The 57671-nt window shown below is 59.6% G+C and carries 54 protein-coding genes and 1 tRNA gene (2 of these 55 running past the window's edge); 45 read left to right on the top strand and 10 right to left on the bottom strand.

What is annotated here, in order from left to right:
* The 4 genes from AB8A23_RS03995 to AB8A23_RS03980 all read right to left on the bottom strand — a co-directional run.
* Positions 1-483, bottom strand: the 5' portion of a protein-coding gene (locus AB8A23_RS03995) for a GNAT family N-acetyltransferase (RefSeq protein WP_089266554.1). Its footprint begins 108 nt before the window's first position; the window shows 483 of its 591 coding nt (coding positions 1-483); its start codon is at positions 481-483; its stop codon lies beyond the left edge, outside the window.
* Between the two features lie 133 nt (positions 484-616).
* Complete coding sequence (gene rpmA / locus AB8A23_RS03990) at positions 617-889, bottom strand: 50S ribosomal protein L27 (protein WP_068737821.1); 273 nt, start codon at positions 887-889, stop codon at positions 617-619.
* An 80-nt stretch (positions 890-969) separates the two neighbouring features.
* The gene (gene rplU, locus AB8A23_RS03985) at positions 970-1464 is read right to left on the bottom strand and encodes a 50S ribosomal protein L21 (protein ID WP_089266555.1); all 495 of its coding nucleotides are present in this window, start codon (positions 1462-1464) and stop codon (positions 970-972) included.
* A gap of 465 nt (positions 1465-1929) precedes the next feature.
* A complete protein-coding gene (locus AB8A23_RS03980; RefSeq protein WP_439060360.1) occupies positions 1930-3093 on the bottom strand; it encodes a mandelate racemase/muconate lactonizing enzyme family protein in 1164 nt (387 codons plus the stop codon).
* Between the two features lie 130 nt (positions 3094-3223).
* On the opposite strand from AB8A23_RS03980, the gene AB8A23_RS03975 reads away from it, so the two are divergent.
* Positions 3224-4117 (top strand): LysR family transcriptional regulator, encoded by an 894-nt coding sequence (locus AB8A23_RS03975; protein ID WP_439060361.1) that lies wholly within the window; start codon positions 3224-3226, stop codon positions 4115-4117.
* A 94-nt stretch (positions 4118-4211) separates the two neighbouring features.
* Here the strand turns inward: AB8A23_RS03975 and AB8A23_RS03970 are convergent, their stop codons facing one another.
* A complete protein-coding gene (locus AB8A23_RS03970; RefSeq protein ID WP_439060362.1) occupies positions 4212-5552 on the bottom strand; it encodes a TadE/TadG family type IV pilus assembly protein in 1341 nt (446 codons plus the stop codon).
* Positions 5553-5797: 245 nt separating this feature from the next.
* Here AB8A23_RS03970 and AB8A23_RS03965 point away from each other — a divergent pair, with 245 nt between their 5' ends.
* The 3 genes from AB8A23_RS03965 to AB8A23_RS03955 all read left to right on the top strand — a co-directional run bounded on the left by AB8A23_RS03965 (position 5798) and on the right by AB8A23_RS03955 (position 7608).
* Entirely contained in the window at positions 5798-6892 is a 1095-nt protein-coding gene (locus AB8A23_RS03965) for an ROK family protein (RefSeq protein WP_120287815.1), read from the top strand.
* A gap of 301 nt (positions 6893-7193) precedes the next feature.
* A tRNA-Ser gene (locus tag AB8A23_RS03960) sits at positions 7194-7283 on the top strand.
* Between the two features lie 67 nt (positions 7284-7350).
* On the top strand, positions 7351-7608 hold the full coding sequence (locus tag AB8A23_RS03955; protein WP_439066014.1) for a DUF6538 domain-containing protein: 258 nt from the start codon (positions 7351-7353) through the stop codon (positions 7606-7608).
* 107 nt (positions 7609-7715) lie between these two features.
* Here the strand turns inward: AB8A23_RS03955 and AB8A23_RS03950 are convergent, their stop codons facing one another.
* The 3 genes from AB8A23_RS03950 to AB8A23_RS03940 all read right to left on the bottom strand — a co-directional run bounded on the left by AB8A23_RS03950 (position 7716) and on the right by AB8A23_RS03940 (position 10029).
* A complete protein-coding gene (locus tag AB8A23_RS03950) occupies positions 7716-8207 on the bottom strand; it encodes a GNAT family N-acetyltransferase (protein ID WP_439060583.1) in 492 nt (163 codons plus the stop codon).
* A 33-nt stretch (positions 8208-8240) separates the two neighbouring features.
* Complete coding sequence (locus AB8A23_RS03945; protein WP_320446267.1) at positions 8241-9263, bottom strand: GlxA family transcriptional regulator; 1023 nt, start codon at positions 9261-9263, stop codon at positions 8241-8243.
* 250 nt (positions 9264-9513) lie between these two features.
* Positions 9514-10029 (bottom strand): prolyl-tRNA synthetase associated domain-containing protein, encoded by a 516-nt coding sequence (locus AB8A23_RS03940; protein ID WP_439060363.1) that lies wholly within the window; start codon positions 10027-10029, stop codon positions 9514-9516.
* Between the two features lie 276 nt (positions 10030-10305).
* Between AB8A23_RS03940 and AB8A23_RS03935 the strand changes: the two genes are divergently transcribed.
* The 15 genes from AB8A23_RS03935 to AB8A23_RS03865 all read left to right on the top strand — a co-directional run bounded on the left by AB8A23_RS03935 (position 10306) and on the right by AB8A23_RS03865 (position 26090).
* The gene (locus AB8A23_RS03935; RefSeq protein WP_439060364.1) at positions 10306-11559 is read left to right on the top strand and encodes a sarcosine oxidase subunit beta family protein; all 1254 of its coding nucleotides are present in this window, start codon (positions 10306-10308) and stop codon (positions 11557-11559) included.
* A gap of 16 nt (positions 11560-11575) precedes the next feature.
* On the top strand, positions 11576-11869 hold the full coding sequence (locus tag AB8A23_RS03930; protein WP_439060365.1) for a sarcosine oxidase subunit delta: 294 nt from the start codon (positions 11576-11578) through the stop codon (positions 11867-11869).
* Entirely contained in the window at positions 11866-14856 is a 2991-nt protein-coding gene (locus AB8A23_RS03925; RefSeq protein ID WP_439060366.1) for a sarcosine oxidase subunit alpha, read from the top strand. Before AB8A23_RS03930 ends, AB8A23_RS03925 begins: the two co-directional genes overlap by 4 nt.
* Before the next feature lie 10 nt (positions 14857-14866).
* On the top strand, positions 14867-15418 hold the full coding sequence (locus tag AB8A23_RS03920) for a sarcosine oxidase subunit gamma (protein WP_439066013.1): 552 nt from the start codon (positions 14867-14869) through the stop codon (positions 15416-15418).
* Positions 15419-15447: 29 nt separating this feature from the next.
* The gene (locus AB8A23_RS03915; RefSeq protein ID WP_439060368.1) at positions 15448-16821 is read left to right on the top strand and encodes an L-serine ammonia-lyase; all 1374 of its coding nucleotides are present in this window, start codon (positions 15448-15450) and stop codon (positions 16819-16821) included.
* Between the two features lie 9 nt (positions 16822-16830).
* Positions 16831-18120: a serine hydroxymethyltransferase gene (gene glyA, locus AB8A23_RS03910; protein ID WP_439060369.1), complete on the top strand. Its 1290-nt coding sequence runs from the start codon at positions 16831-16833 to the stop codon at positions 18118-18120.
* Between the two features lie 12 nt (positions 18121-18132).
* Positions 18133-18504 carry a dihydroneopterin aldolase gene (locus AB8A23_RS03905; protein ID WP_439060370.1) on the top strand — a complete coding sequence of 124 codons (372 nt, stop codon included), beginning with the start codon at positions 18133-18135 and terminating at the stop codon, positions 18502-18504.
* Positions 18505-18605: 101 nt separating this feature from the next.
* Positions 18606-19457, top strand: coding sequence for a formyltetrahydrofolate deformylase (gene purU / locus AB8A23_RS03900; RefSeq protein WP_439060371.1), 852 nt, complete (start codon positions 18606-18608; stop codon positions 19455-19457).
* 265 nt (positions 19458-19722) lie between these two features.
* The gene (locus AB8A23_RS03895) at positions 19723-20907 is read left to right on the top strand and encodes a branched-chain amino acid ABC transporter substrate-binding protein (protein ID WP_439060372.1); all 1185 of its coding nucleotides are present in this window, start codon (positions 19723-19725) and stop codon (positions 20905-20907) included.
* A 22-nt stretch (positions 20908-20929) separates the two neighbouring features.
* On the top strand, positions 20930-21841 hold the full coding sequence (locus AB8A23_RS03890) for a branched-chain amino acid ABC transporter permease (protein WP_439060373.1): 912 nt from the start codon (positions 20930-20932) through the stop codon (positions 21839-21841).
* Positions 21838-23004: a branched-chain amino acid ABC transporter permease gene (locus AB8A23_RS03885; protein ID WP_439060374.1), complete on the top strand. Its 1167-nt coding sequence runs from the start codon at positions 21838-21840 to the stop codon at positions 23002-23004. The genes AB8A23_RS03890 and AB8A23_RS03885 overlap by 4 nt, the downstream gene beginning before the upstream one ends.
* Positions 23001-23789, top strand: a complete 789-nt coding sequence (locus AB8A23_RS03880; RefSeq protein WP_231078498.1) for an ABC transporter ATP-binding protein — start codon at positions 23001-23003, stop codon at positions 23787-23789. Before AB8A23_RS03885 ends, AB8A23_RS03880 begins: the two co-directional genes overlap by 4 nt.
* Positions 23786-24505, top strand: coding sequence for an ABC transporter ATP-binding protein (locus AB8A23_RS03875; RefSeq protein ID WP_439060375.1), 720 nt, complete (start codon positions 23786-23788; stop codon positions 24503-24505). Before AB8A23_RS03880 ends, AB8A23_RS03875 begins: the two co-directional genes overlap by 4 nt.
* A 78-nt stretch (positions 24506-24583) precedes the next feature.
* Positions 24584-25561 (top strand): dipeptidase, encoded by a 978-nt coding sequence (locus tag AB8A23_RS03870; RefSeq protein WP_175369502.1) that lies wholly within the window; start codon positions 24584-24586, stop codon positions 25559-25561.
* Between the two features lies 1 nt (position 25562).
* Entirely contained in the window at positions 25563-26090 is a 528-nt protein-coding gene (locus tag AB8A23_RS03865) for a DUF5943 domain-containing protein (protein ID WP_320446282.1), read from the top strand.
* 35 nt (positions 26091-26125) lie between these two features.
* Here AB8A23_RS03865 and AB8A23_RS03860 read toward each other — a convergent pair whose 3' ends face one another.
* Positions 26126-27550, bottom strand: coding sequence for a hypothetical protein (locus AB8A23_RS03860; RefSeq protein WP_439060376.1), 1425 nt, complete (start codon positions 27548-27550; stop codon positions 26126-26128).
* Between the two features lie 648 nt (positions 27551-28198).
* Here AB8A23_RS03860 and AB8A23_RS03855 point away from each other — a divergent pair.
* The 12 genes from AB8A23_RS03855 (at position 28199) to AB8A23_RS03800 (ending at position 38601) form a co-directional block, all read left to right on the top strand.
* Complete coding sequence (locus tag AB8A23_RS03855; RefSeq protein WP_439060377.1) at positions 28199-28861, top strand: RNA polymerase sigma factor; 663 nt, start codon at positions 28199-28201, stop codon at positions 28859-28861.
* A 136-nt stretch (positions 28862-28997) separates the two neighbouring features.
* A complete protein-coding gene (locus tag AB8A23_RS03850; RefSeq protein WP_089266590.1) occupies positions 28998-29822 on the top strand; it encodes a flagellin in 825 nt (274 codons plus the stop codon).
* Between the two features lie 64 nt (positions 29823-29886).
* Positions 29887-31572, top strand: a complete 1686-nt coding sequence (gene fliD / locus AB8A23_RS03845; RefSeq protein ID WP_439060378.1) for a flagellar filament capping protein FliD — start codon at positions 29887-29889, stop codon at positions 31570-31572.
* Between the two features lie 2 nt (positions 31573-31574).
* Entirely contained in the window at positions 31575-31970 is a 396-nt protein-coding gene (locus tag AB8A23_RS03840; protein ID WP_120287833.1) for a flagellar export chaperone FliS, read from the top strand.
* A gap of 193 nt (positions 31971-32163) precedes the next feature.
* Positions 32164-32430 (top strand): hypothetical protein, encoded by a 267-nt coding sequence (locus AB8A23_RS03835; protein WP_184512774.1) that lies wholly within the window; start codon positions 32164-32166, stop codon positions 32428-32430.
* A 345-nt stretch (positions 32431-32775) separates the two neighbouring features.
* Entirely contained in the window at positions 32776-33438 is a 663-nt protein-coding gene (locus AB8A23_RS03830; RefSeq protein ID WP_093757242.1) for a flagellar hook assembly protein FlgD, read from the top strand.
* Positions 33439-33459: 21 nt separating this feature from the next.
* Positions 33460-34728: a flagellar hook protein FlgE gene (gene flgE / locus AB8A23_RS03825; protein WP_231078493.1), complete on the top strand. Its 1269-nt coding sequence runs from the start codon at positions 33460-33462 to the stop codon at positions 34726-34728.
* Positions 34725-35009 carry a hypothetical protein gene (locus AB8A23_RS03820; RefSeq protein ID WP_439060379.1) on the top strand — a complete coding sequence of 95 codons (285 nt, stop codon included), beginning with the start codon at positions 34725-34727 and terminating at the stop codon, positions 35007-35009. The genes flgE and AB8A23_RS03820 overlap by 4 nt, the downstream gene beginning before the upstream one ends.
* A gap of 4 nt (positions 35010-35013) precedes the next feature.
* Positions 35014-35472 carry a flagellar protein FlgN gene (locus tag AB8A23_RS03815; RefSeq protein ID WP_309941023.1) on the top strand — a complete coding sequence of 153 codons (459 nt, stop codon included), beginning with the start codon at positions 35014-35016 and terminating at the stop codon, positions 35470-35472.
* A gap of 27 nt (positions 35473-35499) precedes the next feature.
* Positions 35500-37269, top strand: a complete 1770-nt coding sequence (flgK, locus tag AB8A23_RS03810) for a flagellar hook-associated protein FlgK (RefSeq protein WP_309941020.1) — start codon at positions 35500-35502, stop codon at positions 37267-37269.
* A 14-nt stretch (positions 37270-37283) separates the two neighbouring features.
* The gene (locus AB8A23_RS03805; protein ID WP_309941017.1) at positions 37284-38195 is read left to right on the top strand and encodes a flagellin; all 912 of its coding nucleotides are present in this window, start codon (positions 37284-37286) and stop codon (positions 38193-38195) included.
* Positions 38196-38235: 40 nt separating this feature from the next.
* Complete coding sequence (locus AB8A23_RS03800; RefSeq protein ID WP_309943824.1) at positions 38236-38601, top strand: helix-turn-helix domain-containing protein; 366 nt, start codon at positions 38236-38238, stop codon at positions 38599-38601.
* Here the strand turns inward: AB8A23_RS03800 and AB8A23_RS03795 are convergent.
* Entirely contained in the window at positions 38589-39272 is a 684-nt protein-coding gene (locus AB8A23_RS03795; RefSeq protein ID WP_439060380.1) for a LuxR C-terminal-related transcriptional regulator, read from the bottom strand. The two genes, AB8A23_RS03800 and AB8A23_RS03795, sit on opposite strands and share 13 nt — an antisense overlap.
* Positions 39273-39799: 527 nt before the next feature.
* Between AB8A23_RS03795 and AB8A23_RS03790 the strand changes: the two genes are divergently transcribed.
* The 14 genes from AB8A23_RS03790 to AB8A23_RS03725 all read left to right on the top strand — a co-directional run.
* On the top strand, positions 39800-40717 hold the full coding sequence (locus AB8A23_RS03790) for a LuxR C-terminal-related transcriptional regulator (protein WP_093758231.1): 918 nt from the start codon (positions 39800-39802) through the stop codon (positions 40715-40717).
* A 558-nt stretch (positions 40718-41275) separates the two neighbouring features.
* Positions 41276-41998, top strand: a complete 723-nt coding sequence (locus AB8A23_RS03785; RefSeq protein ID WP_089266608.1) for a sugar phosphate nucleotidyltransferase — start codon at positions 41276-41278, stop codon at positions 41996-41998.
* A 76-nt stretch (positions 41999-42074) separates the two neighbouring features.
* Positions 42075-43211: a DegT/DnrJ/EryC1/StrS family aminotransferase gene (locus AB8A23_RS03780; RefSeq protein ID WP_439060381.1), complete on the top strand. Its 1137-nt coding sequence runs from the start codon at positions 42075-42077 to the stop codon at positions 43209-43211.
* Positions 43212-43261: 50 nt separating this feature from the next.
* Positions 43262-43918 carry a sugar transferase gene (locus AB8A23_RS03775; protein ID WP_439061208.1) on the top strand — a complete coding sequence of 219 codons (657 nt, stop codon included), beginning with the start codon at positions 43262-43264 and terminating at the stop codon, positions 43916-43918.
* 5 nt (positions 43919-43923) lie between these two features.
* Entirely contained in the window at positions 43924-44931 is a 1008-nt protein-coding gene (locus AB8A23_RS03770) for an SDR family NAD(P)-dependent oxidoreductase (RefSeq protein WP_175369514.1), read from the top strand.
* Entirely contained in the window at positions 44931-46220 is a 1290-nt protein-coding gene (locus AB8A23_RS03765; RefSeq protein ID WP_439060584.1) for a hypothetical protein, read from the top strand. Before AB8A23_RS03770 ends, AB8A23_RS03765 begins: the two co-directional genes overlap by 1 nt.
* Positions 46198-47472, top strand: a complete 1275-nt coding sequence (locus tag AB8A23_RS03760) for a polysaccharide biosynthesis/export family protein (RefSeq protein WP_439060382.1) — start codon at positions 46198-46200, stop codon at positions 47470-47472. The genes AB8A23_RS03765 and AB8A23_RS03760 overlap by 23 nt, the downstream gene beginning before the upstream one ends.
* 191 nt (positions 47473-47663) lie before the next feature.
* Positions 47664-48455 carry a helix-turn-helix transcriptional regulator gene (locus tag AB8A23_RS03755; RefSeq protein ID WP_147421590.1) on the top strand — a complete coding sequence of 264 codons (792 nt, stop codon included), beginning with the start codon at positions 47664-47666 and terminating at the stop codon, positions 48453-48455.
* Between the two features lie 369 nt (positions 48456-48824).
* Positions 48825-50045 carry a glycosyltransferase gene (locus AB8A23_RS03750; protein ID WP_231078482.1) on the top strand — a complete coding sequence of 407 codons (1221 nt, stop codon included), beginning with the start codon at positions 48825-48827 and terminating at the stop codon, positions 50043-50045.
* Entirely contained in the window at positions 50042-51295 is a 1254-nt protein-coding gene (locus AB8A23_RS03745; RefSeq protein ID WP_309940999.1) for an O-antigen ligase family protein, read from the top strand. The genes AB8A23_RS03750 and AB8A23_RS03745 overlap by 4 nt, the downstream gene beginning before the upstream one ends.
* A gap of 3 nt (positions 51296-51298) precedes the next feature.
* On the top strand, positions 51299-53284 hold the full coding sequence (gene asnB, locus AB8A23_RS03740; protein WP_309940996.1) for an asparagine synthase (glutamine-hydrolyzing): 1986 nt from the start codon (positions 51299-51301) through the stop codon (positions 53282-53284).
* 11 nt (positions 53285-53295) lie between these two features.
* On the top strand, positions 53296-55251 hold the full coding sequence (locus AB8A23_RS03735) for an AAA family ATPase (protein ID WP_439060383.1): 1956 nt from the start codon (positions 53296-53298) through the stop codon (positions 55249-55251).
* A gap of 7 nt (positions 55252-55258) precedes the next feature.
* The gene (locus AB8A23_RS03730; RefSeq protein WP_439060384.1) at positions 55259-57424 is read left to right on the top strand and encodes an oligosaccharide flippase family protein; all 2166 of its coding nucleotides are present in this window, start codon (positions 55259-55261) and stop codon (positions 57422-57424) included.
* A gap of 142 nt (positions 57425-57566) precedes the next feature.
* Positions 57567-57671, top strand: the start of a protein-coding gene (locus AB8A23_RS03725; RefSeq protein ID WP_439061196.1) for an AMP-binding protein. The gene runs 2595 nt beyond the window's last position; only the first 105 of its 2700 coding nucleotides appear in the window; its start codon is at positions 57567-57569; the stop codon falls past the right edge of the window.

Genomic DNA, 57671 nt, shown 5'->3' with positions numbered 1-57671 from the left:
TTGAACGCCGCTCCACTGGAAGCCGCACTTCTCCAGGATGTTGCGCGACGACGGATTGGCGACGCGCGCGCCCGAGATCAGGTGATCGATATCGAATTCGTCGAATGCGTAATCAATCGCGGCACGTGCGGCCTCGGTCGCAAAACCCTGGCCCCAGTGATCGACGCCGAGCCAGTAGCCGAGCTCCGGCGATTCGGCTTCGCGCCAGTCGATTCCGACCATGCCGATGGGACGACGATCGAGTTCGATCAGGAACACGCTGTCGCTTGCCGTGCCGCTCAGCGAATTGACGAAATCGACTGCGTGATCCTGCTGATACGGGAAGGGCAGGCGACGCGTCATCTCGGCGATGCGGCGATCATTGGCCAGAAGCGCGATGGCTTTTACGTCCGCGAGTGTCGGCTTGCGCAAGGCCAGCCGTTCGGTCTCGAGGACGCAGCCTCTGGTTTCTCTCAACGTGGGGGTCGGAATATCCTGCAACATCTCGGGCTCCTGTGTGCGCCCCGAAGCGACGCACCAAACGAAAAGGGGAGGCCGGTTTCCCGCCTCCCCTGGAGCCCAATTCTGGCGCTCCGCCGGTTCAACAGGACCCGGCGGACTCCAATGTGTCCACCGTTTATTCGGCCGCGGCTTCAGTAATCGGGAGTACCGATACGAAAGTGCGGCCGTTCGATTTGGCGCGAAACTCCACGTGGCCTTCGACCTTGGCGAACAGGGTATGGTCTGTGCCCATGCCGACATTAAGGCCGGGGTGCCAGGTGGTGCCGCGCTGACGCGCAATGATGTTGCCGGGAATCACGCGTTCGCCGCCGAACGCCTTCACGCCGAGGCGCTTGCCAGCCGAATCGCGGCCGTTGCGCGATGAACCGCCTGCTTTTTTATGAGCCATAGCCCGTCTCCGATCTCGATAAGTTCTAGATCAATTCCTTGAAGGAATTGTCTCACAGATTCTCAACTTTTCGCAGCGGCTTATTCCGCGGCGGGCTTTTTCTTCGCAGCCGGCTTCTTGGCTGCAGCAGGCTTGGCGGCGGCTGCCTTCGGAGCAGCGGCCTTCTTCGCCGGCGCCTTCTTGGCAGGAGCTTCGTCGCCATCAACCGGAGCGGTCACGACCGGCTTCTCACGCTTCGGACGAGGTCCGATCGTCGGCGCCTTGCCGTCGGCCAGGATCTCGGTGATGCGGATCATCGTGAGTTCGTCACGGTAGCCACGCTTGCGCTTCGAATTCTTGCGGCGGCGCTTCTTGAAAGAGATGACCTTGGGGCCGCGCTTGTGATCGAGCACTTCGGCCGCAACCGACGCGCCGGCCACCAGAGGCAGGCCGAGCACAGGCGTATCACCGCCCAGCACGAGAACTTCACCAAGCTGCACGATCGTTCCGACATCGCCGGCGATCTTGCCAATCTCGAGCACATCATCCGGAACGACGCGATATTGCCGGCCGCCGGTTTTGATGACTGCGAACATCGTTATATTCCTTCGTGTTCGATCCCATCCTCGGATCAGATCCGGGACGGCTTCTTGTTCAGTCGATAAGGGTTCACCGCGACTTCCAGGAAGTCGCGCATCTTTGCGTTTTTGGTCGACGTTGCGACCCCACGCAAAAACAATCGGCGCCAAGCAAAGCTTGCGCCGAAGCGTGCTTTATAGAGGGTGAAGGCGGAGAGTCAAGGAAAGACGGGCGAAAAGCGAGCCAAAAACAGAGTCTTGGCGGACGAGTCGGTGCCTGCGATGGAGCGTACCATTTAACCTGTCGCCCCGTTTTTCGAACGCCTGCCTTCAGTCGTCATGCCCGGGCAGCGCGAAGCGAGCTTCGCTAGATGACCCGGGTATCCATCTTCGGACGGAATGGCGGAAAGGTTGATGGCCGGGTCAGGTCCGGCCATGACGGAGTTTGTTCTCCAAATCAGAGGCTTAGCCTCTCGGTCGCCCTCACGACGCCAGGCTGCGCATTTCCTTGATCAGGTCGGACTTGCCCTCAAAGCCGATGCCCGGGAGTTCCGGCATGGTGATGTGGCCATCAATCACCTTCACGCCATCCGGGAACCCGCCATAGGGCTGGAATAGGTCCGGATAGGACTCGTTGCCGCCGAGGCCGAGGCCAGCCGCGATGTTGAGCGACATCTGGTGACCGCCATGGGGGATGCAGCGGCGCCAGGACAAGCCGTAGCCCTTCAGCATGTCGAGCGTGCGGAGATATTCGACGAGGCCGTAAGACAGCGCGCAGTCGAACTGCAGCCAGTCGCGGTCCGAGCGCATGCCACCATAGCGGATCAGGTTGCGCGCATCCTGCATCGAGAACAGGTTTTCGCCGGTCGCCATTGGGCCGGGATAATGCTCGGCGAGCTTTGCCTGCAGCTCGTAATCGAGCGGATCGCCGGCTTCCTCGTACCAGAACAGGTCGTATTCGCGCAGTGCCTTGGCATAGGCGACGGCCGTGTCGAGATCGAAGCGGCCATTGGCGTCGACAGCGAGTTTGGCCCCTGCTGGAAGCAGTTTCAGCACATGCTCGATGCGCTTGCAGTCATCGGCGAGCGGCGCGCCGCCGATTTTCATCTTCACGACATTGTAGCCGCGATCGAGATAGCCCTTCATTTCCGAGGCGAGGCCTTCAAGACCCTTGCCGGGATAATAGTACCCGCCCGCGGCATAGACGAAGACCTTCGGGTCAGCGGTGGTGCCATAGCGTTCGGCGAGCAAACGGAACAGTGGCTTGCCCGCGATCTTGGCGACCGCATCCCACACCGCCATGTCGATGGTGCCGATCGCGACTGAGCGCTCGCCGTGGCCGCCCGGCTTCTCGTTGGTAAACATGGTGGCCCACACCTTGTGCGGGTCGATATTGTTGCCCGAGGCGTCGATCAGGCTGTCAGGCTTGGCTTCTAAAATGCGCGGCGCGAAGCGCTCGCGGATCAGGCCGCCCTGACCGTAGCGGCCGTTGGAGTTGAAGCCGTAGCCGATCACGGGTTTGCCGTCGCGGATCACGTCGGTGACCACGGCGACCAGGCTCAGGGTCATTTTACTGAAGTCGATGAAGGCGTTAGCGATGGGGGAGGCGATCGGAGCGGTGCGCTCCCGGATGTCGATGATGCGCATGAGGCGCTCCTGCGGCTGGGGTGAGACGGGCTTGCGGAGAGGCATACGCCTCTCTTAGCCATCTCTGAAATGGTCATTTTTCATCAGAGCAGTTCCGAGATAAGATGGCTGGTGCCATCCCGGACGTCCCATGCAAAGCTTCGATCCAATTTCACTCCGCCTGTTCATCGCTGTCTGCGAGGAGCGCAATATCGCCAATGCCGCAAAGCGCGAGGCCATCGTGCCCTCAGCGGTGAGCAAGCGTATCAGTCAGATGGAGCAGGAGGCCGGCGTGCAATTGCTCGAACGGGGCCGCCGCGGCGTCACAGTGACGGCGGCCGGTGAAGCGCTGTGTCGCTATGCACGGGAGTCGTTGCAATTGCTCGACCGGATGCAGGCCGAACTCGGCGCCTTCGCCGATGGCGTGCAGGGCCATGTGCGCGTGTTTGCCAGTAAGTCGGCGGTGGCGCAGGTGCTGCCGGAAGACATCAGCCTGTTCGCCAAGCGCTATCGCGACGTGCGCGTCAGTCTGGAAGAGCGCGAGATCTGGGAGGTCGTCCGCGGAGTCGAGGAAGGGCGCGCCGATATCGGCGTCTGCTGGGATGCGGTTGACCTGCGCGGCCTCAAGACGTTTCCCTATCACCGCGATCATCTTGCGGTGGTGGTGCACCACGATCATCCGCTTGCGAAACGCACGTCAGTGTCGTTCGAGGATACGATCGACTTCGAGCATGTCGATATCGTCGCGCGGAGCATCATGCAAACCATGCAGCGAAGCGTCGCGGCTGCGGCCGGCAAGCAGATGCGCTACCGCATTCAGGTTTCCACCGTGGATGCCGCCTATCGCATTGTCGCGGCGCAACTGGCCGTCGCGATCATTCCGCAGGAAGAAGCGTCCACGATCCAGCAGACGCTGGGGCTGAAGGTCATCCCGCTCAGCAATGACTGGGCGAAGCGGCAATTCGTCGTCGCCGTGCGCGACAAGGGCCTGAGTCGGCCGGCGCAATTGCTGCTGGAAAGCCTGAAGGAAAGCGCGAGCGAATGAGCATTCGCCACAGTGCAGTGTCGTGCGTGATCTTGAAGATGAATCACGCAGTCGATCTCGCGGAGCTAGCCGACTTGCTCGGTCGTTGCGCCGGCTAGCGGCTCACGCGGGCATCGGCAACGGCACGCTGAAACAACGCTGTCATCGCGTCCGAGATGCCCTGGGTCGGGCTGACCTCAAAATAGAAGCCTGGCGAAGCGCAGCTCTGCATATTGCTGGCGATCTGGCTGTTGGGTGAAGGTCCGTAAGGACCAGCGTTGAATGGTGCGATCCAGCTATTGTACCAGGCATTGGTCGGAAGTGCGAGGTAGGTCGTGTAAAGCACGGCAATCTTGATGCCGCGATTCTTCAACGTGGTGCAAAGCGCTGGATTGATCGGCGACTGGCATCGTCCACCAGTCGTCGGTTTCAGGCAGTTGCCGGGATTGTATTCGTCAGCCACGCCATCGGATACGAAGAAGAGATATTTGAGCGGTGCACCGGCTGTACCGGCTCCGGGGGCGCTGATGGCGGTGTTGATCGCCGGGAATATAGCGCTGTAGCCGGTGTCCTGATCGTTGTTGTCGTTCTGGCCGTTCACCGTCATCAAGTCGATGTTTCCGGCCGCCGTCTTCGCACTTGAGAGGCTGGACGACAATGTGAACAGGGCTCTCAAACCGGACGTCGAGGCGGCCGCGCCGAAGTCGTAGATCGCCATGCGGAACTGGTTGGAATAGGTCTGCGTACTGGCCGCGGTATCCATCAACTTCTGGGTGGCTGTACGCAGCACGTCGATGCGCGTGATCACGCCAAGTGTCTTGGCGAGTTTGTAGTAGTTGTTGCTGTTGTTGAGGTCGTGGCAGGCAAAGGCGCAGCTGTCCGACGTATTCTTGACCATCAGAGCCACGTCGGCCGGTGTTGCGCCGACGCCCATGGATGGCGAATTGTCGAGCAGCAGATAGAAATCGATGTAATTCGGCATCGTCGCCGTCGCGACAGAACTGCCGGTAACGGTCATTTTGGAAAAGCCCATGACGGATGTGAGACTGGTCGACACATCCGCCGAGAATTGCATAGTGGCCGTCACGACGCCGTTGGCGCGATTGACGGTCGCTGTCGTGCTGGTCAGCGTGAAGCCGGTCCTGCCTGATGTGTTGCCCTTGAAAATATTGATTGCGTCGACGTCGCCCCCGGGGACGGGGCCGTCCGCTGCCATCGAACCTGCGGTAATGAATGCAGCAGACTTCTGCACGATGGAGCCGACGCTCGCAGTATCAAGGGCGGCTTGCAGTTGGGATCTGATCTGTAGTGCACGCGTATAATCGACCGCGGCGCCCACCATGGAAATAAGGGGGATGCATGTGATCGCGAATATGATCGCGACATTGCCGCGTCGGTCGCAGCGAAAACGATCAATTAGCCTGAGGAACGATAGCCCGAGGAATGACTTCAGCATGAATACGCACCCGTATGAATGCGGAGATAATTACCTGAGCTGATAAATTTACTGTTAGGTCGATCGCAGAAAGGTAGTGGCTTGGGTTGCTGCCCTGTTGGTTAGTTAAGGATGTTCTACCGGTTTCATTGAAACCGGCTCGCGGGACCGACGCAAAAGGGGAGCGGTACGATCATCCCGGCGGGGCGATGAAACAAACCGGCTCCCGGGGCATTGTCATGCGGTTCTAGTCTGGCAGGGGCAATATGGCTGAAGACACAATGACGACCGTAGGCATCGGCAATCACGGTGCCAAGCGGCTGCCGTCCGTTGATGTGGACACGTTCAACATCGAGCTGAAGGACGACAACGGCTTTCTCGGTGACCGCGCCAGCAAGGGCGCTTTTCAGCGCATACTGGATGATCTCAGAAAGCCATTGAAGAAAAACGGCGACGATCCGCTCGGCAAAAAGGCTGCCAACGAGATCAGTAAATCCAGCCTCGACGAAATCCTGCTTGGCGACGATGTGGCCGCGGCTGCACTCGTCCATGGTGCGATCGAAGAATTCGCGCGGGAGCTGGCTTATGTCACGCAGCGCTTCTTCAAGACGAAGGCCTGGGCAGATACGGAATGCATCGTGGTCGGCGGCGGTTTCCGCCAGAGCCGTGTCGGGGAACTCGTCATTGCGCGTACGGACATCATTCTCAAGGCCGAGGATCTCAAAGTTACGTTGGTGCCGATCCGTTTTCATCCAGATGAAGCCGGCCTGATCGGTTGCCTGCATCTGGCGCCGTCATGGATTTTCGAAGGTTACGACAGCATTCTTGCGGTCGACATCGGCGGCTCCAACATCCGTTGTGGCGTGGTCGAAACCGCATGGAAGAAATCGAAGGATCTCTCCAAGGCCGCGGTGTGGAAGTCCGATCTCTGGAAACATGCCGATGATGAGCCGACGCGTGAAGGCGCCGTCAAGCGGCTGGTGAAGATGCTGAAGGATCTGATCTCCGCCGCCGACAATGAAGGCCTCAAGCTGGCGCCGTTCATCGGCATCTCGTGCCCGGGGGTGATCAACGAAGACGGCACCATCGCGAAGGGAGCGCAGAATCTTCCGGGTAACTGGGAAAGCAGCAAGTTCAACCTGCCAGCCTTGCTCGCCGAAGGCATTCCCACAATCGGGGATCACGATACTGCGGTGCTCATGCACAATGACGGCGTTGTCCAAGGCCTCAGTGAAGTCCCTTTCATGCAGGACTTCGAACGCTGGGGCGTGCTGACGATCGGAACGGGGCTGGGCAATGCTCGCTTCACCAACCGCAAGAAAGAGAAGGACGACAAGAAAGCGAAGAAAGACAAGGATTGAGCAGGACCGTTGAGCGTCCCGGTGCCGCCTCGGCCAATGGCCGAGTGCATGCATCCGTCGGCGAATCATCCTGGCGCCGCCATGGCTCGTCATGCCGCGCGTCCAACCATAGCGTGCGTTGCCGCTGCGAATCGGCAACGAAAAGGCTGGCTTCCTAGTCTACGCGCCAGCCAGAGCCAGCTTTTGCGGCTCTGCGGGCAATTGGGTGCGGATTTTCCGCTCTGCCCGTCTTGTCTGGCCCGCCATCCTCGCCTAGAACTCCGCGCAACCACCCACGGGCGACCGTGGGTCTTGGCGCCTTGGAGAGGTGGCAGAGTGGTTGATTGTACCGCACTCGAAATGCGGCATGGGTGCAAGCCCATCGGGGGTTCGAATCCCCCCCTCTCCGCCAGCCAGATCGATAGACCTTTGAAAGCAATAGCCTTTTGCCGCCCGTTTTGTACACGCGGGTGGTACACATGGCTCTACCCATGTCTTGTTCTTGGAAGCACCCGACAGCGGCGACTATTGTTTCCGGCGAGGCGTGCCGGACGATCTCCGCGAGTTTGTTCGGCAAACGCGAAGGGCGGCTTAGCCTCGGTACCCGAGATACAGTCGAGGCAAAGCGTCTCCACGCCTTGAAGCTTGTCGAGATTGAAGAGCGTTGGTCGAACCCCCGGCAAAGCCAGCGCCCGCTCGCCTCCATCAGGCCCGCGCGGGCCCGCCGCCGCCGATGATGCAGTCATGGTGTTCGGCCATGGTGATACCGAGTGCTCAGCCGTGACGATACCGGATCAGATCAGCAAAAATTATGGAGCGGCGCACACCGCGCCTCGCGATACCGTCATTGAGCGTCAAGCTTACGAAACATCACGAGCGCATCAACATATTCGCCAGTCGGAAGCCGAAAAGCCTCAGGCAGCCGCCCGACAATCGCGAAGCCGAGCGTGGTCCAGAGTTTCACCGCACGTATATTGTTGCTCACGACACAGTTGAATTGCATCGCGCGAAATCCTGAGCTTCTGGCATAGTCGAGCGAGTGTAGGCACATATTGCGCGCCACACCGCCGCCTTGCGCGCTCGCCAGCGTCATGTAGCCGCAATTGGCCACGTGGCTGCCACCACCGTCCTGGTTGGCGCGCACATAATAAGATCCCACGATCTGACCCTGGCGCACGGCAACGAAGGTTCGTTTATCCGGACCGTGCCAGTAGGACAAAGCATCGTCCTTCGTCATCAGGGGGTCCAGGGCGTAGGTCGTGCCTGCACGGATGGTCGGCTCGATGACCGACCAGATGTCTGCCTGTTCTGCCGGCTCAGCCGGGCGAATGATCAGGTCGTCGGAGTGTATGACCATAACAAGTGCCGCCTAAGCCGGACTGAATATACGCCGACCTTCGCCGGCATCTTGCCCGTGGGATTGACCGATTATTCTGCGGCGTTCCTCGGACGGGTTGGTATTGAAGGCGGCCTTGAACGCCTTGCTGAGATGCGAACCGTCGACGAAGCCGGTTTCGGCGGCGATTGCGGCCAGCGATAGGTCGGTCTTCAACATCCACCGTGCATGTTTCAGGCGCAGCCGCAGATATGTCGCCTGCGGCGACTGTCCGGTTTCCTCTTTGAAAAGACGCTCCAGTTGCCGCGTGCTCAGACTGACCTTGCCGGCCAGTCGCGCGACAGACAGCGGCGCTGATAGGTTCTGCTCCATCATTAGCAGCGCGCGCGAGATCCGTCCGTCGGTCTCGGCAAATTCGGTCGGCGGCGCCGATTGAGCCGAGGATCCGGGTTTCATGCGATCGATCAGCATGATGTGGAGCGCCTTCTGCGCGCTCGACAGGCCCATGCGTTGTTCCACGATATGGGCGGCGAGGTAGGCAACGCCCATGCCGCCCGAACAGGTGATGCGGTTGCCGTCGATGACGAAGAGCTGGTCGGCCACCGGGAGTGTCTCGCCGAATTCCTCCAGGAAATCGCGATAGTGGTACCAGCTGATGCAGCACTTTTTCTGGTTGAGAAGGCCTAGACGCCACAGCACGAAACTGCCGGTGCAGACGCCGATCAGATCGACCTTGGTGTTCGCAGCCTCCAGCAGATAGCGCTTGATCTTGTCATCGATCTGCGGGCCCTGATGCAGCAGGCCGCCCACCACGACGACATAATCGAGCTCGCGCGGATCGAGGAACCGGGAATTCGGATACATCAGCAGACCGCAACTCGAACGGATCGGCTCGTCGGTGTCGGCCATGATGTGCCACTGGCAGCGGATCGGCCGACTGTTGTCGCCCTCGTCGGCGGCGAGACGCAGCACGTCCACGAAGCTGGCCAACGCAGTCAGCGTGAAATTCTTGGTCAGAATGAAGCCAACGCGCAGCGGACGGACCTTTGGTTGCATCACCCCTGCCTTTGCATTCACCATATGGTCAAATGGCAATCCGGGTGATCGCCGCGAGACGATGCTCCAAAACGGACCCATGTCGCATCATTACATACCTCCAGCGCGCCGGGGCAGGCATTTGCGATGGACTGATCCTAAAAATACATTGCCGCGCGCGCAAGGGCGGCGAAGCGTCTCGCTTGGCGCGCGACGTTGGGGTGTCGGCTGGGAACCGGAAGCCCAGGTCGGCCGGTTCGGCGCAGGAGGGTCAGCCGGCGGACGGCGGCTCTTCTGGCGTCGCGAACTGCGCTTCGCGGCCGATCGCAGCGAGAAATGCGTCGAGTGCGCCGACCGACAGCGATGTCGTGCGGCTGTTGACTATGGGGTGGCAATTGATGCGCTCCGCCGATCGTAAGCGCGCATCAATGACGGGAGTGACCGCCTGATTGGCATCGTTGTAGAGCGCCAGAATCGAGACCGATCCCGGTTCGATCCCAAGCAGTTCCTTCAGGGCTTCCGCGCTTCCAAATGACAGCCCGCCCTTGACGCCGATCGTCTTTGCCAGCGACTTCAGGTGAACGGTCGCGGCTTCGTCGGTGACGAACAGGAAGAACCGTTTCTTGCCGTCGCGGAGGAACAGGTTCTTGGTGTGAATGCCGGGAATGTCGCCGCGTAGCGCACGCGACTCTTCCACCGTATGCACGGGCGGGTGTTCGAACGTCTCCACCACGATCGACTTGTCTTTGAGATACTGAAGAATCTCGTCACTGCGTTCGATGCTCATCCTGCGTGTCCTTGATCGTCGAGGGCGGGACTGCGTGCGCCCGGGGCATGCCGTCCTGTCTACATGGCAGCGATCCGTGTCGCATGGATACGTCGCGAATTCGAGACCCTGGCGAGCGAAGCCGGGCGGCTTGTCGCAAATCTACGTGTTTCGTGTCGGGGCTTTGCAAACCTGCGGCGTTCCGATGTCGCTCTGATCCAACATGATTGGCGGGCTGATGCTGGCCGCGAAGCGGCAGCGAGTTGTAGGCTCCATCCAATCACAACGTGGACAGCCATGCAGAAATTTTCAGCGCTTTCATTACTACGGGCAGGGCTGACCGGTCATGCCGGCTGGCAGCGACAGTGGCGTTCGCCTGAACCGAAGCCGGGCTATGACGTCATCATCGTCGGTGGTGGTGGCCACGGGCTTGCGACGGCCTACTATCTCGCCAGCCGCTACGGCGTCAAAAACGTTGCCGTTCTCGAAAAGGGCTGGATCGGCGGCGGCAATACCGGCCGGAACACCACGATCATTCGCTCGAACTATCTGTTCGACGAAAGCGCCGGGATCTACGAGCACGCCCTCAAACTGTGGGAAGGGCTGTCGCAGGAACTGAACTACAATGTGATGTATTCACCACGCGGCGTCTTGATGCTGGCGCACAACATTCACGATGTGCAGAGCTTCAAGCGACACGTTCATGCCAACCGTCTCAACGGCATCGACAATGAATGGCTGTCGCCGGAGGAATGCAAAGAATTCTGTCCGCCGCTGAACGTCGGTGGGTCCATGCGCTATCCGATCCTCGGCGGCGCGCTGCAGCGCCGCGGCGGCACGGCGCGCCACGACGCTGTGGCCTGGGGCTATGCCCGCGCTGCCGACACGCTCGGCGTGGATATCATCGAGAATTGCGAAGTCACTGGCATCCGCCGCGCGCCGACCGGCGAGGTGGTGGGCGTCGATACAACGCGCGGCAGCATCAATGCGAAGCGCATCGGCGTCGTCGCGGCCGGCAATACCAGCACGGTGATGAACATGGCCGGCGTGCGTCTGCCGCTAGAAAGCTTCCCGCTGCAGGCGCTGGTCAGCGAGCCGGTCAAGCCGATCTTCCCCTGCGTGGTGATGTCGAACACGATCCACGCCTATATCTCGCAGTCGGACAAAGGCGAGATGGTGATCGGGGCGGGAACGGATGTCTACACGTCCTATACGCAGCGTGGCGGCCTGCACATCGTCAATCATACGCTGGATGCGATCTGCGAACTGGTGCCGGCGTTCCGGCGCTTGCGCATGCTGCGCAACTGGGGCGGCATTGTCGACGTCACGCCGGATCGCTCGCCGATCGTGGCGAAGACGCCGGTATCCGGGCTGTACGTCAATTGCGGCTGGGGCACCGGCGGCTTCAAGGCGACACCGGGATCGGGCGAGGTGTTCGCTAGCACGATCGCCAAGGATGAGCCGAACAAGATCAACGCGCCGTTCACCATCGAGCGATTCCGCGATGGCGCCGTGATCGACGAAGCGGCTGCGGCCGCCGTGGCGCATTGATAGCGGGGAAAACGAGATGCTCTTGATCAATTGCCCCTATTGCGGGCCGCGCCCGGAGGCCGAATTCGCCAATGGCGGGCAGGCGCATATCGCCCGCCCGGCCGACCCGATGAGCCTCACTGACGACGAGTGGGCCGCCTATCTCTATATGCGTGACAACACCAAGGGGTTGCATCACGAGCGTTGGCGGCACGCCAATGGCTGTGGCCGTTTCTTCAATGCCAGCCGCGACACGAGCACGGACGTCATCAAGCGCACCTATCGCATGGGCGAGCGCCCCGAAGCCGAACATCAGGGTGCCAAGCCATGAGGGATACGTATCGCGTGCGGTGCGGCGACGGCGCTGAAAGTCGCAACGCAGTTCATTTCACGTTCGACGGAAAGTCGTATCAGGGTCTTGCCGGGGACACGCTGGCCTCCGCGTTGATCGCCAATGGCGTGCATCTGGTCGGCCGTTCGTTCAAGTATCACCGGCCGCGCGGCTTCGTCTCGGCGGGCTCAGAAGAGCCGAATGCGCTGGTCGGTGTCGGTGCGACCCAGTCGCGCTATACGCCGAACCTGCTCGCGACCCAGGTCGAGATCTATGATGGGCTGGTGGCCGAAAGCCAGAATCGCTGGCCGTCGCTCGAGACTGATGCCGGCTTTCTCAACGAATATTTCTCGGCCTTCCTGCCGGCGGGCTTCTACTACAAGACCTTCATGTGGCCCCGCACGGCCTGGAAGAAGCTCTATGAGCCGGTAATCCGGCGGATGGCGGGTCTCGGCAAAGCGCCAGCCGAGCCGGATGCCGATCGCTATACGCAGGTGTTTGCGCATTGCGACGTGCTGATCGTCGGCGCCGGACCTGCGGGTCTTGCCGCAGCGCTCGAAGCCAGCAACAGCGATGCCACGGTGATCCTGTGCGACGAGCAGGCAGAGATGGGCGGCTCGCTGCTGTCCGATCGTTCGGCATCGATCGACGGCATGCAGGCCGCCGAATGGACGCGCGCGGCGCTCGATGAATTGCGTAAGCGCCCCAATGTGAAGCTGATGTCGCGTACGACGGCGTTTGGCTGGTACCCGCACAATTTTGTCGGTCTCAACGAGCGCGTCACCGATCATCTCAGCAATCCCGCGACGAACCAGCCGCGTGAGCGGCTCTGGCAGGTCAGGGCAAAGGAAGTCGTGCTGGCGGCTGGCGCAATCGAGCGGCCGCTCGTCTTCACCGACAATGACCGGCCGGGCATCATGCTGGCCGATGCTGCCCGGACCTATGTGAATCGGTATGGCGTGGTGCCGGGCAAGCAGGTGGTCGTGTTCACCGCCTGCGACAGCGCCTATCGCGCGGCTCTGGACCTCAAGGCAGCCGGCGCCAGGATCCAGGTGATCGTGGATCTGCGCAAGAGCGCGTCGGGCCATTGGGTCGACAAGGCACGCGCCGAAGGCATCAAGGTTCGCTCCGACAGCATCGTTCGCGGCACGTCGGGCTGGCTGCGGGTAAAGTCGGCGCAGATCTCCAACGCGCAAGGCGGCGATGCCGAGACGGTGGCTTGCGATCTTATCCTGATGTCCGGCGGGTTCACGCCGTCGGTGCATCTGTTCTCGCAGAGCCGCGGCAAGCTCAGCTACAGCGAAGAGCTGCGGGCCTATGTGCCTGGCGAGTCTGTCGAGCGTGAGCGGTCGGTCGGGGCGTGCAAGGGACTGTTCGCGCTCGAAAGCGTCATCGAAAGCGGCGCCAAGGGTGGTCGGGACGCTGCGGCCAAGGCCGGCTTCCCCCCGCACGGCGAGCGCAGCTATGCGGTCTCCGCGCAGTCGGTGGGTGCCGATGCGTTCATCGGCTCCGTGATGACCGATCATCAGGCGGAAAAGCGGGCCTGGGTCGATTTCCAGAACGACGTGACGGCCAAGGATGTCCGGCTCGCGACCCGCGAAGGGTTCCGATCGATCGAGCACGTCAAGCGCTATACGACCACCGGCATGGCCACCGACCAGGGCAAGCTGTCCAACATGAACGCCCTCGGCGTCGTCTCGAAGCAGATCGACGTCGCTGTGCCGAAGGTCGGCCTGACCACGTTCCGGCCGCCTTATACGCCGACGACTTTCGGATCCTTTGCCGGCCAATCGCGTGGTGATCTGTTCGATCCCGTACGCAAGACCAGCATTCATCCATGGGCTGAAGCGCAGGGCGCACAGTTCGAGGATGTCGGTGTCTGGAAGCGCGCCTGGTATTTCCCGCAGGTGGGCGAGGACATGCATGCCGCCGTCGCGCGCGAATGCAAGGCGACGCGCGAGTCGGTCGGCATCTTCGATGCCTCAACGCTTGGCAAGATTGAGATCGTCGGCAAGGACGCTGCCGAATTCATGAATCGCATGTACACCAATGCATGGACCAAGCTGGAGCCCGGTCGGCTGCGCTATGGCGTGATGCTGCGCGAAGACGGCTTCATCATGGATGACGGCGTCGTCGGCCGCATGGCGACGGATCGTTTCCACGTTACCACGACGACCGGCGGCGCGGCCCGCGTGCTGTCCATGATGGAGGACTACCTCCAGACCGAATGGCCGGATCTCGAAGTGTGGCTCACCTCGACCACCGAGCAGTGGTCGGTCATTGCCTTGCAGGGACCGAATGCGCGCAAGGTGCTGGAGCCGCTGGTCGAGGGCATCGATCTGTCGGCCGATGCCATGCCGCATATGAGCGTCCGCGAAGGACGTATCTGCGGCGTGCCGACGCGGCTGTTCCGCGTGTCGTTCACCGGCGAACTGGGCTTCGAGGTCAACGTTCCCGCCGGCTATGGCCGGGCCGTCTGGGAAGCGATTTTCGCGGCGGGCAAGCCCTGCGGGATCACGCCCTACGGCACCGAGACCATGCATGTGCTGCGCGCGGAGAAGGGCTACATCATTGTCGGTCAGGAAACCGACGGCACGGTGACGCCCGATGACGCCGGCCTCGGCTGGGCTGTCGGCAAGGCAAAACGGGATTTCGTCGGCAAGCGCTCGCTGTCGCGGCCGGCGCTGGTCAGGGAAGATCGCAAGCAACTGGTCGGGTTGCTGACGACGGACCCCAAGGTGGTTCTCGAAGAGGGCGCCCAGATCGTGCTCGATCCGACCCATCCGATCCCGGTGCCGATGATTGGACATGTCACCTCCTCCTACTGGAGCGCGACGCTGAACCGTTCGATCGCGCTGGCACTCGTTCGCGGCGGTCGCTCGCGGATGGGTGAGGAGCTCTCGATCCCGATGCCGGATGGCGTGATCAAGGCGAAAGTCGTCGACTCGATATTGTTCGATCCGAAGGGGGAACGTTTGAATGCTTAGTCCTGCGATCATGCGTTCGAACGCGTTGTCCCCAATGCAGTCATCCGGCACCACTGCTGCGTTCGCGACGACGCTCTCGATTCTTCCCGATGCGGCGAAGTTGGTATTTCGCGGCAAGACCGAGGCGATCGAAGCTGCCGGGGCGCATTTTGGCGTCAAACCGAGCCTTGAGGCCTGCCGCTTCGCGGCTGTCGGCGGCCGGTCGGTCTATTGGTTGGGGCCGGACGAATGGCTGTTACAGGCGGTGAACGAGAATCCGATCGAGGTATTTGGCGGGATGTCGGCAGCGCTGCAGGAGCAGGCCTGCTCGCTGGTGGATGTCAGCCATCGTTCGGATGGCATCGCGGTTGCAGGTCCAACGGCGGCGCTGGTGCTCAACCATGGCTGCCCGCTGGATCTGTCCCTCAAGGCGTTCCCGGTCGGGATGTGCACGCGCACGGTGCTGGGCAAGGCATCACTTCTGCTGTCACGTTCTGAAGAGCACGTGTTCCACGTGGATGTATGGCGTTCGTTTGCGCCCTATGTCTGGCAATTCCTCGACGAAGCGCGAAGCCTGTCCTAGCAGCCCGGCTGCGCCCTGGAGACCGCGCGATGATTGGAACGTTCGATCTCTTCAAGATAGGCATCGGGCCGTCGTCATCGCATACGATGGGACCGATGAAGGCCGCGGCGCTGTTTGCCGGCCAGCTTGCGGAGCGCGGTCTGTTGAAGGATCTCGCGCGCGTGAAGGTCGAGCTGTTCGGCTCGCTGGCCTGGACCGGTCGCGGTCATGGCACCGACAAGGCGGTCGTTCTCGGTCTTGCCGGCAAGTTTCCCGAAACGATCGATCCGGAAGAGGCGGAGACGCTGGTCGATGGCGCCCGCGCGGCGGGCACGCTGCGGGTGGCCGAGCGGCGCAATGTCCCGTTCGACTTCGCCAATGACATCATCTTCGACGGTGTGACCGAGCCGCCAAACCATCCGAATACGCTGGCGCTCTCCGCCTTTGATGCGGCTGGTCATGTCCTTCACGGTGAACGCTGGTGCTCCGTCGGCGGCGGCTTTGTCGTTCCGGAAGCGCAGGTCGGCGTCGTCGGCATTGTCGAGGACGTTCCCGTCCCGCATCCTTTCAGGTCGGGCAAGCAGTTGCTCGAGATCGGTGCGAAAACCGGTCTGTCGATTGCGCAGATTGTCATGGCCAACGAGATGTCGTCGCTCCCGGCGGACGAGATCGAGCAGCGGCTCGATCGCATTATCCAGGTGATGATGGACTGCATCGATCGCGGCATGACCAAAGAGGGGCAGCTGCCGGGCGGCCTAAACGTCAAGCGCCGCGCGCCCTCACTGCATCGGCGCCTTCTCGCCGCTGCAAGCTCGAACAGCCGCGCCCAGCATGAGGTGATGGATTGGGTCAGCCTGTATGCAATCGCGGTCAACGAGGAGAATGCGGCCGGCAGCAAGGTCGTGACGGCACCGACCAACGGCGCGGCCGGCATCATCCCGGCCACGCTTCGCTATTTCCGCGACCATTGCCGCGAGGCGTCACCGGAAAACATGCGCGTGTTCCTGCTGACTGCCGCGGCTATCGGCGCGCTGTTCAAAATGAATGCGTCGATTTCTGGCGCGGAGGTCGGCTGCCAGGGCGAGGTTGGCTCGGCCTGTTCGATGGCGGCGGCGGGACTTGCGGCCGTGCTCGGCGGCACCAATGAGCAGATCGAGAACGCTGCCGAGATCGGCATGGAGCATCACCTCGGCATGACCTGCGATCCGATCGGCGGGCTGGTGCAGGTGCCATGTATCGAGCGCAACGCCTTTGGTGCCGTGAAGGCGATCAATGCGGCGTCGCTCGCGCTGCAGGGCGACGGCACCCATGTGGTGCCGCTCGACAAGGTGATCGCGACGATGCGCGAGACCGGGCGCGACATGCAATCGAAATACAAGGAGACCTCGCTGGGAGGTCTCGCTGTCAATCTGGCAGAATGTTGAGGGAAGACCATGACCCAAGCCGAACGCGAGGCATTCTTCACAGCCGATCTCGCCCAAGCAGACCCAACCATCTCGTCGTCGCTTGCCGGAGAACTCGGCAGGCAGCGTGACGAGATCGAACTGATCGCGTCCGAGAACATCGTATCGCGTGCAGTGCTGCAGGCGCAGGGCTCGGTGCTGACCAACAAATATGCCGAAGGCTATCCCGGCCGGCGCTACTATGGCGGCTGTCGCTTCGCCGACGAAGTCGAGGAGGTGGCGATCGAGCGCGCCAAGACGTTGTTCGGCTGCGGCTATGCCAATGTGCAGCCGAATTCCGGGAGCCAGGCCAACCAAGCGGTGTTCATGGCGCTGATGAAGCCCGGCGACACCTTCATGGGCCTCGATCTTGCGGCAGGCGGCCATCTCACCCATGGCGCCAAGCCGAACATGTCGGGCAAGTGGTTCAACGTCGCCAGCTATGGCGTTCGTCGCGACGACTGCACCATCGACATGGAGCAGCTCGAGAAACTGGCAGTGGAGCACAAGCCGAAGGTGATCGTCGCCGGCGGCTCGGCCTATTCGCGGTTCTGGGATTTTGCTGCGTTCCGCCGCATCGCGGATGCGGTCGGAGCCTATCTGTTCGTCGATATGGCGCATTTCGCTGGTCTCGTCGCCGGCGGCGCTCATCCGTCGCCGTTCCCGCATGCGCATGTGGTGACCTCGACCACCCACAAGACGCTACGCGGCCCGCGCGGCGGACTGATCCTGATCAATGACGAGGACATCGCCAAGAAGATCAATTCGGCGATCTTCCCGGGATTGCAGGGCGGCCCGCTGATGCATGTCATCGCCGCCAAGGCCGTGTCGTTCGGCGAAGCGCTGCAACCATCGTTCCGTCAATATGCGGCCGACGTCGTCGCCAATGCGCGCACGCTGGCGGACACGCTCTCAAAGGGCGGCTATCCGATCGTCACCGGCGGCACCGACAATCATCTGATGCTGGTCGATGTCCGGCCGAAGAACCTGAATGGCAAGCTCGCCGAGGCGGCACTCGGGCGGGCGAACATCACCTGCAACAAGAACGGTATCCCGTTCGATCCGGAGAAGCCGACCATCACGTCGGGCATCCGGCTCGGCTCGCCGGCGGCGACATCGCGCGGCTTTGGCGTCGGTGAATTCGAAGAAGTCGGCAAGCTCATTGCCGCCGTCCTGGATGCGAATTCCGGCGCGCCGGACCAGGGAGCACCGGAGGTCGAGGCAAAGGCACGTGGCCGCGTCGCCGAGCTGGTTGCGTCGTTCCCGATCTATCGGTCCTGATCAGGCCGCTTGATGGAGCGTTTCGGAGAGGGGCAGGCGGGCGGGATATTCATCCAAGGGCTGAATGTTCACGCGCGCCACGGCTTGCTGGATCACCAGGCGCAACTGAGGCAGCGCTTCGTGATCGATATCGATCAGCAGGTCGATCTTTCCGATGCAGCCAGTTCGGACGATACAGGACAGACGATCGACTATGCGCCGGTCGTCGCCACCGCGACTGAGGCATTTCTGGCGTCGCGCCATGTGCTGTTGGAGCGGGCCGCGGCAGCCACCGCTGTGCGCATCACCGCCCACAAGCCGCAGGCGCCAATCACGGCGATCTTCGAAGACGTCGGCATAAGGCTGACGCGATACCGCGCCGACAGGCATCGTCGGACCGCGTGATGCAGGCGTCCGCGGATCCCGCTGCGCGGCAGTCACACCAACATGTTTCACCCCATCGCGATCGCAGCCACGCGATCGATCCCACCACTGAGACAAGCAAGATGACGACGAAGAACTGGATACTGACCTTCTATTGCCAGGATCGCCCGCGCATCGTGTCGACCGTTGCGACGGCGATTTCCGATGTCGACAGCAACATCCTGGAAAGCGCGCAGTTCTGGGACCGGACAACCAACCGCCTGTTCATGCGCATTGCTTTCGAGACGCCGGACGCGGTCAGTCGAAAGATACTGGAATCTGTGCTCAATCCGGTGTTGTCTCGATTCGAGATGAACGCTGTTCTGGTCGATGCAGCGTCGCGTCCCCGGCTGATCATCATGGTCTCCAAGTCGGACCATTGTCTCGAGCAGCTGCTTTATCAGGTTAAAGTAGGCTGGCTGAAAGCCGAGGTCGTCGCGATCGTGTCAAACCACCGCGACTGCGAAGCGATCGCCGAGAAGGCGGGGATCCCGTATTACCACTGGCCCGTCAGCAACGAGACCAAGCCGGAGCAGGAGCGGCAACTCTATGAGCTGTATCTGAAGGAAGGCGCCGATCTGGTCATTCTTGCACGTTACATGCAGATCCTGTCGGACGACCTGTCGAGCAAGCTCTATGGTCATGTCATCAACATCCACCACTCCTTCCTGCCGAGCTTCAAGGGCGCGCGGCCCTATCACCAGGCCCACGACAGGGGCGTCAAGATCATCGGCGCTACCGCGCATTACGCGACGCCGGATCTCGACGAGGGCCCGATCATCGAACAGGAGACCGAACGGGTGACGCATGCGTCGTCCTCGGACGATCTCGTCGCCGTTGGGCGCGACATCGAGTCGCGAGTGCTGGCGCGCGCCGTGCGGCTTCATCTCGAGCGTCGTGTCCTTTTGAATGGACGCAGAACGGTGGTGTTCTAGCGCCCGCAATGCGACGACGAATGCTCGTTTGAAAAGCATCGACAGGCCAAGATTTGATCTTCGCGATGAATTTTGCAGCGCAGCGGAAATCATTGTGTTTGCTACGCAAAATAGTCCGACGAGCAGTCGGCGCGCGAACCAAGAACAGGCAGTCGATATTCGGTAGTTATGACGCAATTCTACAAGCAACAGCGCGCGTGCATCCTATCTGCCGCATTCGCGGACCACTAGCGTTGCAGGCTGGATCAACCTGGAAGGATCAGCGATGGGGACGATTAGCAAGCGTGGTTTGGCCGCATTGGCCGTTGCGAGTGTGTTGCCACTGGCCTTTGGTAGCTTCAGCGCGGCCTTCGCCAAGGACAAGGTGAAGATCGCCTTCGTTGGTCCGCTGACCGGCGCTATTTCGCCTCACGGTATTGGCGGACGCAACTCGGCCGAACTGGCCGTGAAGCTGATGAATGCCGAGCCCAACACCAAATATGAGTACGAGCTCGTCGTGCTTGACGACGAATGCAAGCCCAACGTGGGCGTGCAGGTCGTCACCAAGATCGCCTCCGATCGTTCGATCATTGCCGCGATCCCGCATTACTGTTCCGCTACCGCGATTGCCACCGTCGATATCTTCAATCGCTTCAAGATACCGATGGTCGTGTGGGCGGCAGTGCTGCCCGAAATTACCTATGCCAAGAAATATCCGGAAGTGCACCGCGTCAGCGGCATCCTGATCGGCCAGAACCGCATCGGCGCGCAGTTCATGAAGGCGCGCGGCTACAAGAAGTTCGTGTCCTTCGCCGACTCCACCGACTACGGCAAGTCGATGAACAAGTACTTCACCCAGTTCACGCTCGAGAACGGTAATGAAATCCTGGGCAGCTTCTCGGTCCCGCCGGATCAGCAGGATCTGTCGGCCGAGCTGACTAAGATCAAGGAGCTCAATCCGGAGGTCATCTATTTTGGTGGCCTGACGCCGCTCGGCGCGCGCCTCCGCACGCAGATGGCCAAGTTCGGCATCAACGCGCAGTTGGAGGGCAATTCCGGGATCATGGGCGACGCCTTCGTCAACGCCGCTGGTCCGGAGCTCGCCGAAGGCACGCTGACCTTCTTCGACAGCCCGCCGCTGTCCAAGATGCCGGGCGGCAAGATGTTCTCGGATGCCTACAAGGCTGCCGGCTATTCCGAACCGCCGGAAGCTTACGGACCGTTCGCCTATGTCGCCACCCGTCTGGTCATGGAGACCATCGAGAAGGTCGGGCCGGATCGCGCCAAGGTCACCGCCGACCTTGGCGATGTGAAGGACCGTCCGTCCATCGTCGGTCCGATCACCTTCGACGACCATGGCCAGAACATCACGCCGCTGACCACGAGTTATGTCGTCCAGGACGGCAAGTGGGTGGTCTGGGAAGAAAGCGAATACGTGTCCGGCAAGCGCAAACTCAAGAACCTGCCGTAGGCGCGGATCGTCGGGACATCCCATGGGTATGATCGGTCAACACCTGCTGAACGGCTTGATGCAAGGAACGATCTATGGCCTCGTTGCCATGGGGTTCACCATCTTCTTCGGCGTCATGAACGTGATCAAGTTCTCGCACGGGGACGTGCTCACGCTCGGCGCCTTCGGAGGCCTGGTCGCTGTCTGGGCGGCGAACGCGCTGGGACTGTCGGTGCCGCTGCAGTTCATTGTCGCGCTGTGCGTGGCAATGGCACTGACCGCGGTGGTCGCCGCCGGCATTTCGCATTTCCTCATCATGCCGCTGCGCAATGCGCCGCCGCTCAACATGCTGCTGATGACGATGATGGTCGGTACGGCCATCCGCGAAGCCATCCGGCTGTTCTTTCCGAACGGCACCAATCCGCAACGCTTTCCGGAACTGCTGCCGGCCGGAGGCTTCAATATCGGTCCGTCGTTCTTCCGCACCGACGCTATTATTCTGATTATCGCCGGCGCCGCCTCGATCGGCGCCGTTTACTGGATCATCAACCACTCCAAATTCGGCCTCGCGATGCGGGCAGTGGCCGAAGACACCGAAACGGCTCGTGTGATGGGGATCAATTTCGGTCGCATCATCCCGCTGACCTTTGCATTGGGCTCTATTACCGCCGGCTTTGCCGGTATGATCTATGCGCTGTATTACAGCGAGATCAATTACAGCATGGGCCTGCTGCTGGCCGTGATCGGCTTCACGGCTGCGATCGTGGGCGGTCTCGGTAACATCTGGGGCGCGATCATCGGCGGCTATCTGTTCGCAGGGCTGCAGACTTTCGTCGTTGCCGCGATGCCGTCGATGAGCGACTACAAGAACGTGTTCGCTTTCGTGCTGATCATCGTCCTCATCACCTGGCGACCGACCGGGCTTCTCGCCGAACGCGGGAGCGAGCGGGTATGACGCCGACCTCTCGGACGCTTGTACGGGTGCCGGTGTGGCCGCTGTTTGTTGCTGTGGCCTTCGCTGCAGTGGCGCTCACGGCGCTGGTCCTGATCGAAAACCAGAAATTGCTGGGCGCCGCATTGGCGATCACGGCTGCGGTCTGCTTCTGCGCCGCTCGGTTCGGAGGCGTCGCCGCGACGGAAGTCGCCGCTTCGGAAAATCCCTGGCTGCTGCGTGGCCTGATAACGGTGGCCTCGCTCGCTGTCATCTTCGTGCTGCGCGACGACAATTTCGGCCTGCTGATGCTGGCAACGGTGCTGATCTACGCGACGATCTGCCTCGGCCTCACTGTGCAGATGGGCTATGCTGGCCTGACCAACTTTGCAGCCGCAGCTTTCGCCGGCACCGGCGGATATACCGCAGCGATGCTAGGACGGCAGGGCGGTCTGCCAGATGCGCTGGTTTTGGTCTGCGGCGGCTTGGTCGCGGTCTTCATCGGCTCGCTGCTCATCCTCCCGGTGCTGCGCACCCGCGGACATTACGGTGCGCTGACGACCATGGCGTTCGGCGTGATGTTTAATGTCTTTCTCGATGCGAATGACTTCTTTGGCGGTCCGCAGGGCCTGAAGCTACCCGGTATCAATCTGTTCGGCTGGGACTTCACCAATGACATCCATATCTTCGGCCTCGTGCTGTCGTCCTATGTGAACTACGTGATCCTGACCGGTATTCTGACGGCGCTGGCGATGATCTTTGTCGGACTGCTGGACCGCTCATGGGTCGGTGTCTGGTTCGATGTGGTGCGCCTCGATGAGACCGCAGCGTCCGTTTTCGGACTAAAGATAGCTTACTGGAAAGTGCTGGCATTCACGATCGGCAACTTTTTGGCCGGCCTGATGGGGGCCGTCTATGCGAAAATGACGGGGTTCATCGCGCCGGCGAATTTCACATTCGGCGACTCGCTGGTGATGGTGTCCATCGTGATCCTGGGCGGCATTGGCAATCGCTGGGGTGTGCTGCCGGCGGCGCTGATCGTCGTCCTGCTGCCCGAAAAGCTCCAGTTCATCCAGGAATACCGGCTCATCTTCTACGCCGTCCTGGTCATCGCGATTCTGACCATGCGTCCGGACGGCCTCGTGGCGCGCCGGGTCCGGAAACTGCATACAGAGGCAAGCGCATGACGAGCTTGTCCAACGACGTGCTGCTCGAGAGCCGCGGCTTGACGGTCCGTTTCGGCGGCCTGTTCGCACTTAATGAGTTGAACATTGACGTCCGCAATGGCGAAGTGCTCGGACTGATCGGGCCGAACGGCTCCGGTAAGACCACGTTCCTCAATGTGATCAGCGGCGTCTATTCCGCAAGTGCAGGCAAGATCTTGCTGGGTGACATCGACATCACCCGCGAGAAGGCTCACAACATCTCGTCCTATGGCCTGTCGCGTACGTTCCAGCGATCACGCTTGTGCCTGTCGCTGTCGGTGTTCGACAATATTGCACTGGGTGCGCAGCGAACGCTGAATAATGGCCTTTGGCACAATATCGTGCAGCGGAAATCATTCGCCGCGGAAACGCAGAAGATCGCGGAAGAAGCTCGCGAGCTGCTGCGCGTCTTCAATCCTGCGCTGCCGGACAAACTGTTCGATCCGGCGATCTCGCTCGGCATGATCGATCGGCGCAGGGTTGAGATCTGCCGCGCATTGATCGGCAAGCCAAAGCTTGTGCTGCTCGATGAACCGTCTGCCGGCATGACCCATGACGAGACGGATCAGGTGGTGGATGAAATTCTCGGCATCCGCAAATCGCTCGGCGGGCTTACGATCATCATTGTTGAGCACGAAATGGGCTTGATCGAACGTGTCACCGATCGCTGCGTCGTGCTGAACTACGGCAAGAAGATCTGCGAAGGCAAATTCCGTGACGTCGCGGCCGATCCTGTGGTTCGCGAAGCCTATCTGGGGCAAGCATGAGCGGCCATCTCACAGTCGAGAACATTTTCACTGCCTATGACCGGGCCGACGTGCTGTCCGGCATTTCGATCGACGTGCAGCCGGGCAAGATCACCTGTATTCTCGGTTCCAATGGTGCCGGCAAGTCGACGCTGATCCGCTCAATTCTGCGGTTGACGCCGCCGCGTGCCGGCTCCATCGCTTTCGAAGGCAAGATGCTCGATCAGATGGCGACCCATGAGATCGTCGGTCTCGGGATTGCGTGCATTCCCGAAGGGCGCCGGATCTTCGCGAAGATGACCGTCGAAGAAAATCTTCGGGTCGGCGCCTATCTCGTCAATGCGGAGAAGACGGTCAAAGCGCGCCTCGGCAAGGTGTATGAGGTGTTTCCGCGCCTGAAAGAGCGCGCCAAGCAGCTTGCCGGCACCATGTCCGGCGGCGAGCAGGCGATGGTGTCGATCGGCCGCGGGATGATGACGGATCCCAAGCTTCTGATCATCGACGAGCCATCGCTGGGTCTGTCTCCACTGTTCGTGCAGGAGAACTTCAACATCGTCCGCCGGCTCAACGAAACCGGTGTGACCGTCCTCCTGGTCGAGCAGAACGTCAACCAGACCCTCGCCATCGCCCATTACGGCTATGTGCTGTCGCAAGGCAAGATCATCGTCCAGGGCGACTCCGAGATGCTGGCAAAGAACGAGGAAGTCCAAAGCGCCTACTTCGGTGGAGCGCACTGATCAGAAAGAACGTCGCGCTAGCTGATATGGCTGCCGCATCATAACGAAAAGTCAGACTATCATCTGAAAGGAAACGTCATGTCCTCAACCATTCATGAAAACGCCATCGTCGTCGATGGATTGATCATCTCGGATTTCGGGCGTCCGGTCTTCGAGGACATGCGCAAGGGTGGATTGACCGCCGCCAACTGCACCTGCTGCGTCTGGGAAGGCTTCGAGGCCACCATGCGCAACGTGGTCAAGTGGAAGCGCTGGTTCGCAGACAACGACGACATCCTCAAGCAGGTCTACACGACCGCTGACATCCTGAAGGCCAAAGAGGAAGGCAAGACTGGCATCATTCTGGGCTGGCAGAACGTCACCGGTATTGAAGACCAGATCGGCTATCTCGGTCTGTTCAAGGAGCTCGGCGTCGGCATCATCCAGATGGCCTATAACACGCAGAACCTGGTCGGCACCGGCTGCTACGAGTCCAAGGACGGTGGCCTGTCCGACTTCGGCCGCGAGGTCGTCGCCGAGATGAACCGCCTCGGCATTCTCTGCGACCTGTCGCATGTCGGATCGAAGACCAGCGAAGACGTCATCCTCGCCTCCAAGCAGCCCGTTGCCTATTCGCACTGCCTGCCAGCCGGTTTGAAGGAGCATCCGCGCAACAAGTCCGACGAGCAGCTGCGCTTCATCGTCGATCACGGTGGCTTTGTGGGCGTCACCATGTTCCCGCCTTTCCTGAAGCGCGGTCCGGCATCGACTGTGGACGATTATGTCGAGGCAATAGAATACGTCATCGATATCTGCGGCGAAAACAGCGTCGGTATCGGCACCGACTTCACGCAGGGCTATGGCCAGGAATTCTTCGACTGGATCACCCATGACAAGGGATATGGCCGCCGCCTCACCAATTTCGGCGACGTCATCAATCCCGAAGGCATCAAGACCATCGGCGAATGGCCGAATCTTACCGCCGCCATGGAAAAGCGCGGCTGGAAAGCCTCACGCATCGAGGCCGTCATTGGCAAGAATTGGGTCAATCTCCTGAAGTCCGTCTGGGGGGCTTGAGATGGGGAAGCCGCAGGTTGACATCAATGTCGATGACCAGACCGGGCGTTGGTCGGTCGACGCGACCAATATGATTCTGGTGCCGCAGCATTTCTATATGAACAACCACTTCGCCATCGAGGCGGCGGTGGGAGCTGCGGAGCTGGAGCGCATTCTGCGGCCGGCCGGCCATCGCTCGGCCTATTACTGGTGCGAGAAGGAAGCCGAATTCCACGGCATGTCCGGCGTCGATGTGTTCCGTCACTATATGCGCCGCATCACGCAGCGCGGATGGGGCCAATTTGATGTGCTCGACGTGTCGCCGGAAGCAGGGACGGCGACAGTGCGCTTGCGAAATTCGGCAATGGTTGATGGCGAGCGCCGCAACAGTGGTCGCAAGGTGTGTTACATGTTTGCGTCCTGGCTTGAGGGCTCGCTCGAATATGTTGCCGCAAGTGCCGGTCGTGAGGTCAGGTTGCGGGCGCAGGAGGTCTATTGCGAGGCTGAAGGCGCTCACGATCATTGTCTGTTCAAGGTCGAGCCGGCCTAATTTACGCTGGGGACCTCTGTAACGATAGGACGCGCCTAGGCAGGTTTCCGAATAAAGATGTGGTCGGCCGTGCCACTTCGCTTCAGCTTGGCGCCGAGTGACGGATCGACCAACTGAATGGCAGAAGCAATCTTGCCCTCTGTCTCATCCTCTGACGTGTATTCCAGCGCATGTAAATCGTGCCTGGCGCGTCGGCGCTTGAGCGAGCTGAAGCAGTTCGGCCGCAGACGTTCCGATACGTCGGTCATCAGTGTCCACGCATAGTCCTCGATCTGGAGAACGGACCTGACTTCGTCGTCCCAGCCGCAGAGCACAATCTCCATCTGCGAAAATCCGCCATCGTCGGCGGCAAACGCTGCTGCTGCTGCTTCCACCGACTCGGCGATGTCCGTCGTGCTGCCTGCAAGGATGTCCCTGATCACGACTGTGATTAGCCCGTGGCCGCCGGCGGCGCCTTTCATGACGAGGTGAGCTTCCGGAGCCTGATGGCGTCCGAACCTGCGCCCCAACTGCATTTGTTCAGCGAATTTTTCCAATGGATGATCATCATTGTTACAGGCATGAGCGAGGATCGTGCTGTCGATGCGCGGCTTCACATCATCTTTTCGCCAGTAGGTGTCCGGCAGCCAGACGGTTTCGATTTCCCGCTGCGCATTTGTGAGCGCCCATGCCTGATCCAGCAGGAAGGACTCCGGCAGATTGGGGTGGCTGCAGGTGAGGCGCCGCCAGATGTCGAGCAGCGCTTCGGCGCGCTCGGTCTGATGGAAGAACAGCGCGCCAGTATTCATCACCCCATTCGGGCGACGGTTGACTGCGAAGTCACAGCCCAGCGCCTGCGGGAGCAGTGGAAGATTGGCGAGCCGCGCCTGAGCGTCGATCCAGAACACCGGGCGGCATGCCTGGCTCCACTGCTCGATGATGAAATCGACTTTCGACGTGCCTTGCCGGGCCTTGCTGCAGTTCGGTGATATCTGCGTTACGACGTGATCGAGGCCCAACCGCTTCAGATCTGCAGCAAGGCCGGCATCCTCGCCCTGAATGTCTGAACTCTCGAATGACGAGATGAAAAGCGTATCCTGCTTTCGATATAATCCGGTCGGCACTGTGAGCGGCTTGACGCCGCCCCACCACACCTGATGCGGCGCATCCGCGCCCTCGGCGCCGAGTGACCCGTGTGCGTGTAATTTCGACTTCAGGCCGTCGAAGGCTGGGCTCTCGCCAACGAGCAAAATGACGATTGCATTCTCGTGCAGGGATTCGATCAGCGCCTGAACGCGCACAGCGTGCGTCGCTTCGAACACAATGACCGCAGCGCCAGGCTGAGATACGGCACTGACGCCATCCCAGTCGACAATGCCATGGCACCGGCTCGTTACCTGACGCAAGCGTGCAAGTTGAAGCGCGCCCAGTCGCGGCGGGCGCGCATGCTGCCGGAGGATATCGTCCAAGCTGTCGTTCATCGCCGCTGTCTCGTTCGTTTGAATGCTTTGACTGATACGAACGAGCTGACGTCGTCAGGCGGATATCTCTGCGATGCGTCGGCACAATATGCTTCTATATGTTTCAGGTCGGTGCGATTTGTTTCTACTGTGTGTATCTTCATTGCGCGTGCACATTGGATGCACGCGATCAATGTTCTGAAACAAAAAAGATCGCGATGCGCCGCAGATGAGCGCCGCATGCAAGCGTTTTTTCTTTTTCCGACGACGCAGTCCGCTATTTTCAAATTGCGATTCGGCAAGAATTTCCCAGTGAAGGTGTGACGTTGCCCACTGCCGGATCCATCGCTGCAAAGCTGCCAGCATCAGTCTTCGATTGCTGAGTGATGTCGTATCGCTGCAGGTGTTGTCGTTGTGTGCGTAAGAATTCTTTGCATCACTCACCGCAGTCGATGCGATTTCTCGAGATGCTTTGATGACCTGTTCCCATCAGGCCCGACGTGGCCGCAACAGCCAGTGTAGAAATTTCTGCCTAGTTCTAGGCAGCTTTTTCCCATCAAGTATTTGTAAAATAAGCAAAATTCATCGCCTGATCGTCGCGCGTCACCCGTTCGAGAGTGAGCGGTCGACCAGAACGGCCGTTTGTCGGCGGAGAAATGGGAGAAGGGCATGACGTACGCGCTCCAGATTGCAGACGCTGTCGAAACAATGCCGGTGCAGCTCGAAGCTGCGGAGGATTCTCTGATGCTCGACGCGTGCGAGCCCGCGGGCGACAGTGACGAAGAGCTGCTGGACAGATTAGCCGCAAATGACGAGACGGCATTCAGATGCCTTGTCGAGCGTCATATCGATCGTGCGTTTGGCGTTGCGCTTCGGCTTCTCGGCAGTCGCGCCGATGCCGAGGATGTGGTGCAGGACACGATGCTGAAGGTCTGGACGCATCGCGGGCAATGGGAGCACGGCCGCGCAAAATTCTCGACGTGGCTCTACCGCGTTGTCACCAATCGCTGCATCGACTTGCATCGTCGGCCACGTACCGACAATGTCGATGCCGTGCCGGAGCCAGCCGACATCAAGCCCGATGCGTTCAGCACGATGCAGCGTGATGAAGTGGCGAAATTGCTGGAGACGGCGATGCAACGTCTGCCTGAGCAGCAACGTGTCGCAGTGATCCTGTCCTACCATGAAAACATGTGCAATGGCGACATCGCCGAAGTCATGAACACGACTGTGTCCGCGGTCGAGTCGCTGCTCAAGCGCGGGCGGCAGCAGCTGCGCGAAATCTTGCGCCGCCACGAGCCGGACATCCTGCACTCGTTAAGCGATTGCTAACCATAAGTATCCGGTCTCGAAATAAACCGCGCCTGAATTGTGAGGGCCATTCCGTTTAGCGAATGGACGGGGGCTGGCCTGCGTCCAGAGGTCCCCGATCGGTCCGCATCCGCGGCCACATTCAAGGAGCAATTTAATGCCCGTTATTTCAACCAATACCGCGGCCAATTCTGCAGTCCGTTACCTGAATATCAACTCGTCGCAGATGTCGAGCTCGCTCTCCAAGCTGTCGAGCGGCTCGAAGATCACGCAGGCATCCGACGACGCCGCCGGCCTTGCGATTTCGACGCGCATTTCATCCGACGTCACGACGCTGCAGCAGGCCGCAACCAACGCCTCGCAGGCAACCTCGATCCTGCAGACGGCCGACGGCGGCGCCTCGAACATCAGCGACATTCTCTCGCGTATGAAGTCGCTGGCATCGCAGTCGTCCTCGGCGACGGTGACCGACAGCAGTCGCGCCTATCTCAATTCGGAATTTACCGCATTGAGCGATCAGATCGACAGCATCGCGACCGGCACGCGCTATAGCGGGCAGAGCCTGCTGGATGGTACCAGCGCATTCGCCGCGGGCGCTTCCGTTCTGGTTGGCTCGACGTCGGCCGATACGATCACCGTGAAACTCGACGATCTCACCTCTGCCACGTTGGGTGTCGATACGCTCGATGTCAGCACGCAGGCCGGCGCCACTGCAGCCATCGACGCGCTCGACACTGCCATCGATACGGTCTCCGCCGCCCGCGCGACGATCGGTGCGCAGGAATCGCGCTTCAATTTCAGCGCCAGCTCGATCTCGACGCAGTCCCAGAACCTGCAGGCCGCTAATTCCGCGATCACCGACGTCGACATCGCAGCCGAGCAGGCCAAGCTGTCGTCTTCGCAGGTCAAGGTACAGGCTGCGGTCGCCGCAGAATCGTCGGCGAACCAGATGCCGCAATATCTGCTGAAGCTGCTCGGCTAAGCCGCAGCAATCGCGAGCCGGCGGCAACGCCGGCTCGCACTCTCGTGCAGGAAAGTAAGGTGGCATGGCGACGGTGACGAGTTCGACTTCCGCGGCAGCAACCGCGGCCTTGGCGACGACCACCTCCGGCACGAAGACGACGACCAGCGTCGATTGGGACGCCTTGATCGAGGCGCAGGTTGCCACCAAGACGGCAGCCGCGACCACGATCCAGACCAGTATCACCGCGAATGAGGCCAAGATCTCGGCCTATCAGCAGTTGCAGACGCTGCTTACGACGCTGACGACCGACACGACCTCGCTCTCCAAGTCGATCGTCAATTCACTGTCGTCGAGTGCTTATGGAGCGCGATCGGCGACCATTACATCCACTGGCGACGTCAGCGCCAGTTCTGCCGTCTCGATGGCCATCAGCAACGGCGCGGCGACCGGCGATCACACGCTCACGGTGACCCAGATCGCCACAGCCCACAAGGTGATCGGCACCGCCGTCGCCGACAAGAGCGCGGATCTCGGTCTGACCGGCACTTTCTCGATCGGCCTGGAAGGCGGCACCAGTGCCGATATCTCGGTCACCAGCGGGATGACGCTGGAGGATCTCGTCGATACGATCAATGCACAGACGTCCACGACGAACGTCCAGGCCTCGATCATCCAGATCTCGAGCAATCAGTACGAGATGATCCTGTCTGCAACCAAGGATAATGCGGATATCACCACCAGTGTCGTGTCGGGCGACGATGTGCTCACGACCTTGGGCGTGACAGATAGTTCCGGCGCGTTCACCGACGTGCTGCAGGAATCGCAGCCCGCAATTTTCAGCGTCGACGGCATTACGCTGACGCGCGACACCAATAACATCACAGACGTACTGAGCGGCGTCTCCTTTAGTCTGCTGCAAAGCACGCCATCGGGATCGACAGTCAAGATCAGCATCGATGTCGATACAAGTTCGATCCAGACTGCATTGCAGCAATTCGTCACGTCCTACAACGCTGTGCGCGACTACGTAACCACGCAGCAGACGCTGTCGTCGAGTGGAACCGCAGACACGAGTGCGGTGCTGTTCGGCGACGGCACCATGCGTAGCGTCACGACGCAGATGGAGCAGGTCCTGAACTCCATCGTGGGCGATCTGTCGATGAGCGATCTCGGCCTGTCGTTCTCGGACACGAACGATCTTGTGCTCGATACGAGCACGCTCGCCACAACCCTGGCCGACAATATTGACGGTGTCATCGCGCTCCTCGCCACCAAGACCACGAGTTCGTCGGCGGCGCTCGCGGTTGTCAATACAAGTTCATCGCCGCCATCGTTCTTCGTGATGGATATTGCGGTCGATAGCTCCGGTGCATTGTCGGTCTCGGTGGGGGGAGACAGTTCGCTGTTTACCGTGTCCGGCCGAACGATCATCGGAAAGGCCGGCACGATCTATTCCGGCATGGCCTTCAGCTACAGCAGTACGTCATCGGCATCGGTGACCATCACGTCGACCATCGGGATTGCGGCGCAGATCAACGCGATCTCGAGTGCCGCATCGAACAAGACCAGCGGTTCACTGCAGGATCTGATCACCAATTTACAATCCCAGGATGACCGGATGCAGCAGCAGATCGATGACATCAACGAGCGCGCCGCGATCTATCGTACAATGCTGACCACCCAATACGCCAAATATCAGTCGGCGATCTCGTCGGCCAATTCCACCCTGGATTATCTGTCCGCCCTTCTCAACGCGTCGAGTGATTAGTCATGCAGCATCAAGCGAATTTTCAGGCCGCCCAGGCCTATCGACAGGCGGCGGTCGCGGTGCCGCCGTTGCGGGCGGTGGTCATGATGATCGATGGAGCGATTACGGCATTGCAGAAATCGGTGACGGCGTCCGAGGAGAAGAAATTCGAGGAGAGCCACGATCTGATGATCCGGGCGACTGCCATCCTGCGCGGGCTGAGCCATAACCTGAATTTCGATCGCGGAGGCGAGGTCGCGGAGGGCCTGCACACCACCTATCATACGCTGATCATGGCCTGCCTGCGGTCGTTCGGGCAGCCGAACGCGGCGCAGTGCTATGGTCGGATCATTGCGAGCCTGACCGAGCTTCGTGACGCCTGGATTGTCGTCGCCCGGAGTGCCGCGAAGCCCGCCTGATCAGATCGACACCGGCGGGCACGGTGAATTCATTGCACCTGCAGAGTTTAGGATCGTTCGATGTCTTTTTGTGGTTGAAAAGTCGGGGCAGCATTGCCTCGCGGCCCGGTCTGCCTTAGGACGCTGGCGTGCCAGTCCGAGCGAGGGCTGACATGCAACGTACGATCAGGTGCGTGCCGGGCGAGTTTCCAGAATGGACATTCCCGAGTTTGAAGACCTGTTGGGTCGGCACGGTGAAGACGTGTCAACCTGGCCAGATAACCGACGGGACGCCGCGCTCGCATTGCTGCGGACGTCGGAACAGGCGCGTGCGGCGATGGCCGAGGCGCAATTGCTGCGCCGTGCCCTGCCATCGGGCGTCGTGCGCGCGCCGGATGGCCTGGTAGACCGGATCATGCAGAAGGCCCGGCAATCCGATGTGGTTCCTGTGAAGCCGGCAACCAAGCCCGACAACAAGTAGCTGAGGCTTCCGCTGCGGTCGCTCTAATCCCGCCAGTGCTGCGGACAATTCCGTGCGCGACTGCTTCCCGTTTCGGCCTTCTACAAACCTCCCTCGGCCGTCCCAGCGGGCAATTTTTGCCGCGCCTGAGCGCCAATAGCTCGCGCCAAAAAATTTCAGAAAACCCCCGCGGCACAGCGCTTTCTTGTAACGGGGCGTGATGGCTCGCGGGCCGGAGCAGCCTGCAAAGAATCTTTGCCTGAACGGCCGAGACCACCCGTTTCAATAAGGAACGGACTTCACGAGCACTCTTCTCACTGACGCAATTCCGCAGCGCTACGCGCGCGGATACCGCCGGAGCACGCCATGACTGTAGCTGCAACGACGTCAACCACGACCACGACTGCCTCGACGGCGTCGTCCTCGTCGGTGACCTCGGCCATTACGTCGCAGCAATTTCTGAACCTGCTGGTGACCGAGTTGCAGAACCAGAATCCGCTCGACCCGACCAATTCGACCGACTTCATCAATCAGCTCACATCCTACGCCAACTTCGATCAGCAGCAGACGTTGAACAGCAATATGGGCACGCTGGTGTCGTCGCTCAACAGCCTGCTCACGCTGAACTCGTCGAACTATATCGGCCAGACTGTTACCGCCAAAACCGACACCGGCACGCTGAAGGATGGCCAGATCTCGTTTGGCTATTCGCTCGAGTCCGCCGCCTCCGATGTCACGCTGAGCGTCAAGGATTCATCCGGCAACACGGTGTGGACCGGCAGTGGAACCACGACCTCGGGCACCAACAGCTTCACCTGGGACGGCACGGCGACGGACGGCACCCAGCTGACCGACGGGGGCCAGTACACGCTCAACGTCTCGGCCACCGATAGCACTGGTCAGTCTGTCTACGGCTACACGACCGTCACCGGAAAGGTGACCTCGATCGACAACTCGTCCGGCACCCCGATGCTCAATATCGGGAGCACGTCTGTGAGCACCAGCAACGTCATCGGCGTCACTTCCTGAGTTTACTTTGGAGTACTGATCATGAGTCTATCCGGCGCGCTGTCTTCAGCCATCTCCGCTCTTAACGCCCAGAGCTCGGCTCTGGCGATGATTTCCGACAATATCGCAAACTCATCGACGGTCGGCTACAAGACAAACTCGGCATCGTTCGAGTCGCTGGTGACGGGTTCGTCCAGCGCATCGGCCTATTCGTCCGGCGGCGTGACGACGCTCTCGAAGTCCAATATCACGACGCAGGGCCTGCTGACGACAACGTCGACCTCCACCAACATCGCGATCCAGGGTAACGGCTTCTTTCCGGTGACGACGTCGCTGACCGGCGGCTCGACGCTCTACACGCGCAACGGCGGGTTCACTACGGATTCTGACGGCTATCTCGTCAATAACGGCGCCTATCTTCTGGGTTGGCGCACCGATGCGGCCGGCAATGTTATTGGCAGCGCCAGCAGCGGAAATCTCACGGCAATCGACACGAGTGTGGCGCAGACCAGCGGTAGCGCGACAGCGACCACCACCTTCTCGGCCAATCTGCCGGCGGATGCCGCGGTCGGCGATACGTTCACTACGTCGATGTCGGTCTACGATTCGCTGGGAACATCGAGCTCGATCCAGGTGACCTGGGCTAAGACTGCGGATAATACTTGGAGCGCCAGCTTCGGCCAGCCGACGTTGTCGTCGGATTCGACGACGACAACCGCGGCAGCCCCGACCAGCACCGTGTCGGTTTCTTTCAATACCGACGGTTCGCTGGCCAGCACCAATCCCAGTCCGGCAACGCTGGCGATCACTGGCTGGACCACAGGGGCGGCGGACAGCAATATTACGCTCAACCTCGGCACCGTAGGCGGCACCGACGGGCTGACGCAATATGCCTCCGGCCTATCCACGCCTGCGGTCAATATTACCCGCATCGAGTCCGATGGTCTGGCGTTCGGAAAGCTAAGCAACATCTCGGTCGGCGACAGCGGCATCGTCAACGCCACATATTCGAACGGCCAGACCATCGCGATCTACAAGATCCCGGTGGCGACCTTTGCCGCTGCGGATCAGTTGGAGGCCCAGAGCAACGGGCTCTATTCGGCGACGGCAGAATCGGGAACGGCTGCGTTGCAGGAATCCGGCACCAACGGCGCTGGCACCATTTTTGGCAGTGAGCTGGAATCCAGCACCACCGATACCAACGAGCAGTTCAGCAGCATGATCTCCGCGCAGCAGGCCTATTCGGCCGCGTCGCAGGTGATCACCGCCGTCAACAAGATGTTCGATACCCTGATCTCGAGTATGAGATGACCGCGATGGTGGCCGAGGCAGACGATGACGCGCTAATGCGGCGACTTGACCGGTTGCTGGCCGCCGCGCAGCGGATCGATCGCGGCGATAGGCGCATGATCCTGGCGCTGCAAGGCGATCTCAGTACGCTGCGTACCACTTTGCAGCAGCGCCGTGACGCGTTGGCGCAGAAACTCAAAATCGCTGGCGCGCGCAGCAAAGCGGCGACGGCATATTCACGGATAGCCTCGCTCGGACGGCACGCCACGGCAGCCGCGCCCCATCCATCGATCACGGAGTAGCCACATGATGACCCGAAGCCCGCCGCTGCAGCCTGCGAGCGCCGATGACGGATCCCGCCTCGAGGATCTGGTTGAACTGATCGAACGCCTGATCGACGTCGTGACCGAAGAGAATATCGCTCTGGCAATGGGGCTGCCGGCCTCGCAGTCGCAGCACACGGCGATCAAGCTGGAGCTTTCGGAGCTGTTCGAGGCCTGGGTCAAGGAAGTCGGTCGCAAGAACATGTTGCTTGGCACTTCCGATCGCCAGCTGCAGGCGCGCGTCCTCACTCGGCTCGAACAGCTCAGCGTCGCGATGGACGAGAATGTTACCCGCCTGCGCGCCGCGATCGAGGCCAGCCAGCGCCGCATCGACGCCGTGATGGCCGCGATTCGGGAGCAGATATCCGACAGCGCGCCCTACGGCGCCAATGGTCGCATCAGTTCGCAGTCGGCATCCTACGCACGCAACGTGCGAATCTGAACCAAGCTGTAATATGAGGTCGCCACCGTGTCGCTGGAGATAGCCCGCAGCATCGCCGTCAGTAGCCTGATGGCCAGTCAGGTTCAGATCAGCGTCGCCTCGTCGAATATTTCGAATGCTGACACCACCGGCTACACGGTCAAGACCGCCAATCAGGTCGCGACCACCAGTGGCGGCGCCGGGACCGGCGTGTCGATCACCGGGATCACCAGTAGCGTCGACAAATTGCTGTTCAAGTCCCTGATCTCTGCAACCTCGGAACTCGGCGCAGCCAACACCAACAACGACTATCTCAACCGGCTCCAGGCGCTCTATGGCAGCACGACCGGGGCGGAGGACACTGGCACTTCGATCGCGAACACGCTGGCATCGCTGGAATCCGCCATATCGTCGCTCGCCGGAACAACCAGCAGTGCTTCGCTGCAAGCCAATGTGGTGAGTGCGCTTGACAACCTCGCATCGCAACTGCGCGAGACGTCGTCTGGAATTCAACAGTTGCGCGGGACCGCAGACGCCGCGATTTCCTCCGATGTCGATCAGGTCAATGCCAGCCTGCAGGCCATCGCCAGTCTGAACGCCCAGATCAAGCAGGCAGTAGCTGCGGGGCAATCGACGGGTGACCTCGAGGATCAGCGTAATGTCGCGCTGCAGACCGTCGCGTCGAAGATGAATGTCAGCTATTTCATCTCATCGACGGGGGATATGCAGGTTTATACGGCGTCAGGCCAGACGCTCGTGGACAGCAGCGCGCATCTGCTCAGCTTCACAGCCGCATCATCCGTTACGGTCAATGCCAGCTATACAACCGGTTCGTCCAGCGGGCTCAGTGGCATTTCGGTCAACGGCGTCGATGTCACTGCGCAGATCACATCTGGCGAAATCGGCTCGTTGCTCAGCCTGCGCGATAGCGTCTTGCCCGCAGCGCAGTCGCAGCTCGACCAGCTTGCCAATACGCTGGCGGACACCCTGAATGCCGCAAGCAATCAGGGCACGTCGTTGCCGCCGCCAACGACGCTGACCGGCACCACGACGGTCACGGCGGCGACTGCGCTGGATGCGACCGGCACGGTCCGCATTGCCGTTGCCGACCAGTCGGGAAGTCTGGTGTCCTATGCCGATCTCGACCTGTCGACTTATGCGACGGTGGGCGACCTGGTCTCGGCCATCAACGGCATTTTCGGCCTCAGCGCATCGATCAATGCCAGCGGGAAGGTGGTGATCGCCAGTTCCAGCAGCAGCAACGGGGTCGCCATCAATGAGATGACGAGCGCCGTCGGCAGCAGCGGAATCGGCCTGTCCGACTATCTCGGCCTCAATGACCTCGTGACCGGAACCGGGGCATCCAACATCGCCGTGCGCAGTGACATCCTGGCCAATTCAGGTTTGTTCGCCGTCTCGATCCTCGATGCATCGGCAACGCTGACGACGGGCACCAAGGTACTCACCGCCGGCGCGACCGACGTGGTCGATGCGATCTACGCGGCACTCACGGATTCCCGTACCTTTGGCGCGTCAGGTGGGCTCGGGTCATCGACCGGTTCGTTTGCGGACTACGCGGCCACGGTCATCGCCAATGTCGCGTCGAAGGCAACGCTCGCGGCCACGACCTATACATCAAAGTCGACGGCACAATCGTCATTTGCCAATGCGCTGGCGTCGCAGTCGGGCGTCAATCTCGACGAAGAAACCGCAAAGATCAGCACATTGCAGAATCAGTATACGGCCGCGTCGCAGCTCATGCAGGTCATCAACGAGATGTTCTCATCGCTGCTGACCGCCGTGCAGAGCGCGAGCTGACGGGAGCCGACTTGATGCAGATGCGCGTTGCCACCTTTGCGATCAACGACCAGATGATCGCGTCTGCTTTGCGCACGCAAAGCACCATGGCCAATCAGCAGATCCAGGAGGCTTCGGGGCTGATCTCGTCGGATTTTGGCGGGTTGGGGTCATCGGCGCAGCAGGTGCTCAATCTTCAGGTCTCAGTCACCCGGGCGCAGTCCTATATCGATGCCGCCACACAGACCAACAGCAAGATCCAGGTGATGTACTCGGCCGTCAATTCGGTGTCCGATCTGGTGACACAGTTCCGCACTCTGCTGACGGGTGCATCGAGCGCTTCGAGCACGGATGCGGCCAGCGTCACGGAGAGCGCCAAGAACATGCTGGAGCAGATGGCGTCACTACTCAACACGCAATATAATGGCGGCTATCTGTTCGGCGGTTCTGCCACCAAAACCGCGCCGGTGGATATATCGAGTGCGACCTATGCCGCGGCATCGTCGCCGTCCACCGCAGACACGAGCTATTATCAGGGCGACAGTCAGCTCGGCGCTGTACGCGTCTCGGACAACCAGACGGTCTCTTACGGCGTCACGGCGGACAATACCGCTTTCGAGCAGATCATGCGGGCCATGAATCTGGTAGCGAGCAATTCGCCGCTTTCGACCGACACGCTCAATGAGGCGCTCGATCTGGCGGTCGATTCCATCGACAAGCTTGGTGTGGTGCAGACGCGGATATCCAACGCATCGGCCTCAATCGAGCGGGCCAGTGCCTACCAGACCGAGTATCAATCCTATGCCCAGACGCTCGGCAGCGATCTCACCAGTGTCGACGTTGCAGCGGTCACCGCCAAACTGTCGACCTATCAGGCCCAGCTTACGGCATCCTATGCCGCGATTGCCAAGGTTCAGAGCCTGAACCTGGCGAGCTATCTGCGCTGATTTAGACACGAGCGCGACCCTAAATGCGTCTTTCTAAGTTATCCTGTCCCAGCGCGTCGAGTTGGCCCGAAATCTTCTGATGAAGACCGATATGCCGTTGGCCGATGTTGCACAGGCTTGTGGCTTTGCCGATCAAAGCCACTTCACCCGCATCTTTTCCGCTGCGACCGGATTGCCGCGGGGGCATGGCGCCGCGCGACCAGCAATGCAGGTTCCTCAGCGATTTGCTGAAGAAGGCCCACCGATGTCGGGCAGGGTGGTGAAGCCGCGCATCAGGGTCCTTTCGGCCTCCGCGATGGCGGCGAGGTGGATGTCGCCGACGAGGCTTGTGCGCCAATCAGTGCCTGTATCAGCGGGAAGTGGTGCACGGGTCGGCAGTGCGACTGCAGACGCTCAATCACAATGAACCGACAGAGCCCGATCCTCAAGAAAGCCCCCACGTTCGTTGTGCGATATGGCAAGCGCCGCAAGCACTGTCCGGTTGTTGATTTCAAGCTTCTGATAGATGTGATGGAGATGTTGCTTGATGGTGCCATCAGCAATATTCAGCCGGCGCCCAATTTCCTTGTTCGACAACCCTTCAGATACCAGGCGCATGATCTGACGCTCGCGCTCTGTCAGCACCGCCAGAACACTCTCCGTGATCGCGATACTCTTCTGTTCGGAAGGTATAACGTGATTGACCGCGGGAAGCGGCAATAGCCTTTGGCCAGCCGCGATCTCCCGCAAGGACTGCACCAGGGGTTCGAGCGGCATGTCCTTCAGGATGACACCGTAGGCGCCAGCGGCGGCCGATAAAGCCAGTTGGCGATCTTCAACGACAGCGGTGAAAAAGACGACCCGCGTTGAAAGCCCCTCGGAGTTGGCGATGGCAACGATTTCCAGCCCGGTCAGGCCTGGCATTTCGATGTCTATAATGGCGATGTCCGGCGTTAAATTTCGAATCGCTTCGATACAGCTCGGGCCAGTGCTGCAGCACGCGACAACCTTGAAGCCGCTTTGCGCTTCAAGCACGCTCGTCAAACCTTGCAGAACCACAGGATGGCGGTCTGCGATCACGACACTGGTGCAACGCATGGGCGGTCCTCAGCCTAGCCCCCCAAAACTTAAACTCCACGCGACCCCGGATATTCCCTTCTTAGCCTAATTTTCGAGAGGCTCAAATTCGTTACGCTACATCGCAACGCAACAAAGAAAACACGTAACAACCTTGGGTGGACGTATCTGAAATGGTCACTCAAGGATAGATGTCCCGTATGACGAAGCACGCACTCCCTCTGCGAAGTCTGCGGTGATTCCCCCGTTTACTATTATGAACGACATCCCTCAGTACCGGCCCATCGCCTATAACTAAAGGTATATAGGGAGATCGAGAATTCGCATCTAACATTCATAAAATCGTCGCAAACGAGAAGGGAGGCGTCTTCAATTCGACGACGAAATGCTTCTAAAAAGACAGAGTTTCTTGCCGACTGAAAATATTCCAATGCCAAAATTTCTACCGAAGAAGCGGGGCTTAACCGCCGACAGATCACCAAGAATGAGCTGAATTTCAATCGCTCAGTTTTTTTTTAAATCAGTTGCGTATGGTTGGGAGGATCGCGATGCGGAGGCAACAATCTTTTTTTACAATTCTCGTTGGGAAAAATACTTTACTCAGAGAAGGTCTTGCCAGGATTTTACGCTCAGCAAATTTTCGTATCCTAGCCTCAGTATCAAGCGTGGATGATTTGCTCCCGGGTCAACCGCAAGCACACCAGCCCCTGCTTCTTATTGCCCACACCGGCGATGATTTTGACGCCGCGATTGAACAAATCGAACTTTTCAGGGACTACCATCCGGGCGGGCGCATTGCGATCGTGGCCGATCATTATCGAATGGACGAACTGGCTTCTGCGTTTCGGGCAGGTGCCAACGGCTACTTTGTCAACGTTATGACCTGCGATGTATTCATAAAGTCCATCGAACTGATAATGATGGGTGAAACGATCTTTCCTCCGGCATTTCTATCATCTGTTCTTGCTCCCGAAGGCAGTCACCCAGGCGAGACGGGGTCGCGCGACCAAAACAAGACGCAGGCGATTCTTATCGCTACAGAAGATATGACCACGCCGCAGCTTTCTCCGCGGGAAAAATCAATTTTGCACTGCCTGATTGAAGGCGCCTCCAACAAAAGCATCGCGCGGACGATCCATATCGCCGAAGCAACTGTAAAAGTCCACGTCAAGGCGATCCTTCGCAAGCTCCGTGTCCAGAATCGGACACAGGCAGCGATTTGGGGGATGAACAACGGATCACTGGCAGAACCGGCAAACAGCAACTCTCCGCCTTTAGCTGGCGATTCGAACGGTCGGCTTTCAAATCCCGTTGCGATGATCTCCGAGATCAAGAAAAACGAGACGCCAGTGCCACTGGGTGTGATCAACCACGAGCCAAATCATATTGAGGTCTCGCGCATCGACGGTCTGATCCGTAAGGGCATCAACGGAAAGATCTGCGGCGCGGCACGAATCGGCAAATAGTCAGCGATTGTTGGCGTAGGCGAGTAAGTCGCGCCGACCGTTGGTTGTCGGAGCGTGGCGCTCGCGCCGGTGAACGATCGAACATGGATACGTGAGGCGTTGACGATCGCGCGTGTTCTTGCGACGCGATTCAATAAATTATTCCACCGATCTTGGGCAACGGTTAGTGCGATGTCGCTGGCGCGCGTGAGGGATGCCGGGCGTCAGTTTCTAACAGGCTTTCTGAAAAGCCGGCTCGTTGCGCTGTTGTCGTCATTTCAAGCGTAGCGATGTCAATCGGGCCTCGCGATATCGCGCGCCAGCGATGCAGCCGAAGTCCGGTTCGGTCTGTCTCGTCCCATCATGCACCACTGCGAGCTGCGGCTTTGCTGCTGCAATACAGTGCTCGCGTGCAATCCAACTATCATTCCGACATCTCATGCAAACGCACGAAGACGCGCGGATAGTCAGCGTCTAGTTTTCTCGTCAATGGCATTCCGGTTTGGCCATCAGCACCAGGTCGGGCTGTCGCGTTGATATGATGAACGATTGCGCGCTTCAGTAACACAGGAGGATAATATGAAGGCTGTCATTCAATGCGGCGGAAAGGGAATGCGCTTGCGTCCGCATACATCCATCTTGCCGAAACCGCTTATGCCGATCGGATCGCGGCCCGTCCTCGAGCTCCTGCTCAAATGGCTCAGGCGAAATGGCATCAGAGAAGTCTTCATCACGACTGGATATCTGGGCCACCTTATTCGCAGTGTTTGCGGCGACGGCAATCAGTGGAACATGCAGATCGTTTACACGCAGGAAGTGGAACCGCTTGGAACGATGGGCCCGCTGTCGCTTTTGCGAGAACAACTCGACACGCCGTTTCTGGTCCTCAACGGCGACGTGCTCACGGACCTGAATCTCAGTCAGTTCGTGAGCTGTCATCGCCGACACCAAGGTCCCCTCACCATCGCCACCGCCACACGTCCTACCAAGATGGACTTTGGCGTGATCGACGAGACGGGCGGTTGCGTCACCGGATTCCGCGAGAAGCCCGAACTGTCGCATCTGGTGAGTATGGGCATCTACTGCATGGATCCCTCGGTGCTGGACCGCATTCCGTCAGGTGTTCCATTCGGCTTCGACGATCTGATGGCCCAGATGCTGGAAGAGGAAATACCCGTGAACGTATTCAAGCACAACGGCATGTGGCTCGACATCGGGCGGGTGGACGACTTCCTCAAGGCTCAGGATATTGCATGGGACGAGCAGTCGCCCCCGGCATTCGTGGCAACCGTCGCGGCCTGACGAAGACGCTGCATGTCACGGCTGCTGCTCGTGCAATCTCAAACGTATCGTCGAATCCGGGATTGGAGATGAACACATGTTATTGGTATCAGAGCCAGTCCTGGGTCCGGACGAGCAAACAGCCCTAGCCTCTGTCATCGAGAGCGGCTGGGTTACGATGGGAGACCGGGTCCGGGAATTCGAACAAGCGTTTGCTCATCTTCATGAGGCCGAGGATTCAATCGCCGTCGGCTCGTGCACGGCAGCCCTCCACCTTATCCTGCACGCGCTCGGCATTGGGCCGGGCGACGAAGTTCTCGTTCCATCGCTGACCTTCGTCGCCACGGTCAATAGCGTTCTCTATGTGGGAGCGCGCCCCGTCTTCGTCGATATCGACTCGGCCGAGATTCCGTTGATGTCGCTGGATGATGCTGAAGCCAAATGCACATCGAGAACAAAAGCGATTATTCTCGTCCATTTTGCCGGTTACCTCGCGCATCGCGACACTTGGCAGGCTTTCGCTCGTCGCAAGGGCCTGCTCCTGATCGAGGATGCAGCTCACGCGCCCGGACTGCCCGCAGTGGGGACCTATGGCGAGGCGGCAGCATTCAGCTTTTACGGCAACAAGAACATGACGACCGCCGAGGGCGGCGCCATTATCGCCCGCAGCCGCGCTTTGAGGGAAACCATCAAGCGAGCACGGTCTCATGGCATGACAAGCAGCACGCGACAGCGCCTCACCAGTCGTCGTCCCGATTACGATGTTACGATCCTCGGATTCAACTATCGTATGGACGATTTGCGCGCTGCCGTTGGCCTTGCCCAACTCAAGAAACTTCCGGAATGGAATGACACCAGGCGACGCCTGTCACTGTGCTATCGTCAGTTGATGGCGGAGCATTGCCCAGCGGTGATGATACCCTTCGCGAATCCTTGGCCATCGGCGCACCATCTGATGCCGGTCGTCCTGCCGACGGCAACCGATCGGCAGCCTGTGATCGATCGGCTACGCAAGCGCGGCATACAGACTACGATTCACTATCCCGCCGTCCACCACCTGACATTCTACAGAGAACTCTATCCCGATACATTCTTGCCGCGCACCGAGGAGTTTGCCCAACGGGAGCTCACGCTGCCGCTGCACCCCCGGATGAACCCGGCCGACGTGGAACAGGTAGTGAATTCTCTTGCCGCCGCACTTGGCACGGAGTTTCCATTAGGGGCAATCGCGTAGCCATGCGCGGGGCAGCGAACCAGCTCCTGGCGTCAACTCCTGTTACGCAGGTGGGCTTGCGGCGCGCCCTTGATATTCTGTTTGCCGGTGCTGCGACAGCCACTCTCGCTCCTCTCTTCCTGATCGTAGCACTTGCTATCTGGATCGAAGGCGGAAGGCCGATTCTGTTCTCGCAACTTCGTCTCGGGCAAAATGGACGACCATTCCGCATGTACAAATTTCGCAAGTTCAGGCCGGATTGCGACCGGCATGGATGTCCGCTCACAATGGAGGGAGACGGCCGCCTGACTAGGATTGGCCGCATCCTCGCCGCGAGCAAGCTGGACGAGTTACCGCAACTCTGGAACGTTTTGCGCGGCGACATGGCGCTCGTGGGACCGCGGCCTGAATCGCTCGCATTCTTCGACTGCTTTCACGGTGGCTTCGAGAAGCTTCTCGACCACAAGCCCGGTCTTGTTGGTCCGTGCCAGGTCATGTTTCGACATGAAAGCAAGCTCTATCCCGCTGACGTTGCGGCTGTGGATTTCTATCGACAAGTTCTGTTCCCGACCAAGGCGAAAATCGATCTCGCTTATTTCCCGCGCCGAACACTGGCTTCTGATCTCGGCTGGATTGTTCGTGCGGCCTGGGCAATCGCGGTGGGATCGTGGACCGAATACACGCGGAAGAATCAATCGAGAGAATCTAAACAACAAACCGGACATTGACGGCCATGAATTACCTTGGTGCCAGAATTCTCGTCACGGGAGCCGACGGTTTCATTGGCTCGCACCTGACCGAAGCGCTTGTTTCGGCAGGGGCCAACGTTACCGCTCTTGCCCAGTACAATTCCTTCGATAGCCATGGTTGGCTGGACGACCTTCCGGATTCGACCCGAAAGAAAGTCAACCTGGTTCGCGGCGACATCCGCGATGCGGCTTTCGTCGGTCGTCTCGTACCCGGCCACGAAATCGTCTTTCATCTCGCGGCACTGATCGCGATCCCCTATTCCTACGTCGCTGCGCAATCCTATGTCGAAACAAACGTGCTCGGCACCTTGAATGTGCTTGAGGCCGCGCGGCAGTGCGGCACCGAGCGGGTCATTCACACGTCGACCAGCGAGGTCTACGGCACAGCCATAACAATGCCGATCGATGAAACTCATCCGCTGCAGGGACAATCGCCGTATTCCGCTTCCAAAATAGCCGCGGACATGATGGCAGGGGCTTTTGCGAAGTCGTTCGGCGTGCCAGTCGTCATCCTCAGGCCATTCAATACGTTTGGGCCACGACAGAGCGAAAGGGCGATCATCGCTGCCATCATACGGCAAGCGTTAGATCCTTCCTGCCCCGCGATCATGATCGGAGATGCAACAACCGTGCGCGACCTTACATTCGTTGCAGATACGGCAGCCGCATTCATGGCTGCCGGACTGGCCGAGGGCATCGAATACGGCCAGCCATATAACGCAGGTAGTCAGCGGGCGATCATGATCCGCGACCTGATTGATGTCATCGTCGACCTTACTTCCAGCGACAAGCCTGTGCTTCAAGATGAGAAGCGTCTGCGACCGACAAATTCGGAAGTGCGAGCGTTGCTCGCTGATTGCACCCGCTTCGTCCATGCAACGGGATGGTCACCGCAGGTCACGCTGCGGGAAGGGTTGGAGCGGACAGTTGACTGGTGGCGTCATCGCCTTTCGGGAAAGCAAGTCCGGCGGCAAAAGGATTTCATCACATGATGGCCCGGCTAAGTTATGCCCGAGCTCTCCTGTGCTGTGGCGCCCTTGTCTTGCTCGCTTCCTCAAGACCCGCCTCAACGGAATCGCTCGCAAACGCCCAATTCCTCCCGGCGCCCGCCATGGATTTGCCTGGCTATCTCGCGCCAGTCGTCGATGCGTCTCTCGGTACGACCTTGGTTCGTGTGACCACGCCTGAAAGTCCGATGGGAAACGGCATGGTTTGCAAGCGTTCCTATTGCACCCATCGCTATTCGAGCGCGCAGGCGTGGAACGCCGACCAGAGCCTGCTTTTGATTGTCAACGGATGCAATGGCCTGTGCTTTCTTGATGGGCACACCTATGCTCCACTGTTCCGGCGACAGCGCGGGGGTGAATGCGAATGGCATCCGCAAGATCCAGAGCTCATGATTTGTGTCGCCGGGCGTCGCATTTCGCGATGGGCGCCGCGAAGCAACGCCGAAGATGTAATTCTTGAGACGGAAGTATATCGGGAGCTTCAATTCGGCCCGTACAAGGGCAATCCCTCATGGGACGGCAACCGTATCGTGGTGCGCGCCATCGGCCAGCAGGGCACGCTTGTCGCATTTGCGATGGATCTTTCGGATCGCCGGAAATTTCCTGATATTGAGCTGGCGCGAATTCCCGGCAAAAACAGCTATTGCGGAATCTCGCCGCTGGGCAAGTACATATTCTGCCAGCAGTCTCTCATTGACTTCACAGATCAAGCATTTGTCTTCAGCATTGAGGGTGATCTCCTGCAGAGCTGGACAGAGCATCACCGGCCCGGCCACGGCGACATGACCGTCGATGCCGTCGGTGATGAAGTTTATGTCGGCATCAGTAAGTCGGCGCCCGACAAGTATCAGGTCATCAAACGGAGACTCCAAGACGGACAGGTCACGGCGCTCGCTCCCTATGGAGAAGCTCAGCATGCATCGATGCGAGCGATACGCCGTCCCGGCTGGGTCTTCATGAGTTATGCCGGCGCCGCGCTCGCTCCCGCCGGCGGCAAGAAAGTGGCACCGTTCGCTCAGGAAGTTATCGCACTTAAAATCGATGGCAGTGGCGAATTTCGACGTATCGCGCATACGCGCAATGCTCCGTATGACTATTGGAGCGAAACGCATGGCTCACCTTCTCCTGATGGATCGCAAGTCATCTGGTCGAGCAACTGGGGGCAACGAGGCGGGCCGGTATTTGATTTTGTTTCCCGCATCGACTGGGCTGATCGAGACAGCGGAAACGACTTAGCGCAAGGAGATCGTCATGAAGGGCAACAGGCGCAGTAAGACTTTCGGCTATGTCTCCATCGGCTTCTGGGCAGGAATCGTTGTCTTGGCGGGCAGCGACGCTTGCCTCGGAGCTCAATACAGCCTCGCGCCGGGCGATACTGTCGAGGTGTCGGTCGGTGGAGCGCCTGAACAGCGCAATAGAGCTCAGATCCAGATTGACGGCACCATTGCTCTTCCCGGGGTCGGTACGGTGCCGGTTGCAGGTCTGACCCCGTCGGAACTTCAGACTCGCATGGAGACGCTGCTGCAGTCCAGGATTCTGCGTCAGCGCTCACCGGATGGGCGAGAGCAGGCGCTCGTCATCAAGCCTGGGGACGTGATCACGAGCGTCGTGGAATATCGACCGATCTACGTCACAGGCGACGTTCTCACGCCCGGACAGCTGGTGTATCGCGCGTCCATGACTGTACGCCAAGCCGTTGCAGTCGCCGGTGGCTTTAGCCTGTTGCGTTCTCGCGGTCAGGTCGGTGCTATCGATCCGGCGGATCTGTTGCGCGATTACCAATCTTTGTCGACCGAGTACATCAAAGAGTATATCCACGTGATCCGCACCAATGCGGAACTCCAGGGCAATGACAGCTTCGATCAGAAGATACCCAGCGAAGTATCTTTGCCGGTCTCCGTCATCGAGTCGATCATGCAATCCGAGGCGGCGTCGCTAAAGACCGCGCAAATCGACTATCGTAAGGAACGAAGCTTTCTGGAGGATGCAGTCAAACAATCGGAGGCTCAGCTCGTAACTCTCAGGAAGCAGCAAGACGGCGAGGAAAAAGGTGTTCAGGCCGATGAAGATGAGCTGGATCGGGTAGCCAAGTTGTTTGGCGCAGGATCATTGCCAAGCCCCCGTGTTACGGAAAGCCGACGCGCTCTTCTGTTGTCGTCGACAAGGCGCCTTCAGACGATGGTCGAAGTCATGCGGCTGCAACGGCAGCGCGACGACTTCGTGCGCCAGATCGAGCGGGTCGCCAATCAGCGAACCATCAATCTGTTGCGCGAGTTGAAGGATTCGACCGTTCGCATGGCGGACTTACGGGTTAAATTGCAGGCGTTGAGTCAAAAATTGCAGCCTGTCGGCGGTACGGGAGCACTACCTGTCGGAACCAGCGATCTCCGAGCAGAGGTAACGATCGCACGAAAGGTCGGCCAGCAGTGGAACAGGATCGTCGCATCAGTTGATTTCGATGTAGAGCCGGGAGATGTGGTCGAAGTTGCGCTGCGCCCTTCGGGAGTAGCCAGCGCATCTAACTGAGCCATTGGCACAAGCGGGGGTACCCACAAAGGATACCGCGCTTACGACCTCTGGCCGGACGCCTGCACAAAACTGCGCGCTGAGGCGCGCATCGCTTTTCCAACCGACATTTCCTCCATGTCATTCAGACCGCTAGGGGCCCCACGAATAGTAGACTGCCTCAGCCAAATGTGCAGTCGGATTACCCCAACTTGAACATTTACATGGCTCATCGAAATTGGAATGCTTTCCCTCCGATCAATCCTTGTCATTCGATTGAAGTAGTAGGCGAAGGGAATGACGACATGTTGAATTTGAACCAGAGTGCCACATTGCCCGGCGCAATTGCATCGCTTCATCCCTGCAGGGAATCCATCTTCAACATTTCGAATCGTGCTCCCGCTATCCGGCCAGACGCTGACCCAGGCAAGAAGCCCGACCTTGGCGAGCAACGTGACGTCCTACACGCGGTTTTGGCGCGTATTGGCTGCGGGCAAGTTCTGCTCAAGCGTGGCTGTGTGCTTGACGTGAGTGCAATCGGACGTGCGATATTGGAACGCGAATGCAACCTCACCACCAGCCCTGAAACGCTCTACAGCGCCGTCAAGCAGCTGGTGAACCGCGCGGGAGCCCAAATTCCCGTTGGCTCGACATCATGGCTCGCGACTTCCTTCAAGGAGGGCGTCACCAGCCTTGTAAGCCAGATGGTCAATGTTTGGACGGATGAAACCAGCACCATCATTCTGCTCGATCTCGACGCTCATCCGGAGCCGACGCCCCAAGCGCTCCGGTGTTTGTTCGGCTTCACAGCCGCGGAAACCCAGCTTGCAGTCGAATTGGCGCGCGGCCATAATTTGCTTGATATTGCTCGCGCCCGACGGCTGAGCCGGACGACGATCCGCTCACATCTGGCCTCCCTGTTCGTCAAGACACAGACACGGCGGCAGGCGGAGCTGGTTGCATTACTCGGGCGTGTCGCCGTCCTGCCTTCTCCCGGTAATTGAGTCTGACGATAGGCACCCAGGCGAGCCTCCTTGTTCATCCGGGCACAAACACAGCGGCAAGTGAAACGGGTCGCCGACAGGCCTGCTTTGCTCCGACGTTTGAACTGATTCTGGATCTGACGACACGACGCTTCAGCTTGCGTGCATGATGCCAAACGCGCTTCGGAGTAATCCTCTTGGTGTCGATGTCTCAATTCTTCAGGATCGCCGAATACTTCCGACGCGGCCGTCATTCGAACGAATGAAGACACTTTGTGATCGCCTCGTAAGCTCACATCGTCCGCTCATACGCGAGGACATCGAAATTCATCTGTAGCCGATTCTCCGGATCGACTGGGCTGCATTCCGATTGCGACCGAAAGGATTAGCATGACGTTGCATGTGCTTTGTGTGGGAGGCGAGGATCATGCCCTACGGATCCCATTTCTGGCAGCTTTGCGCAGTCGTGGCTTTCGGGTGAGCGCTGCCGGTACTGGCGCCGCACTCCCGTTCTCAAATAGCGGCATCGAGTATCATCGCTATGACTTCAATAGATTCGGTGCACGGGTTGCTGACCGCCTAGCTGTCGGCCAGCTCTCACAGCTTGTGCGTGGCATTCGACCGGACGTTGTTCAAACGTTCGATACCAAACCAAATCTGCTTGCTCCTCTTGCGGTGAGAGGCGCAATCCCCATTGTGCGCACCATCAACGGAATGGGTTGGGTATTCTCCTCGGCACAGCTGAAAGCTCTTGCATTCAGGCCAGCTTACCTAGCGCTGCAGCGGTTGGCCGCCTGCTGGACCTCGGCAACGGTATTTCAAAACAAGGAGGATGGCGACTTTTTCCGCCGCTATCGTCTGCTTGGCAGCAGCCCCGCTGTACTGATCGGAAGTTCGGGAATCGATGTCGATGCTTTCGACACAGCGCGGGCTCAGGCGCCGTCCACCGCACAACTTCGTACAGAACTCGGACTCGGTGACGACGAAGTCGTCATGACTGTGAGCCGACTGACCGTACAAAAGGGCATACCCACGCTTCTGGATGCGGCGGCGATTGTCCGCGAAGCGCGGCCCCGCGTTCGTTTCTTGCTTGTCGGTCCAAGGGAGAGCGAAGGTCCTTTTGCCGTGGATCAGGCTTTGATTGATCGATACGCACCACACGTAATCGCTCTCGGTGCGCGATCCGACGTTCCTGCGCTTCTCGGAATCGCGAATGTCTTTGCCTTCCCGACGGAGTATCGGGAAGGAATCCCCCGTGTTCTGCTGGAAGCAGGATTGGCGGGTGTGCCTATTGTCGCCACGCGTATGCCAGGCTGCGGCGATGTTGTGGTGGAGAACTGCAATGGCCATTTGGTGCCGCCCCGGGACCCGCGTGCGCTCGCCGCAGCCATTCTCGATCTTCTCCAGGATCCTGCCCGCGCAAAGAGCATGGGACAGCGCTCGATCGCGCTCGTGCGCCGTGAGTTCGACCTGAACGTCGTGGCTGACCGCTACGCCGATCTTTACAGGAAGCTGATTTTCACCGGGAGGCGAAGCGAAGATCCGGCTGCTTTGTCTCGCGACGCCCATGAAGATCGAAGGGTTAGCCAGCACAGCGGGAAATCATCATGATCGCCAATGCGCTTCTTTCTTTTGGCATCGTGCTTACGACAGCTTCACAGCTGCGCCTTCCCGGAATTCCGCTGGGTGTTGGCGAGGTCTGTCTTGTCCTGTGGCTAGCCTTCGTCTCATTGCGAGTCGTCGTTACCGGCCAGATTTACAACGCGACAGCTTTGCTCCGAATCGGTGCGTTTTGGGCCTGTCTCGCACTCGCCCTGAGCATAGGGACATGTGTGGCCTATCTGAGCGAGGAGCTGGACCTTCCTACGATGTTGCACGACACCTTCGCGTATCTGTTGGTGGCAGCTTTGACCTGCCTCATCGTCGCAACGATGGAAGCCAACGCTGCCCTACGTCAAACCCAATGGTTCCTGCTCGCTTTCTGGAACATCGCACTGGTCCTTCAGATCGCTGCGGGCTGGTCCATCATCAGCCTGCCGTCGGTCGATCCATGGTATTGGGATCGATTTCGAGGCTGGGCGGAGAATCCCAATCAGATCGCTCTCTATTGCGCCGTTTTGACGCCGCTGTCTCTCAGCCTTGCCCTGTCGGCCAAAGGGTTTGGCCGCATAGCGGGATCATTCAGTTGCCTGCTAACCTTCGCCGTCGGGCGCCTGACCAAAAGCGATACATTTCTTGTTGCGATGGTGATTGCCACCGCGATCTTTTCTTTGCTGCGTTTGCGCAGTTGGCTGACCTCGCCACAGCACAGACTAAATTTCCGGTCGGTGGTCGCGGTTCTGGTCATCGCCGCCGCCGTCCCTCTGGCGCTCGCATTAGCACCGTATGCCGTTGCGACCGCCGATGAGTTTGAAGGTCTGGCAATCAGTCTGGCCAAGGACCGTGGCGGCGAGGCAACGAAGCGCACCGCGTCCCTGCGACTGCAACTCTGGGAAGATGCACTCCATCGAGGGCTGGAAACCGGATCGCTCGGGCTGGGGCCAGGCCCGCATCTAGAGAAGCCGAACGTCGCCAATAACAAGGCGCTTCCAACTCCTTTCGAAGCCCATAGCACACTGCTGGATATATTTACGCAAGGTGGCCTGCTCGCTGTGATTGCCGTTTGCGGCCTCTTCGCAGGCACGTTCATGCTTATGTTCCGCGCGAAGCTCGATGCCCTGGCAGCATTGTTCGCTGCGCTGGCCATTTTCAGCATCAGCCATTTCATCTTGCGTCATCCCATCGTGTGGTTCGCGTTTGCTCTCAGCCTGATCCTCGGATCGGCGCGCCCGCCGTCGCCGCACACGCATATCGGAAGCTAGATCATGTGTGGAATCGCCGGAATTCTTCAGATGCCACAAGCTTCCCGATCCGCCGATCTGGATGCGATCGGCCGAATGACGAATCGTTTGCACCATCGCGGACCCGATGCCCACGGTTCGTGGTGTGATCGTGACGCCGGGATTGCATTCGGGCATCGCCGGCTCTCCATCGTTGACCTCACCGACGCGGGGCGACAACCGATGCTTTCCGAGAGCGGCCGATTCGTCATCACATTTAATGGTGAGATCTACAATCATCCGTCGTTGCGACAGGAGCTTCAACGCCTCGGCCAGAACTTCATCGGCAGCAGCGATACCGAGGTCTTGCTCGCGATGATCGAGAGATGGGGATTCGAGGCTGCCCTGGCGCGCTGCAACGGCATGTTCGCAATCGGCCTCTGGGATCGGCAGACCCGTACGCTCCATCTGGCCCGCGATCGAATGGGAAAGAAGCCCCTATACGTCGCCAGAACGAGAAATGCCGTTGTCTTTGCTTCAGAACTAAAGGCGATCGACGCGTTCCCCGATTTCGTTGCGGAGGTCAATCCGCGCGGGGTCGCTGAATTTCTCGCCCGCGGCTGGCTACCGGATGAACATTGTATATGGAAAGATGTCTTCAAACTTCCGCCCGGCAACATTCTATCTTTCGGCGCCGATGAACTTCTGGCATCTCGGGATGCTGCAGCGCTTCGGGCAAAGGCGCGCATTTGGTGGTCGCTGACCGACATCGCAAAGCACGGCCGAAGAAACCCCGTTTCCGCGGACGATGGCGAGCTCGTGTCGCATCTTGATGGCCTACTTCGCGAGGCTGTCGGTGAGCGCATGGTTGCCGACGTGCCAATCGGGCTGTTCCTGTCCGGTGGCATCGACAGTTCAACTGTCGTCGCCCTGATGCAATCCCAATCCACCCGGCCCGTCCGCACGTTCACTATCGGTTTCGGCGAGCCCGCCTTCGACGAAGCGGCCAGTGCCGCGGCCGTGGCTCGTCACCTCGGCACGGACCACACGGAGTTACGTCTCACTCCCTCGGAGGCCATGGATGTCATTCCCGAACTGCCCCGTATTTGGGACGAGCCGTTCGCCGATGAATCGCAGATTCCGACACTGCTGCTATCTCGCCTCGCCCGCCGGGATGTAACTGTTGTCCTCTCCGGTGACGGCGGAGACGAATGTTTTGCTGGATATTCCAGGCATCTTTTGACCGCCCGTCTGGCTCCCCTCCTTAACTCCAATCGAGCACTTCGGCGTACGGCGGCAATGGGTGTGTCATTGCTCGCCCGCGGTTTGCGAGAAGACATCGCTGACGCCCTGCCTCTTCCTGGCCGCCTGCGACGGATGATCGGAAGCGACCGGATTAACCGCCTTGCGCAACTGTTTGCAGGCGATGACGCCGACGACATGTACCGGAAAGTCATGCGGCTTTCCGAGCTGCAATTGACTCCGGAGCAAGTCACCGATTCGGCTAAGGTGCCGCCGCTGAACGATCTTCTATCCGACTTCATTGTGCGGGACATGATCGGTTATCTCCCTGGCGACATCCTGGTGAAGCTCGATCGCGCCAGCATGGCGACAGGCCTGGAAGCGCGCTGTCCAATTCTCGACCATCGCGTCGTGGAATTCTCCTGGCGGCTGCCGAACACGGCCAAGGTGCGCGACGGACAGGGCAAGTGGATCTTGCGGCAGGTTCTCAGCCGTTACTTGCCGCGCCATTTGATAGATCGACCCAAGCAGGGCTTCGACGTGCCTGTTGGCGCCTGGTTGAAAGGCCCCCTGCGCTCATGGGCTGCAGACCTGCTCTCCGAATCACGCCTTAACCGCCAGAATTTGCTGGACGTACAACGAGTCCAGAGCTGCTGGCAGGATCATCTGAGTGGCAATCGCGATCACTCGCGAATGCTATGGGCCGTCCTGATGTTGCAATCATGGCTAGGAATGATGGTTGAACAGAGTACGTCCCGATCGACAGATACCCTCGAGCCCGCACAGTAGAGGAGCGAGCTATGGAAGCGTTAGTAGGAAGACGTATTCGATCCCTGCAGGCTCTTTCGCCGGATATGGCAGAGGACGAACTTGGGCGGCGCCTCACGGAACAATCCCTGGCTTCAAATGACGGTCTTCAGTCTTTGAACCGCGTGCTGGATAGCGTGCGGAAGTACAAGCGGCTTGTCGTCAGGATGATTGTCGTCGGCGCCTTGCTGGCTGGAGTAGCCGGCCTTCTTATGTCTCCTTCTTATCTGGCGACGGCACAACTTGCTGTTGACGTCCGACAGTCCGGCGCAGTCGATGCCTTGAATGCCGGTGGCGCATCCGCAGCACCTACACCGGCCGCCGAGGAATCCACCATCGACACACATGTCACGGTGCTGCTTTCCGACGCCTATCTGCGGAGACTCCTTCCAACGCTCCGCGCTCTCGAAGATGCGAGGCACGGTGCTGAAACGGGGTCACGAACGTGGATGCAAAGCTTGCGCACGCTCTTTGGTCGTACATGGTCAGCAACCAAGGAGCTGCTACTTGGCAAGAACCACGAGCCCGATGACGGGTCGGCTCTCGCTGCTCTAAAGCGCAGCTTGAAGGTTGGTCAGGAGCGGCGCTCCAGAATCATCGCCGTTACTTCTATGGCCGCCAATCCGCAACGAGCGGCGGAAATCGCCAATACGGTGGCACAATCGTATGTCGACGAGGTCGCGCGTCAGAAGCAAAGCGATGTGGAGTATGCTTTGAGCTCCCTTGCGACACAATCATCCAAAGTTCAGCGTGACCTTGCAAAGGCGGAGGAGGAACTAAAAGCCTCCCGTCTTGGCCAACCCTCTCCCTCACGGGACGCCGCGCTGGAGTGGCAGGTCACCACGCTGGCGCAACAGTTTGAAACGCTTCTGCGGCGGCGGCAGGAGCTCACCGCAAAAGGTCTGACCGCGCAATCAGACGTCAGTATTCTCGCCACGGCCACACCGCCAGAACGACCGACCTCATTACACCCGCTACTTATGATTCCTCCTGCGGCAATTATCTTCGCTCTGCTGGCTTGTGTTCTCGCAGTCGTATTGAATCACTTCGATCGGACCCTGCACACGGAAGCCGACGCCGCTGAAGCTCTGCGCATTCCATGTGCCGGACTGATACCTTCGATTCCACTGGAGCCAGGCAAGCAGCCGCATTATGTTTTGGAGGAGCCTGCGAGCCACTATGCCAGAGCAATCCGCTCCATTCTGGTATCCATACTGGCCTCCGACCCGGCAACCCCACGATCGCAGCGTGTTATCCTCGTCAGCTCCAGCATCGGTGGGGAAGGCAAGACCACACTTGCATGGAGCCTTGGTCTTTACGCTGCCCGGCTCGGGTGGCGCACTCTACTCCTTGACTTTGGCCAATTCACTCGTCGACCGAGTGGCGAGAGCGCCAACTTACTCAGTGTACTGGCGTATGGCCGTCCACTTGCAGACGCGATCGAACATATCCATGAGTCCGGAATTGACTACCTGCCCGCCACATCGTTTGGGGGACATCGGCTTCGGATTCTCGCCGACCCCAAGATTCCTTCGTTGCTCCGACAGCTGAGCGACACCTATGATTTCGTGATCATCGACGGACCTTCGCTGCTGGAAGCCCCGGAAGCAAGACTTCTGGCGAGTTGGGCTGACCACGTTTTGCTTGCCATTCACTCTGGAAGCACCGATCGTGAGGCGGCGCAGACCGCGCTGCATCAACTTGTTCGGACAGAACATCTCAACCCTGCCCAGAACACGAGATTCTCGTCGGTCTTAACTCGTGTCGAGCCGCTACAGCAGGACCAGTTCGGTGAGCGCGCACAGCAGCTGGTCAAGAGGACTTGGGGCGCACTCCGCCAGCGGTCGAAGAGAGCAATCACCTGGCGAATGTGGGGCGGAGACGCAATCGAATTGAAGCGCTCCGGATCGCCCAAACTGAACCCCCGCAATTGGTTAGGAAGCGATTGAGGGCAGCATGATTATCGAGACTTTCGGTCCACCAGGCGCTGGCAAAACAACCTTTAGTGAGGCGCTCGCTCAACGCCTGCGTGACCGTGGGTATGAGGTCGACCTCGTACTTACGTTGCCGCATCTATCCAATCATCTTCTAAACTTTGGTGGATTTCTTCCAGCGCTGCAGCGCGTCACTCTTGCCATCTTCGCCACTATCGCAATCTTGTGCCGTCCTGTCGCAAATGCCCGAGGGCTACGTCTGGCGAAAGAGTTGCTCCGACTGATGCCACCCGACAATCCCGTTTGGTGGATAAGGCTTAGCCAATACGTCGTTCGGTTTTCCTGCGTATGGAGAGATTCGCACAAGCCCGATCGCATCGTCTTGTTCGACCAGGGATTCGTGCAGATCGTTTGCACCTTGGCCCTGTTTAGCCGAGCAGACGAGAAGACGATCGCTCGTGCAATCGGCATGAGGACACAATCCGATCTGCTGATCCGGTTTGATGCTCCGAAGGAGCTGTTGGAAAAGCGCCTCCATGAGCGAGTACACCAAAAAACCTACATGGAGAAATGGTTCGAGCCTGACGTAGCGACCTTTCTCAAGGCAAAGCCGATTACTGACTACGTTGGCTCATTACTCGCGGCCGAGCATCAACGGGTGATCTGCATCAACTCGCTTGATCCCGGCCTGATGTCCAGGGCTCTCGACCGTATCGAAGAAGAGGTCTCGAGTAAGTTCAGGCCCAACGGAGCGGTCAGCTCGTCACCCGACCCAGGGGAGGAAAGTTTTGAACCTTATGCCGAGAAGTTCACGCCACCCCTGCCGACGCCCGAGACAATCGGAGCTTTCACAGCTCCGGCTCAACCCGAGCTCGCTCGGCGCATGGCCAGCGCAAGTCTGTGGGCGTTCGTTATCTATGTTGGCGGCGCCGGGCTGACGTGCGTGGCTCAACTTGTCATTGCCCGTACGATAGGAGCGACGAGTTACGGTATCTATTCATACGTCTTGGCCTGGACGACCCTTCTCTCTTACATCGCGGGACTCGGGTTCAACACGGTTCTGCTGCGATATGTGCCGGCCTATAGCGCGACCGGAAAGTGGCCATTGGCGCGCGGAGTCATTCAATTTGCATTCGGACGATCATTGTTGGTTGGGATGTTGATTGCGATCTGCGGAGTCGCCACCGCACTATTCCTGTCGGAGACGCTTCATCGGGAGCTGACTATCAGTCTGGCGGTTGGCATGGCGACCGTCCCATTGGTCGCGCTTTACGTTCTCGGTTCCGCTACGGTACGCGCGCTGGGTGGCGTCATTTCGGCAATTGCGCCCGAACGCTTCGTTCGGGATGGCCTTATGGTCGTGCTGCTTCTGCTTGCCGTGGCACTCAACGTCACGCCAATTGATGCGACAACGGTTTTGATCGCTTTGATGGCAAGCTCTGCCGTCACAGCGGCCATCGTCGGACTGAGCATGCGGAAGCTTTGGCCGCCACAACTACGCTCGGCGGTGCCGGCTTATGCACCTCGCGACTGGTGGCATCTCGCCTGTCCTGTCATGATCTTGATTGGAGTTGAGGTTCTCATGAGCCGCGCCGGCGTGATTATCCTAGGCTGGACCGGCGATGCCCACGAGGCCGGCATCTTCGCACTGGGGTTGAATTTAGCTCTTTTTCTTGTTCTGCCTCGGATGGCAGTAGGGACTTTCTTTTCGCCGAACGTCTCGAAGCTTCACGCGCATCGGAATGAGGCAGCGCTTCAGAGTCTGTTTGCCCGAGCAACTGTCCTGTCGCTGGCTGGAACAGTCGTGCTGGCACTTCCACTTTTATTGCTGACGGTACCGCTACTCCGCTTTTTTGGCGAGGAATTCGTTGCAACAGCTCCGGTCGCCCAAATTCTCGTCGTCGGACAGATCTTTGCTGCTGCTACTGGTCCGCAGCAAAATCTTCTGACCATGACTGGGCACGAGCGAGCAGCTGCCGCAATCACAGCGATCGGAGCTATCATGAACGTTGTCGCCTGTGCGATCGGCATTGCTTTCTTTGGAGTAATGGGTGCCGCCGTTGCGACGGCCGTGACGAATGTAGCCTGGAACATGGCAATGGCGATCTACATCTACAAACGCGTGAACATGACGGCCGGCCTGCTCTTTGCCTTTGTGGAGTTTCGTCGGCCCGCCGCCGCTGAATAGCGCGGTAATTGGATAGAGGCCGAAAAATTGGTGCAGTCCTATCATTCACTCGAAGGACGTCAATAGCCGACGTGTGGCCTACGATCTCCATCCCGCAACGGTGAGTACCGTCATGCAACTTCAGAGATTTCCCGATGGATCCTTGGCGAAACGCGCGAAAACGTTCGCTGGCGGGCGCGCACTTTCCGGAGATTCAAGCGAGCCTGCACAAGCACTCTGGATGAAACCTCCCGAACTGCCCCTCGAC

Source organism: Tardiphaga sp. 619_E2_N8_4 (assembly GCF_051810905.1).
GTDB classification, from domain to species: Bacteria; Pseudomonadota; Alphaproteobacteria; order Rhizobiales; family Xanthobacteraceae; genus Tardiphaga; species Tardiphaga robiniae.
Note: the sequence above shows the minus strand (reverse complement) of the source record. Positions and strands in the feature narration are given on the sequence as shown.

What these genes read in the sequence shown, in the direction of transcription:
- AB8A23_RS03780 (WP_439060381.1), top strand. Translation starts at nt 42,075, where the DNA reads ATGTTATTGGTATCAGAGCCAGTCCTGGGTCCGGACGAGCAAACAGCC.
- AB8A23_RS03905 (WP_439060370.1), top strand. Translation starts at nt 18,133, where the DNA reads ATGGAGCGTTTCGGAGAGGGGCAGGCGGGCGGGATATTCATCCAAGGG.
- AB8A23_RS03795 (WP_439060380.1), bottom strand. Translation starts at nt 39,272, where the DNA reads ATGCGTTGCACCAGTGTCGTGATCGCAGACCGCCATCCTGTGGTTCTG.
- AB8A23_RS03875 (WP_439060375.1), top strand. Translation starts at nt 23,786, where the DNA reads ATGAGCGGCCATCTCACAGTCGAGAACATTTTCACTGCCTATGACCGG.
- AB8A23_RS03980 (WP_439060360.1), bottom strand. Translation starts at nt 3,093, where the DNA reads ATGCGCATCATCGACATCCGGGAGCGCACCGCTCCGATCGCCTCCCCC.
- rpmA (WP_068737821.1), bottom strand. Translation starts at nt 889, where the DNA reads ATGGCTCATAAAAAAGCAGGCGGTTCATCGCGCAACGGCCGCGATTCG.
- AB8A23_RS03765 (WP_439060584.1), top strand. Translation starts at nt 44,931, where the DNA reads ATGGCCCGGCTAAGTTATGCCCGAGCTCTCCTGTGCTGTGGCGCCCTT.
- flgE (WP_231078493.1), top strand. Translation starts at nt 33,460, where the DNA reads ATGAGTCTATCCGGCGCGCTGTCTTCAGCCATCTCCGCTCTTAACGCC.
- AB8A23_RS03785 (WP_089266608.1), top strand. Translation starts at nt 41,276, where the DNA reads ATGAAGGCTGTCATTCAATGCGGCGGAAAGGGAATGCGCTTGCGTCCG.
- glyA (WP_439060369.1), top strand. Translation starts at nt 16,831, where the DNA reads ATGACCCAAGCCGAACGCGAGGCATTCTTCACAGCCGATCTCGCCCAA.
- AB8A23_RS03885 (WP_439060374.1), top strand. Translation starts at nt 21,838, where the DNA reads ATGACGCCGACCTCTCGGACGCTTGTACGGGTGCCGGTGTGGCCGCTG.
- AB8A23_RS03920 (WP_439066013.1), top strand. Translation starts at nt 14,867, where the DNA reads ATGCGTTCGAACGCGTTGTCCCCAATGCAGTCATCCGGCACCACTGCT.
- AB8A23_RS03945 (WP_320446267.1), bottom strand. Translation starts at nt 9,263, where the DNA reads ATGCAACCAAAGGTCCGTCCGCTGCGCGTTGGCTTCATTCTGACCAAG.
- AB8A23_RS03895 (WP_439060372.1), top strand. Translation starts at nt 19,723, where the DNA reads ATGGGGACGATTAGCAAGCGTGGTTTGGCCGCATTGGCCGTTGCGAGT.
- AB8A23_RS03855 (WP_439060377.1), top strand. Translation starts at nt 28,199, where the DNA reads ATGACGTACGCGCTCCAGATTGCAGACGCTGTCGAAACAATGCCGGTG.
- AB8A23_RS03890 (WP_439060373.1), top strand. Translation starts at nt 20,930, where the DNA reads ATGGGTATGATCGGTCAACACCTGCTGAACGGCTTGATGCAAGGAACG.
- AB8A23_RS03820 (WP_439060379.1), top strand. Translation starts at nt 34,725, where the DNA reads ATGACCGCGATGGTGGCCGAGGCAGACGATGACGCGCTAATGCGGCGA.
- AB8A23_RS03750 (WP_231078482.1), top strand. Translation starts at nt 48,825, where the DNA reads ATGACGTTGCATGTGCTTTGTGTGGGAGGCGAGGATCATGCCCTACGG.
- AB8A23_RS03865 (WP_320446282.1), top strand. Translation starts at nt 25,563, where the DNA reads ATGGGGAAGCCGCAGGTTGACATCAATGTCGATGACCAGACCGGGCGT.
- AB8A23_RS03970 (WP_439060362.1), bottom strand. Translation starts at nt 5,552, where the DNA reads ATGCTGAAGTCATTCCTCGGGCTATCGTTCCTCAGGCTAATTGATCGT.
- AB8A23_RS03815 (WP_309941023.1), top strand. Translation starts at nt 35,014, where the DNA reads ATGATGACCCGAAGCCCGCCGCTGCAGCCTGCGAGCGCCGATGACGGA.
- AB8A23_RS03805 (WP_309941017.1), top strand. Translation starts at nt 37,284, where the DNA reads ATGCAGATGCGCGTTGCCACCTTTGCGATCAACGACCAGATGATCGCG.
- AB8A23_RS03880 (WP_231078498.1), top strand. Translation starts at nt 23,001, where the DNA reads ATGACGAGCTTGTCCAACGACGTGCTGCTCGAGAGCCGCGGCTTGACG.
- AB8A23_RS03760 (WP_439060382.1), top strand. Translation starts at nt 46,198, where the DNA reads ATGAAGGGCAACAGGCGCAGTAAGACTTTCGGCTATGTCTCCATCGGC.
- AB8A23_RS03790 (WP_093758231.1), top strand. Translation starts at nt 39,800, where the DNA reads ATGCGGAGGCAACAATCTTTTTTTACAATTCTCGTTGGGAAAAATACT.
- purU (WP_439060371.1), top strand. Translation starts at nt 18,606, where the DNA reads ATGACGACGAAGAACTGGATACTGACCTTCTATTGCCAGGATCGCCCG.
- asnB (WP_309940996.1), top strand. Translation starts at nt 51,299, where the DNA reads ATGTGTGGAATCGCCGGAATTCTTCAGATGCCACAAGCTTCCCGATCC.
- AB8A23_RS03935 (WP_439060364.1), top strand. Translation starts at nt 10,306, where the DNA reads ATGCAGAAATTTTCAGCGCTTTCATTACTACGGGCAGGGCTGACCGGT.
- AB8A23_RS03860 (WP_439060376.1), bottom strand. Translation starts at nt 27,550, where the DNA reads ATGAACGACAGCTTGGACGATATCCTCCGGCAGCATGCGCGCCCGCCG.
- AB8A23_RS03840 (WP_120287833.1), top strand. Translation starts at nt 31,575, where the DNA reads ATGCAGCATCAAGCGAATTTTCAGGCCGCCCAGGCCTATCGACAGGCG.
- fliD (WP_439060378.1), top strand. Translation starts at nt 29,887, where the DNA reads ATGGCGACGGTGACGAGTTCGACTTCCGCGGCAGCAACCGCGGCCTTG.
- AB8A23_RS03830 (WP_093757242.1), top strand. Translation starts at nt 32,776, where the DNA reads ATGACTGTAGCTGCAACGACGTCAACCACGACCACGACTGCCTCGACG.
- AB8A23_RS03770 (WP_175369514.1), top strand. Translation starts at nt 43,924, where the DNA reads ATGAATTACCTTGGTGCCAGAATTCTCGTCACGGGAGCCGACGGTTTC.
- AB8A23_RS03930 (WP_439060365.1), top strand. Translation starts at nt 11,576, where the DNA reads ATGCTCTTGATCAATTGCCCCTATTGCGGGCCGCGCCCGGAGGCCGAA.
- AB8A23_RS03730 (WP_439060384.1), top strand. Translation starts at nt 55,259, where the DNA reads ATGATTATCGAGACTTTCGGTCCACCAGGCGCTGGCAAAACAACCTTT.
- AB8A23_RS03915 (WP_439060368.1), top strand. Translation starts at nt 15,448, where the DNA reads ATGATTGGAACGTTCGATCTCTTCAAGATAGGCATCGGGCCGTCGTCA.
- AB8A23_RS03925 (WP_439060366.1), top strand. Translation starts at nt 11,866, where the DNA reads ATGAGGGATACGTATCGCGTGCGGTGCGGCGACGGCGCTGAAAGTCGC.
- AB8A23_RS03940 (WP_439060363.1), bottom strand. Translation starts at nt 10,029, where the DNA reads ATGAGCATCGAACGCAGTGACGAGATTCTTCAGTATCTCAAAGACAAG.
- AB8A23_RS03745 (WP_309940999.1), top strand. Translation starts at nt 50,042, where the DNA reads ATGATCGCCAATGCGCTTCTTTCTTTTGGCATCGTGCTTACGACAGCT.
- AB8A23_RS03870 (WP_175369502.1), top strand. Translation starts at nt 24,584, where the DNA reads ATGTCCTCAACCATTCATGAAAACGCCATCGTCGTCGATGGATTGATC.
- rplU (WP_089266555.1), bottom strand. Translation starts at nt 1,464, where the DNA reads ATGTTCGCAGTCATCAAAACCGGCGGCCGGCAATATCGCGTCGTTCCG.
- AB8A23_RS03835 (WP_184512774.1), top strand. Translation starts at nt 32,164, where the DNA reads ATGGACATTCCCGAGTTTGAAGACCTGTTGGGTCGGCACGGTGAAGAC.
- AB8A23_RS03735 (WP_439060383.1), top strand. Translation starts at nt 53,296, where the DNA reads ATGGAAGCGTTAGTAGGAAGACGTATTCGATCCCTGCAGGCTCTTTCG.
- AB8A23_RS03965 (WP_120287815.1), top strand. Translation starts at nt 5,798, where the DNA reads ATGGCTGAAGACACAATGACGACCGTAGGCATCGGCAATCACGGTGCC.
- AB8A23_RS03975 (WP_439060361.1), top strand. Translation starts at nt 3,224, where the DNA reads ATGCAAAGCTTCGATCCAATTTCACTCCGCCTGTTCATCGCTGTCTGC.
- AB8A23_RS03955 (WP_439066014.1), top strand. Translation starts at nt 7,351, where the DNA reads ATGGCTCTACCCATGTCTTGTTCTTGGAAGCACCCGACAGCGGCGACT.
- AB8A23_RS03850 (WP_089266590.1), top strand. Translation starts at nt 28,998, where the DNA reads ATGCCCGTTATTTCAACCAATACCGCGGCCAATTCTGCAGTCCGTTAC.